Annotated in this window: 38 protein-coding genes (2 of these 38 cut by a window edge); 10 read left to right on the top strand and 28 right to left on the bottom strand. The window is 38.4% G+C overall.

Annotated elements, in window-relative coordinates:
* Together ggt and BMX11_RS04240 are read right to left on the bottom strand one after the other, a co-directional pair.
* Positions 1-820, bottom strand: partial view of a gamma-glutamyltransferase gene (gene ggt, locus BMX11_RS04235; RefSeq protein WP_090881782.1) — the start only. 902 nt of this gene lie to the left of the window's left edge; the window shows 820 of its 1,722 coding nt (coding positions 1-820); the start codon lies at positions 818-820; the stop codon falls past the left edge of the window.
* Positions 792-2,567 carry an AMP-dependent synthetase/ligase gene (locus BMX11_RS04240; protein WP_090881784.1) on the bottom strand — a complete coding sequence of 592 codons (1,776 nt, stop codon included), beginning with the start codon at positions 2,565-2,567 and terminating at the stop codon, positions 792-794. Before BMX11_RS04240 ends, ggt begins: the two co-directional genes overlap by 29 nt.
* Before the next feature lie 267 nt (positions 2,568-2,834).
* Between BMX11_RS04240 and BMX11_RS04245 the strand changes: the two genes are divergently transcribed.
* Entirely contained in the window at positions 2,835-3,299 is a 465-nt protein-coding gene (locus tag BMX11_RS04245; protein ID WP_090881786.1) for a hypothetical protein, read from the top strand.
* Between the two features lie 198 nt (positions 3,300-3,497).
* On the opposite strand, the gene BMX11_RS04250 is transcribed toward BMX11_RS04245, so the two are convergent.
* Positions 3,498-5,327, bottom strand: coding sequence for a M61 family metallopeptidase (locus BMX11_RS04250; protein WP_090881789.1), 1,830 nt, complete (start codon positions 5,325-5,327; stop codon positions 3,498-3,500).
* A gap of 473 nt (positions 5,328-5,800) precedes the next feature.
* Here BMX11_RS04250 and BMX11_RS04255 point away from each other — a divergent pair, with 473 nt between their 5' ends.
* The 6 genes from BMX11_RS04255 to htpG all read left to right on the top strand — a co-directional run bounded on the left by BMX11_RS04255 (position 5,801) and on the right by htpG (position 14,758).
* Positions 5,801-6,892 (top strand): efflux RND transporter periplasmic adaptor subunit, encoded by a 1,092-nt coding sequence (locus tag BMX11_RS04255; RefSeq protein ID WP_090881791.1) that lies wholly within the window; start codon positions 5,801-5,803, stop codon positions 6,890-6,892.
* A gap of 2 nt (positions 6,893-6,894) precedes the next feature.
* Positions 6,895-10,005 carry an efflux RND transporter permease subunit gene (locus BMX11_RS04260; RefSeq protein WP_090881793.1) on the top strand — a complete coding sequence of 1,037 codons (3,111 nt, stop codon included), beginning with the start codon at positions 6,895-6,897 and terminating at the stop codon, positions 10,003-10,005.
* A gap of 2 nt (positions 10,006-10,007) precedes the next feature.
* The gene (locus BMX11_RS04265; protein ID WP_090881795.1) at positions 10,008-11,318 is read left to right on the top strand and encodes a TolC family protein; all 1,311 of its coding nucleotides are present in this window, start codon (positions 10,008-10,010) and stop codon (positions 11,316-11,318) included.
* A 17-nt stretch (positions 11,319-11,335) separates the two neighbouring features.
* A complete protein-coding gene (locus BMX11_RS04270) occupies positions 11,336-12,199 on the top strand; it encodes an N-acetylglucosamine kinase (protein WP_245738575.1) in 864 nt (287 codons plus the stop codon).
* Positions 12,200-12,300: 101 nt separating this feature from the next.
* Positions 12,301-12,693: a response regulator gene (locus BMX11_RS04275; protein WP_090881799.1), complete on the top strand. Its 393-nt coding sequence runs from the start codon at positions 12,301-12,303 to the stop codon at positions 12,691-12,693.
* 178 nt (positions 12,694-12,871) lie between these two features.
* Entirely contained in the window at positions 12,872-14,758 is a 1,887-nt protein-coding gene (gene htpG, locus BMX11_RS04280; protein ID WP_217643803.1) for a molecular chaperone HtpG, read from the top strand.
* Between the two features lie 187 nt (positions 14,759-14,945).
* Here the strand turns inward: htpG and BMX11_RS04285 are convergent, their stop codons facing one another.
* Together BMX11_RS04285 and BMX11_RS04290 are read right to left on the bottom strand one after the other, a co-directional pair.
* Positions 14,946-15,431 (bottom strand): type I restriction enzyme HsdR N-terminal domain-containing protein, encoded by a 486-nt coding sequence (locus BMX11_RS04285; protein WP_090881801.1) that lies wholly within the window; start codon positions 15,429-15,431, stop codon positions 14,946-14,948.
* A 28-nt stretch (positions 15,432-15,459) separates the two neighbouring features.
* On the bottom strand, positions 15,460-15,831 hold the full coding sequence (locus BMX11_RS04290) for a hypothetical protein (RefSeq protein ID WP_090881803.1): 372 nt from the start codon (positions 15,829-15,831) through the stop codon (positions 15,460-15,462).
* A gap of 349 nt (positions 15,832-16,180) precedes the next feature.
* Between BMX11_RS04290 and BMX11_RS04295 the strand changes: the two genes are divergently transcribed.
* Positions 16,181-16,924, top strand: coding sequence for a LytR/AlgR family response regulator transcription factor (locus tag BMX11_RS04295; RefSeq protein ID WP_090881805.1), 744 nt, complete (start codon positions 16,181-16,183; stop codon positions 16,922-16,924).
* Between the two features lies 1 nt (position 16,925).
* Here BMX11_RS04295 and BMX11_RS24220 read toward each other — a convergent pair whose 3' ends face one another.
* Complete coding sequence (locus BMX11_RS24220) at positions 16,926-17,066, bottom strand: hypothetical protein (protein ID WP_175474463.1); 141 nt, start codon at positions 17,064-17,066, stop codon at positions 16,926-16,928.
* 147 nt (positions 17,067-17,213) lie between these two features.
* On the opposite strand from BMX11_RS24220, the gene BMX11_RS04300 reads away from it, so the two are divergent.
* Positions 17,214-18,329 carry a sensor histidine kinase gene (locus BMX11_RS04300; protein WP_175474464.1) on the top strand — a complete coding sequence of 372 codons (1,116 nt, stop codon included), beginning with the start codon at positions 17,214-17,216 and terminating at the stop codon, positions 18,327-18,329.
* Here BMX11_RS04300 and BMX11_RS04305 read toward each other — a convergent pair.
* The 4 genes from BMX11_RS04305 to BMX11_RS04320 form a co-directional block, all read right to left on the bottom strand.
* Entirely contained in the window at positions 18,326-21,124 is a 2,799-nt protein-coding gene (locus BMX11_RS04305; RefSeq protein ID WP_090881809.1) for a lantibiotic dehydratase, read from the bottom strand. The two genes, BMX11_RS04300 and BMX11_RS04305, sit on opposite strands and share 4 nt — an antisense overlap.
* Before the next feature lie 103 nt (positions 21,125-21,227).
* A complete protein-coding gene (locus tag BMX11_RS04310) occupies positions 21,228-23,228 on the bottom strand; it encodes an OmpA family protein (RefSeq protein WP_090881811.1) in 2,001 nt (666 codons plus the stop codon).
* A gap of 12 nt (positions 23,229-23,240) precedes the next feature.
* The gene (locus BMX11_RS04315) at positions 23,241-24,242 is read right to left on the bottom strand and encodes a PorP/SprF family type IX secretion system membrane protein (RefSeq protein WP_245738576.1); all 1,002 of its coding nucleotides are present in this window, start codon (positions 24,240-24,242) and stop codon (positions 23,241-23,243) included.
* Positions 24,243-24,283: 41 nt separating this feature from the next.
* Positions 24,284-35,257, bottom strand: a complete 10,974-nt coding sequence (locus tag BMX11_RS04320) for an Ig-like domain-containing protein (protein ID WP_175474465.1) — start codon at positions 35,255-35,257, stop codon at positions 24,284-24,286.
* A 242-nt stretch (positions 35,258-35,499) separates the two neighbouring features.
* On the opposite strand from BMX11_RS04320, the gene BMX11_RS04325 reads away from it, so the two are divergent.
* On the top strand, positions 35,500-38,082 hold the full coding sequence (locus BMX11_RS04325) for an NACHT domain-containing protein (RefSeq protein WP_090881817.1): 2,583 nt from the start codon (positions 35,500-35,502) through the stop codon (positions 38,080-38,082).
* Between the two features lie 38 nt (positions 38,083-38,120).
* Here the strand turns inward: BMX11_RS04325 and BMX11_RS04330 are convergent, their stop codons facing one another.
* The 18 genes from BMX11_RS04330 to BMX11_RS04415 form a co-directional block, all read right to left on the bottom strand.
* On the bottom strand, positions 38,121-38,960 hold the full coding sequence (locus BMX11_RS04330) for an OmpA family protein (RefSeq protein ID WP_090881819.1): 840 nt from the start codon (positions 38,958-38,960) through the stop codon (positions 38,121-38,123).
* A 48-nt stretch (positions 38,961-39,008) separates the two neighbouring features.
* The gene (locus tag BMX11_RS04335; RefSeq protein ID WP_090881820.1) at positions 39,009-39,671 is read right to left on the bottom strand and encodes a DUF2461 domain-containing protein; all 663 of its coding nucleotides are present in this window, start codon (positions 39,669-39,671) and stop codon (positions 39,009-39,011) included.
* 265 nt (positions 39,672-39,936) lie between these two features.
* A complete protein-coding gene (locus tag BMX11_RS04340; RefSeq protein ID WP_090881822.1) occupies positions 39,937-40,332 on the bottom strand; it encodes a DUF983 domain-containing protein in 396 nt (131 codons plus the stop codon).
* Positions 40,333-40,337: 5 nt separating this feature from the next.
* Positions 40,338-40,610, bottom strand: a complete 273-nt coding sequence (locus tag BMX11_RS04345) for a hypothetical protein (RefSeq protein WP_245738577.1) — start codon at positions 40,608-40,610, stop codon at positions 40,338-40,340.
* A 105-nt stretch (positions 40,611-40,715) separates the two neighbouring features.
* Positions 40,716-42,056 carry a DUF4302 domain-containing protein gene (locus BMX11_RS04350; protein WP_090881824.1) on the bottom strand — a complete coding sequence of 447 codons (1,341 nt, stop codon included), beginning with the start codon at positions 42,054-42,056 and terminating at the stop codon, positions 40,716-40,718.
* Between the two features lie 11 nt (positions 42,057-42,067).
* Complete coding sequence (locus BMX11_RS04355; protein WP_175474466.1) at positions 42,068-43,432, bottom strand: zinc-binding metallopeptidase; 1,365 nt, start codon at positions 43,430-43,432, stop codon at positions 42,068-42,070.
* A gap of 2 nt (positions 43,433-43,434) precedes the next feature.
* The gene (locus BMX11_RS04360; RefSeq protein ID WP_090881829.1) at positions 43,435-44,895 is read right to left on the bottom strand and encodes a RagB/SusD family nutrient uptake outer membrane protein; all 1,461 of its coding nucleotides are present in this window, start codon (positions 44,893-44,895) and stop codon (positions 43,435-43,437) included.
* Between the two features lie 10 nt (positions 44,896-44,905).
* Positions 44,906-48,526, bottom strand: a complete 3,621-nt coding sequence (locus BMX11_RS04365) for a SusC/RagA family TonB-linked outer membrane protein (protein WP_245738578.1) — start codon at positions 48,524-48,526, stop codon at positions 44,906-44,908.
* A 342-nt stretch (positions 48,527-48,868) separates the two neighbouring features.
* Positions 48,869-50,032, bottom strand: coding sequence for a FecR family protein (locus tag BMX11_RS04370; protein ID WP_090881833.1), 1,164 nt, complete (start codon positions 50,030-50,032; stop codon positions 48,869-48,871).
* Positions 50,033-50,092: 60 nt separating this feature from the next.
* Positions 50,093-50,692, bottom strand: a complete 600-nt coding sequence (locus BMX11_RS04375; protein WP_090881835.1) for an RNA polymerase sigma-70 factor — start codon at positions 50,690-50,692, stop codon at positions 50,093-50,095.
* Positions 50,693-50,838: 146 nt separating this feature from the next.
* Positions 50,839-51,384: a DUF420 domain-containing protein gene (locus tag BMX11_RS04380; protein ID WP_217643804.1), complete on the bottom strand. Its 546-nt coding sequence runs from the start codon at positions 51,382-51,384 to the stop codon at positions 50,839-50,841.
* Positions 51,385-51,420: 36 nt separating this feature from the next.
* Positions 51,421-52,116, bottom strand: a complete 696-nt coding sequence (locus BMX11_RS04385) for an SCO family protein (protein WP_090881837.1) — start codon at positions 52,114-52,116, stop codon at positions 51,421-51,423.
* Complete coding sequence (locus tag BMX11_RS04390; RefSeq protein WP_090881839.1) at positions 52,116-52,472, bottom strand: cytochrome C oxidase subunit IV family protein; 357 nt, start codon at positions 52,470-52,472, stop codon at positions 52,116-52,118. The genes BMX11_RS04385 and BMX11_RS04390 overlap by 1 nt, the downstream gene beginning before the upstream one ends.
* A gap of 27 nt (positions 52,473-52,499) precedes the next feature.
* Positions 52,500-53,213 carry a cytochrome c oxidase subunit 3 gene (locus tag BMX11_RS04395; RefSeq protein WP_090881841.1) on the bottom strand — a complete coding sequence of 238 codons (714 nt, stop codon included), beginning with the start codon at positions 53,211-53,213 and terminating at the stop codon, positions 52,500-52,502.
* 31 nt (positions 53,214-53,244) lie between these two features.
* Positions 53,245-53,811 carry a cytochrome c oxidase subunit 3 gene (locus BMX11_RS04400; RefSeq protein ID WP_090882137.1) on the bottom strand — a complete coding sequence of 189 codons (567 nt, stop codon included), beginning with the start codon at positions 53,809-53,811 and terminating at the stop codon, positions 53,245-53,247.
* 15 nt (positions 53,812-53,826) lie between these two features.
* Entirely contained in the window at positions 53,827-54,735 is a 909-nt protein-coding gene (cyoE, locus tag BMX11_RS04405) for a heme o synthase (RefSeq protein ID WP_090881843.1), read from the bottom strand.
* 13 nt (positions 54,736-54,748) lie between these two features.
* The gene (locus tag BMX11_RS04410; RefSeq protein ID WP_090881845.1) at positions 54,749-55,807 is read right to left on the bottom strand and encodes a COX15/CtaA family protein; all 1,059 of its coding nucleotides are present in this window, start codon (positions 55,805-55,807) and stop codon (positions 54,749-54,751) included.
* Between the two features lie 81 nt (positions 55,808-55,888).
* On the bottom strand, positions 55,889-57,671 hold the 3' portion of the coding sequence (locus tag BMX11_RS04415; RefSeq protein ID WP_175474467.1) for a cytochrome c oxidase subunit I. Its footprint extends 98 nt past the window's final position; 1,783 of the gene's 1,881 nt are visible here — the last part of the coding sequence; its start codon lies beyond the right edge, outside the window — the gene reads right to left on this strand; its stop codon occupies positions 55,889-55,891.

Here is a 57,671-nt window from a genome sequence, read left to right on the forward strand (position 1 = left end):
TACCAGTGATGGGTTTTCTCCAGGCGGAATGATATGTCTTAAGGTCTTCTTTGGTAATCAACCCTTTACCCCGCTTCATTTCTGCTATAATAGAATCCGCTACCGCACCTTCATAGAAGCCTGCGCGACCTTTTTCCTGCACCAGCGATAAGGTATTTGCCAGTTCTTTCTGAACAAGCAGATCTCCCTCCTGCCAGGTTTTTTCGAGATTAACAAAGGCGGTTCCATCAGGGTTAAAATCCATAAACTTACGATGTAAGCTATTGAGTTCAGTTGCCTGGCGTTTGGTAATCTTAAACCCATTTTGAGCTAAATCTATTGCCGGTTGCAACACCTTCTCCCAAGTGAGTTTTCCATATTTTTGATGGGCCTCAACCATTCCGTCAACAGATCCCGGAACACCGGCTGCTAAATGTCCGTACAGGCTTTTATCTACGATTGGATTACCCGCACTATCCAAATACATATCGCGACTGGCCGCAGCGGCAGCTTTCTCTCTAAAATCTAAGGTATTAATTTCGCCGGAGGCGCCTCGATAGACCATAAATCCGCCGCCACCGATGTTGCCCGCATTGGGATAAACCACCGCTAAGGCAAACTGTACAGCTACGGCTGCATCTACAGCATTACCACCCTTTTTTAAGATTTCGACACCCACCTGCGAAGCTTCGGGATGTGCAGAAACTACCATTCCGTTTTTATATTCATCACTATTATTTTTACCGAGCTGCCCCGTAACGCAACCTGATAGGCTAATAGCAATCAGCGCATAAGCTATATTTTTCTTCCAATTAATGAGGTGCTTTATAGTCTTCTGCATCCTTATATATTTTTTCAATGGTATCGTTATTTTTTTCGGTAATGATCTTTCTTTTTAAACTCAGCTTCGGCGTTAGCTCACCGCCATCTATACTCCACTCATTAGGTAATAAAGCAAACCTTTTTACTCGTTCCCATTTTCCAAATCCAGTATTTGCCGCCTCAATCACCTCATTATATTTAGCCAAAACCTGTTCATTTTTTATGATTTCTTCATTGCTGGTGAAACTGATTCCTTTACGACTTGCCCAGGTTTTCAATGTTTCGAAGTTAGGTACAATAAGGGCCGAAGGAAATTTCCTGTTTTCACCGAGTACAATAATCTGCTCAATAAAAATCGATTCTTTGTATTTATTCTCCAGCATTTGTGGCGCAACGTACTTACCCCCTGCTGTTTTGAACATTTCTTTTTTGCGGTCGGTTATTCTCAAAAATTTTCCATTCACTAACTCACCAATGTCACCGGTATGAAACCAACCGTCCTGATCAATAGCCTCAGCTGTTAAATCCGGGCGATTGTAATACCCCTTCATCATATGGTGCCCACGGGTTAATACCTCTCCATCTGCCGCGATTTTAACTTCTACACCCTGGATCACCTCTCCAACAGAACCAAATAAGGTGGCTCCAAAGTGGTTTACTGTAATTACAGGCGAAGTTTCTGTTAATCCATAGCCTTCAAAAACAGGCATTCCCGCTGCCCAAAAAATGCGCGCCAAACGTGGGTTTAAAGCCGCTCCTCCAGATACAATCACAACAATCTCCCCTCCCAGTGCCTCCTGCCATTTATTAAACACCAGTTTTCTGGCTATCCCTAACTGAATGTTATACCACCAACCTGCATCGGTTGTATATTTTTCTGCAAGGGCCAAGGACCAAAAGAAAATGCCTTTCTTCACTCCTGTCAGTGCTTTCCCCTTCTCCATGATTTTGTCGTAAACTTTCTCCAGCAATCTAGGAACAGTTGAAAAAGCATTAGGCTTCACATGCTGAATATCGGCTACAATCGTTTCCATGCTTTCGGCATAATAAACAGCAGTATGGTTAAACAGGTAGAGATAGATAATCATCCGCTCAAAAATATGCGAAAGCGGCAGGAAACTTAGTCCCTTGTTTACCCCCTCAGGCATTACAACAGCAGAATTTACAAAGTTAGCTACTAAATTATTATGGGTTAACATTACCCCTTTTGGCGTTCCTGTTGTACCTGAGGTATATATTAAGGTTAGAATATCTTCTGGGGTAATTTGATTGCGATAGGTATCTAGATCAATATCAGTTGCTGCCCTTCCCTCTTCTAATAATGTTTTCCAATGCGGCACATTTGAAATTTCATTGAAGCTATATATCTTAATAGTGGGGTTAACCACTTCAGCGCAGGGTTTTATTTTCTGATATAAAGCTTCATCAGCTACAAACACAATGGCAATATCTGCATCTTTAAGAATAAACTGAATGTCGTGTTCGGCTAATGTGGGATACAAGGGAATCTGATAGGCACCAATCTGATTTGCAGCAAAATCGGCGATGTTCCACTCAGGTCTGTTATGAGACATTACTGCAACTCGCCCACCTTTACTAATTCCTTGTTTAATTAATCCCTTACTTAAATCATCAACGGCTTCACAAAAGGCTTCTGTACTATAATTTATCCATTTACCATTAATTTTTCCATTGATAAATTCTTGCTTCGGATTTTGTAGGCTATGTCTTAAAAGATCAAAAACCCTTGTAATTGCTGCAGCCATATCTTAAATATATTTGGTTAAGTTAAAAAATCAAACATAAAGTGTAAACACTTATATGCTTTATTCTGCTTTATAAATCGATAAATTTTGCCAGATTGATAAATACCAGAATTACTTTTGGTATAAAATACTGGAATAAACTTAACAATAACATTATTACTATGCAAGCATTGTTTTTTTCTATTCAAATTTTTACTTAAAAAATATAAACGGCATTAAAGTTGTTAGGCAGTCTACAATACTTTAAAACATTTATAAAAATCGATTATGAAAAAGTTATTTACAATTTTAGGATGCATTGCCCTTTTTGCTTTAAGCACTACTGCTGTTAAAGCCCAGAATTACAAAACAGGTTTAGGTTTAGGTATTGATTTTGGAGACGGTGCAACATTAGTTGGTCCATCTATCAGACATCATTTCAGCCAAAAAGCGGCCATTCAGGGAGAGGTGTTATTTGGTGCAAACTCTACCTTTATTCAAGGTTTTTTACAGTATAACTCTGCAATCCCAGGCGCAAGAGGTTTAGATTGGTATTTAGGTGGTGGTCCGTCTATTCAACTTTATGATGGTGGCTCTAGCTTCTATTTAGTACCGATGGTAGGTTTAGATTATAAATTTAGCGGCGCTCCTTTAGCGGTAGCTTTAGATTGGAGACCTAGAATTTATCTTGGCGACAATGACAGCGATTTTAACGCCGGTAGATTTGGTATAGGATTCAGATATACATTTTAATTCTTAGTACTAAGTATTGAGTATCGAGTAGCAAGTATCTAGTATCAAGTATTGAGTATTGAGTACCGAGTATTAAGTACTTAGCCTAGTGTGTTGCTCAGGCGGCGCTCCATACCAATAAAAAATCCCGTAAGTTGTTTACGGGATTTTTTATATCCAAAATTTTGGTCTATTGAGTTCAAACTATCTATTTCAACCTTATTTCCCTGTCCATTTACTAAACACGGCTTTCTGTGCTGGAGTTGCTTTTTCGTTAAGCGTAGCTTTCAATCTCACACTTGGATTTTCTTTTAAGGTTAGCGAAAACTCTCTTTCAATACCATCTCTCCTTACCTTGATCTTCAACACATCGCCAATATTCTTTTTGGCTACGAGAGGCAGAATATCTAAAGAGAATGAAGGACTTTTCAGTCTGATTGTAGCAAAAGCTTCATCAAGACCTGCTCCATCTAAAGAAATAATTTCATCATTTACATTTAAACCATCTACCCAGGCGGCAGAGTTTCTGGCGATGGAACTTACGGTTAAACCAGCTGCTGAGAGCTGAACCGATGCTCCGGTAACAGGTTTTCCAGGTGTTGCATTTTCTGTTGTTACATTTACACCTGCATATGCGAAATATTTTGCATACTCTACCTCATCCACTCCGTTCACGTATTTATCCCAGAAGTTAGTGAAACTCATGCCCGAGATTTTCTCTACCATTGCTTTAAACTCTGCATCGGTATAACCTCGTTTTAAAGTTTTGCATTGTAAGTACATGGCCTTCATCACATCATCCAGGCTCTTCGCCCCTTTTGTAGCATTAATGATTTCCAGATCCATTAATATACCAATTACTTCTCCTTTGTTATAATAAGAAATGGCATTGTTTTTAGAGTTTTCATTAGGGCGATAGCCGATAATCCAGGCATCATAGCTTGAAGAAGCTGCCGATTGATATTTTGATCCAGGGGTATTCAATACTGTTCCTACGCCAGCAGCCAAATCGGTTAAAAACTCATTGGCATCCGTGAACCCTGCCCTGTGCAGGTATTTATTTTCGTAGTACGAAGTAAAACCTTCAGCAACCCAAAGGTTAGTGGTGTAGTTTTCATTGTCATAATCAAACGGACCTAATGCAATAGGGCGTAAACGTTTCACATTCCATAAGTGGTGATATTCATGTGCAACCAAGCCTAGAAAACCTTTATACCCCTCTGTGGTATTATAAGCATTTCTGGTTGCGCCTAATGTTGTGGAGTTTAAGTGCTCTAAACCACCGCCTCCTTTGGTAAAGTTATGTACAATAAATACATAGTGCTTATTAGGGTTTTCTCCATAAACAGCAGTTTCAGCCTCTACAATTTTGGCCATATCTACTTTAAGTTTCTCCTTATCGTAGTTGCCTCCACCATACATAGCCACTTCATGACGAACACCTGCGGCATTAAATTCGAAAACATCCTGGTTGCCTACTTCTATAGGACTATCATATAAGATATCAAAATCAGCAGCCTTGTAAGTAAAGGATTGGCCTGCTACTGGCTCTAAACCGGTAGATACTTTAGTCCAGGTTTTGTAAGGGATGATCTTTACGGTACTTGGAGAACTAATCATGCCATCAGGATGCATAAAGATCCCTGTTGGAGATAAGAATGCGTGAGAATCGTCGATAAATGCTGTCCGCACCGAAACTTCAAAGGCATAAACACGGTAATTGATTTTGATATCGCCTGCTTTATTAGAAAAGATACGCCAGGCGTTCTTTCTCACTTTTTCGACCTTTAACTTCTTTCCTCCGGCACTTGCCTGAAACTCTTCCACACTTTTCTCAAATTCGCGTATCAAATAAGAACCTGGTGTCCAAACAGGCATTTTAACGTCTACATAATCTTTAGTCAATCCCGAGATGTTCATTTGAACTTCTGCGTAATGTGCTTGTGGCTCTTTAAAAGAAACCTCGAAACCTATTTTTACCTGCGCCATCGCTGTCATAATACACGTTAGTAATAAAACTAAACTTAAAACTGATTTTTTATTAAACATATAGAGGGTATTTTACCACAAAATTAATTTTATTGGCGGGGTTTTAGAATTTATTAGCCAAATGTGTGTAAAATTTATATATCAGGGGGGGGGAATGAGTGAATTTTGAAGGAGTGAATGAGGGAATAACCCAACGAACCAATCATTCAGTCATTCTCTCATTCTATCATTCAATCATTCCCTCATCCAATCAATCCTTCCCTCTCTCTCGAAAATTTTACCAATCCGGCTACACAAATGATGCTTACACCTGATAATCAAACACCTAACAAAAGAATCACACGTTATTATACTCATTACTGATCACTACCTCCACCTATTGTAGCTTAAAACCACATCATATTAACCTAAACAGGCTGTAACATCCTTAATACAACAATTTTAGGACGTAAGAATTGAATATTTTTACAATCTGTTTTTCTTCCTGCTGCCTCTCAAGTAGCATTGAAAAACACATTATCTAACACTCACAAATGAAAAAAAGATATATCTTTTATGTAGTTATAGCTTTAGGCTTGGCTTATCTGGTTTATTATCGCATTAACGCTAACAAAAAACTTGAAGGGAAGGGTGCGTCAGGCGCTCCATCCGGTAAAGGGGGGAAAGATGGAAAAGGTGCCCCGCCACTCGTTGTGGATGGCATGGTGGTGAAACCTGTTTCTTTTGATAACGACCTCGAAATTACCGGAGCCATTGAGGCCAATGAATCGGTAGTATTGAAAAGTGAAGTGGCCGGATTGGTTACGGGTATCTATTTCAAAGAAGGCACTTCCGTGAGCAAGGGAAGCGTATTGGTAAAAGTAAATGACCGCGATATACAGGCGCAACTTCAGGAAGCCCTGACCAAGCAAAAACTTTCTGCCACTAATGAAAATAGGGCGAAACAACTTTTAGCTAAAGGAGCTATTAGCCAGGAAGAATATGATACTGCCCTTGCCGATTTAAAATCTTTACAGGCTCAGGCACAATTAATCAGAGCCCAATTGGCTAAAACCACCATAAGAGCACCATTTTCGGGCCGTGTGGGCTTGCGTGGCATTTCGGAAGGAACATACCTTACCCCTTCTACTGTAATTGCCAATTTAGTGAGCACAAATCCGGTAAAAATTTCCTTCTCGGTTCCGGAGAAATATGCCAGTCAAATTAAGCAAGGTGCCAATATCATCTTTACTACCGATGGATCTGCTAAAGAGAACCAAGGCAAAATATATGCTATTGAACCAGGCATTGATGCGGCGACACGAACTTTACAAATCAGAGCCCTGGCACCAAACGCAGATAACGCACTATTGCCGGGATCATTTGCCAAAATAAAACTGGCTTTAAACACACTTTCTGATGCCATCCTCATTCCTAACGAAGCCGTTATTCCTGTATTAAAGGGAAAAATTGTGTACATTCAGAAAGATGGAAAAGCACAGGAGGTTAAGGTGGAAGCCGGGACCAGAACAGATGAAAATATTGTGATTACTTCTGGGTTAAAAGCAGGTGATACTGTGCTAACTACAGGTTCAATGGCATTGAAACAAGGTGCTCCGGTTAAAGTTCATTTGGTTAAAGAATAATTATGAGTATCTCCACAACCAGTATAAAAAGGCCTGTTCTGGCCGTAGTAATGAACTTGCTGATTGTCCTATTTGGATTAATCGGTTATAATTTCCTTGGCGTTCGCGAATATCCTTCTATTGATCCAACAGTAGTTTCGGTAAGGACTTCTTATCCTGGAGCAAATTCTGATATTATTGAATCGCAGATTACAGAGCCTTTAGAGAAATCGATCAACTCTATTGATGGAATTAGAAATATTTCCTCTTCCAGTAATCAGGGTTCAAGCAATATCACCATTGAGTTTAACCTCGATAAAAACATTGAAGAGGCGGCTAATGATGTTCGCGATAAAGTTTCGCAAGCAGCAAGAAATCTCCCTAAAGATATTGATGGTTTACCCATTGTAAGCAAGGCTGATGCGAATTCTGACGCGATTCTTTCGATGACTATACAGAGTGATAAGAGAAATACGCTGGAGTTAAGTGATTTTGCCGAAAATGTAATTGCAGATCGTATCCAAACGATTCCAGGAGTAAGTAGTGTTCAAATTCAGGGTCAACGGAAATATGCCATGCGCATTTGGATGGACCCCATTAAACTGAGCGCTTATGGCTTAACCTCACAAGATATTGTAACCGCACTGGATAATGAAAACGTTGAGCTTCCTTCGGGAAAAATTACCGGCGCTACAACCGAATTAACCGTTAAAACATTAGGTAAACTCACCAATGAAAGCCAGTTTAACAATTTAATCCTGAAAGCCGACAGCAATCAGGTTGTTAAGTTAAAAGATGTTGGTTATGCTGTATTGGGGCCTGAGAATGAAGAAACCATTTTAAGGGAATCTGGTCGCCCGATGGTTGCCGTGGCCATCATTCCACAACCGGGAGCAAATTACCTGGAAATTAGCAAGGCATTTTATGAGCGTTTTGATAAACTGAAAGCAGATATGCCAAAAGATATCAAACTTAAAGTAGCCCTTGATACCACTCTATTTATCAAGCGATCAGTTACCGAGGTTGCCGAAACCATTGGACTATCGCTGGTACTGGTAATTTTAATTATTTATTTGTTTTTTAGAGATTGGGCTATCGCCTTCCGTCCGCTTATTGATATTCCGGTATCCTTAATCTTTACCTTTTTTATCATGTATGCCTTTGGCTTCTCCATTAACGTGCTCAGTTTACTAGCCATCGTTTTGGCTACGGGTTTGGTTGTGGATGATGGTATTGTTGTAACGGAGAATATTTTTAAAAAGGTAGAGGAGGGTATGTCGCCTTTTGAGGCTGCAATTAAAGGATCGAATGAGATTTTCTTTGCGGTAATTTCCATTTCCGTTACACTGGCAGCGGTATTCTTGCCCGTAATTTTCTTGCAGGGTTTTGTTGGCCGATTATTCAGGGAATTTGGGGTTGTAATTGGTGCAGCGGTGTTAATTTCAGCATTTGTATCGTTAACCTTAACTCCGATGTTGAATGCTTATTTGATGAAAAAAGGTGGACATAAGCCCTCCAGGTTTTACAATTGGACAGAGCCTTATTTTGTTAAACTCAATGATGGATATGCATCAAACCTGAATAAATTCTTAGATCGGCGCTGGTTATCCATTCCTATTATTTTAGTGTGTATGGGCCTGATTTTCCTTTTCTGGAAACTACTACCCAAAGAAACTGCCCCATATGATGATAGAAGTGCCATCAACATTAATGTAACTACACCGGAAGGAGCTTCTTTTGATTATACCGATAAGTTTATCATGAAGCTAAATCAGTTGGTATTGGATTCTGTTCCTGAAAAAAATGTAAATATTACCATCACTTCCCCTAGTTTTGGTGGCTCGGGAGCGGTAAACTCTGGTTTTGTTCGTATGGGCTTAACGGATCCGGAAGAACGCGAGCGCAGCCAGAAGGAAATTGCAGATATGCTTACCAAGGTAACCAAAAAGTACACCGAAGGTAAGGTTATCGTGAACCAGCAACCTACCATATCTGTAGGCCGAAGGGGCGGATTACCAATCAGCTATATTATTCAGGCTCAAAATTTTGAAAAACTGAGAGAGAAAGTTCCATTATTTATGGATGCCGTAGCTAAAGACCCTACTTTCACTGTTTCGGACATTAACCTAAAGTTCAACAAGCCTGAAATTAACTTAACTATCGACAGAGATAAGGCCAAAAACTTAGGCGTTTCCATTTCTGCCATTGCGCAAACCTTAAATTTAGGGCTTAGCGGACAACGTTTTTCTTATTTCTTTATGAATGGAAAGCAATATCAGGTAATTGGGCAATTTGATAAAGGCGACAGGAAAGATCCGTTGGATTTAAGTTCGGTTTACGTTAGAAACGATAAAGGAGAATTAATCCAGCTGGATAATGTGGTTACGGCCAAAGAAGAAAGTAGTCCGCCACAGCTTTACAGGAACAATCGTTTTATTTCAGCAACCGTATCGGCCGGACTAGCGCCAGGAAAGAGTATTGGTGAAGGCATTGATGCGATGGATGCCATTGCCAAAAAGGTACTTGACGAAACCTTTTCGACTGACCTGAGTGGTGAATCTCGTGATTTTAAAGAAAGTTCATCAAATACTTTTTTTGCATTTGGATTAGCCTTGCTTTTGGTTTATCTGATCCTTTCGGCGCAATTCGAAAGCTTTAAAGATCCAATTATAATTATCTTAACAGTACCAATGGCCGTTGCAGGGGCATTTTTATCCCTTTGGTTGTGTGGACAAAGCTGGAATATCTTTAGCCAGATTGGAACCATTATGTTAATTGGGTTAGTAACCAAGAATGGAATTTTAATTGTTGAGTTCGCCAATCAGCTAAAAGAAAAGGGCATTCCGATTCCGGAAGCCATTAGAGAAGCGGCAGTTTCTCGTTTAAGGCCAATTTTAATGACCAGTTTAGCGATAGCTATTGGAGCGTTACCTATTGCCATGGCCCTGGGTGCCGCAGCAAAGAGCCGTATGAGTATGGGAACGGTAATTGTTGGGGGGACACTCTTTTCATTAGTCCTAACCTTATTTGTAATCCCCGCCATTTACTCCTATTGGGCAAAACCTTACAAACCAAATGAGCAATTGAAGGATGCAGCTCGTTTTGAACATGAAGCCATGGAAAAATCAGAATAAAGATGGGCAGGAAAATAAAAATATTTGCGCTATTGTGTTTATCGTCTATTTCGGCTTTGGCACAGCAACAACTCAGTTTGCAGGAAGCGATAAGCATTGCCCTGCAAAACAATTACGATATTAAGATCAGTAAAAATGTGGTCAGTATTGCCAAGAACAATGCTAATATTGGCAATGCTGGTATGTTACCTAACTTAAGCGGAAACTATACTAACGGAGGAAGTATTCAAAACACCCGGCAAACCCCTGCTACCGGACCTGATCGGGTAATAACTGGCGCAAAGAGCACTAACCAAAGTTATGGAGCAGATTTAAACTGGACCATTTTTGACGGTTTTACGATGTTTGCCAATTACGACAGGCTAAAGGAACTTCAAAAACAAGGAGAAGTAAACGCTCGCCTATCCATCCTAACCACTGTTGCCGACGTAATTACTGCCTATTATGATATTGTGAGACAACAGCAACTGGTGGTTGCCGCAGATAGCGCTATGGATGTTTCAGTGCTCAGAACGAACATTGCCAAAACCAAACTGCAATTGGGCCGGGGCTCCAAACTAGACGTTTTAACTGCCCAGGTTGATTACAATACCGATACTTCCAGTTACCTGCAAACTAAAAATGCTTTACAGGTAGCGAAAGTTCGTTTAAATCAGCTATTGGTAAGGGATATCAGCACTAATTTTAGCGTAGAAAATAGCATTCAGCTGGAAACAGGTCTTTTGTACAGCCAGCTGGCTGAGGTAGCAGATAAGCAAAATCCGAATGTTCAAAATGCATTTATCAATCAAAGGATAGCAGCCTTGAACTTAAAAGCAATTAGAGGTGCCAGGTATCCTGTAATTAGCCTGAATTCGGGCTATAGCCGTGCAAATAGTACCAGTCCTACCGGATTTAACCAAAAATTTGCCGCAAATGGTTTTACCTATGGGGTTACGGCAAGTATTAACCTTTTTAATGGTTTCCTGCAAAGACAACAGGAAAGAAATGCCAAAATAGAAATAGACAATTCGGCCCTGAGTTTAGAAAAAGCGAAGTTGGACATTAATGCTCAGCTCTTATCAGCCTATCAGAATTATGTTACTTACCTGGATTTGGTGAAGCTCGAACAACGTAACGTAGATATTGCAAAAGAAAATCTAGATATCACTTTAGCAAAATACAGACTGGGAAGTATTGCCCCTCTGGAATTAAGGGAGGCTCAGCGCAATGCTATAGACGTACAAAATCGATTTATTGAGATGCAATATCAAGCTAAGCTTGCAGAAACTACCTTAAAAGAAATAAGCGGGAGCATCAACTTATCTAATTAATTTTTATATTTAAGCCCATGATACTTGTTGCAGATAGTGGCTCATCAAAAACTGATTGGATGGGTTATCATAATGGGGAGACCATTAAATTCAATACACCGGGAATAAACCCCTATTTCTTAAGTGAGCAAGACATTTCTAAGCTCATTTCTAAAAATGAAACTGTAGTAAAATATGCTAAAGAAGTTAAAGAAATTTATTTCTTTGGTGCTGGCTGCTCCTCTCCAGATAAGCATGAGGTAGTTTCCAATGGCCTATCGGCAGTATTCAGTAATGCATTTATTTCGGTAGATCATGATCTTTTAGGATCTGTATATGCTACTTGCGGTGATGCAGAAGGTTTAAACTGCATTTTAGGTACAGGATCAAACATCTGTTATTTTGACGGAAAGAAGATCCATGACGGTTATCATGGACTTGGTTATGTTTTAGGAGACGAGGGTTCGGGTACCTTTTTTGGTAAAAAAGTACTTCTTAGTTATTTATATAAAAAAATGCCAGCCGACTTAGCTGCTGAATTTAAGAAAAATTTCCCTGCGGAAAAGGAAACTATTATTACCAATGTTTACCAAAAACCCTTTCCCAATATATATTTAGCGGGATTTAGCCGTTTCATGGCCAGCCACAGCGAACATCCATTTATTCAGGATATGCTGAAAAACGGCTTTCAGGAATTTGTAGATACTAACGTTAAAGACTATCCAAAACATAAAAACATACCTTGCCACTTTGTAGGTTCAATAGCTTATTACTATCAGGATGCACTAAAAGAAATTTTAGAGAAGAATGGTATAACCGCAGGAAAAATATTACAAAAGCCCATCGAAGATCTTTTCAATTACATTTTACAAAAAGAAGGCGTTCGGCAGGCGGCAGTATAATAATATCATTTTACCGCTCTGTTAAAAAATTTTTAAGATTTTAAACATAACAGTGTTTTATATTGTTATAATTACATCAGCAAAAAATTGCTCCTAAACATATGAAGAGAATACTGGTAGTTGACGATGATATTGAGGTTTTAGAAACCATTCAATTGATACTCGAAATCGGAGGGTTTAAGGTGTCTGCCCTGAATGATGGAGAAGAGGTTTTTAATAGGATCGAAAGTTTTAAGCCAGATTTAATTTTACTCGATATTTCTTTGGGCCATATAGATGGCCGAGTATTGTGTGAGCAGCTAAAAGCCATTGAAAGTACCCGTAAAATACCTATTTTACTTATTTCAGGACTTTATGACCAGAAAGATTTTACTACTCTCAACTATGGCCAGGATGATTTTTTATCAAAGCCTTTCCAAATGGATGTTTTGCTGAAGAAAATCACTAAAATACTTTCTCTGGAAGAAGATAAACCAAGTTTCTTGGTTAATTGATAAAAAAAACCGAAAGATTAAATCTTTCGGTTTTTTTGTTTCAGGTCCTGTGTGTTAGGAGTTGCAGGCCAATCCATCTCAGCTCTCACATCCCCACCTCACCCTGTCATTTTGGCAATTATATCCATTTGGAACAGCACTTGTTATGCAAGAGTTAGATTAAACAATTAATTTAAATATGAGCATACAAGAAAAAGGAAATATTTCGATTCACACTGAGAATATCTTCCCAATAATTAAGAAATTTTTATACTCTGATAATGAGATTTTTCTTCGCGAGTTAGTTTCAAATGCAGTTGATGCCGTTCAAAAAATTAAAAGACTTGGTTCGCTGGGTCAGTTTAATGGCGAAGTTGGCGCTCCATTGGTACAGGTTGCGGTAGATAAAGACAAGAAAACCATCACCATTAGCGATAATGGATTGGGAATGACTGCGGAAGAGATCAAGAAATATATTAATCAGGTAGCTTTCTCTGGTGCAAGCGAGTTTGTAGAGAAGTTTAAAGATGCAAAAGATGCCAATGAAATTATCGGTAAATTTGGATTAGGCTTCTACTCGGCTTTTATGGTTGCTGATTTAGTTGAGATTGAAACTTTATCTTTCCAGGAAGGTGCTGAGCCTGCGCGTTGGGTATGTGATGGAAGTACTGAATTTGAAATTACAGAAGGGCACAGAACTACACGTGGTACCGATATCATCCTTCATGTGAACAAAGATTCTGAAGAATTCTTAGAAAACCATAAGTTACAGGAGATTTTAGATAAATACGCTAAATTTTTACCTGTTCCAATTAAATTTGGAACTAAAACAGAATCTGAGGAGGACGGAGAAGATGCAGAAGGTAAAAAGCAATATAAAGATGTTGAAGTAGACAACATTATCAATACCACAAATCCAATCTGGACTAAAGCACCTGCAGATTTGTCAGATGAAGATTATTTAAATTTCTATCGCGAATTATATCCTTTTAGCGAGGAGCCATTATTCTGGATTCATCTTAATGTAGATTATCCTTTCAATTTAACAGGGGTTTTATATTTCCCTAAATTGAAAAATGATTTTGAGATGCAACGTAATAAGATTAAGCTTTTCTCTCGTCAAGTGTTTATTACCGATGAGGTGAAAGACATTGTTCCTGAGTTCTTAATGTTACTTCACGGTGTTATTGATTCTCCTGACATTCCATTAAACGTTTCGCGTAGCTTCTTACAAGCCGACAGTAACGTTAAAAAGATCAATAACTACATCACTAAGAAGGTTGCTGATAAGTTAGCTGAATTATTTGCGAAAGACCGTAAGGCATACGAGGACAAATGGAAAGACATTGGTTTGTTTGTTAAGTACGGAATGATTAGTGAAGAAAAATTCTATGACAAGGCCAAGGATTTTGCTTTGGTAGGAAATACCAAGAATGAATTATTCACGCTTCCTGAATATAAAGAAAAGGTTTCAGCGCTTCAAACAGATAAAAACGGAACGGTTGTTTATTTATACACCAATGACGCAGCTAAACAAGATGCCTTTATTCAATCGGCAAATAAGAAGGATTACGACGTATTGGTTCTTGATTCTCCAATTGATAATCACTTCATCAATCAGTTAGAACAAAAATTAGAAAAAACTTCCATTAAGCGGGTAGATTCTAGTGTTGCCGATAAATTGATAGAAAAAGATGAGCAATTAGAACATGTTTTAACTGAGGATCAGGTTAAAGAAGTAACAGAGATTTTCCAAAAAGCAATTACCAAACCTGGAATGCAGGTAGAAATTGTTGCGTTACATCCGGAGGAGCTTCCAGTTACCATAACCATGGACGAGTTTATGCGTAGGATGAAGGATATGGCTGCCATGGGTGGTGGCATGGGCTTTTACGGTCAGATGCCCGACAGTTATAAAGTAGCCATAAACGGTAACCACAAGTTGATTGGTAAAATATTAAAAACTGAAGGTGAAGAGCAAAGCAATCTAGCAAAACAGGCTATTGATTTGGCTTTACTTGCTCAGGGCATGCTTACCGGATCGGAATTAACTGCTTTTGTGAGCAGAAGTGTTGAACTGATCTAGAAGACCAGAATATTGAATCTTAAAGCCTTGTGTTACAAAAAACACGGGGCTTTTTGTTGAAAAGGAGTGGATTATTCAATGCGTGAATCAGGGAAAGGGTAGACACCAAAAAATAAAAGTCCCGATTAAAAATCGAGACTTAATACTGTAGAATTATACGGGAACTTTATAGATTAACTACTATCTTTTAGCCTACTGCTTTTTGATCAACATTAAAGAAATCTTTGTGTTCTTCGATCATTTTAGCAATAGTTGCTGCTTTTGTATCTGTTAAGGTAAATTCAAATGCTGGTTCTTGTTTCTTTTTAGATCTAACCATTTTATCGGTATAGAAACGATAAACCAATCCATTGGTTAATAAACCATATTTTGCTTTAGTTTTGCGGAAATACTTTGCCAATCTAGAATCATCCAGATCAAGATTTTCCTCGTGGTGCTTGCATTCCACTAAAATAGTTGGTTCGCCATCTTTCATGATGGTATAATCAACTTTCTTGCTTTTTTTAACGCCAAAATCCAATACCGCTTCTGATTGAACTTCAGAAGGATCAAAACCTAAAATTTGTATAAAAGGCATAACTAATGCGTTTCTGGTTAGATCTTCCGATTGTACCTGAGGAAGCATTTTTTTGATTCTTGTGGCAAATTGCCCGATTTCGTCTTTAAGCTCCATATTTTTTGTGTCTTTTATAGTAGGGGAATTAGTTCTTCAATTGGTACTGGCTAAAAACCTTGTTTGCTTTTTCAATAATCTGATCTAAGCTTTGTTTGTCAAAAAAATTACGATTTAGTAGCTCTATCATTTGAGATAAAGTTTTAACATCTTTGCTTTCCATTACGAATTGAAAACTTTTCAACCCGTCTTTAATAGCTTGCTGTACATAATTTCTAACGACAACAAAGGATGTTCTAAATTCGAAATCGCTTTCCATTCGCTCACCTAAACCATACAAGGACAATTTGTTATGTTCTTGTTGCATTTTCAAATACATATCTGCATTTATTCCCTGTTTCTGAAGTAGTTCTACATAGTAAACAGTATTTAACAAATACTCGTATGCCGTTGCTTTCATTTAGATGGATGTATCCTTTTCTTGTTTTGCTTCTTTTCTAAACCCAGTATTGTATGGCCTGTTTAATTTAATATCCACAGGCTACACAAGATTGGGCAGGCAGATGTTCTTAATTGACCGAAACATGCTCGCTCAATTAAATTGTAATTGTTTTTGGCAAACATTATAAAGTTTATAAAAAGAAATCAGAAGGATAATTTTTTTACATGAACTCCGGTAAATATTACACGAAACCCTGAGTTTTTTTAGACAAAATGGTTTAGAATATTTTTTCTTCGCAAGAAAATTACATTGTTTTTTTATTTAACTTGCAGTGTAAACATTCCCCAAACATCATATTTAAAAAAACATGAATCTAAAATGCGTTGTTATTGACGATGAACAACATGCGATTGAGGTACTAACAGATCATATTGCAGAAATGCCAGGTTTAACAGTTTTTAAAACTTTCACCAGTCCGGTGCAAGCATTAACTGAGATTAGTATAGAGGATGATATCGATATTCTTTTTATGGATATTGATATGCCTGGTATTAATGGACTGGAATTAGCTAAGAATATTCGCGAAAAAGCTAAATATCTTGTTTTTACCACTGCTCATCCAGATTATGCTTTGCAAGCATTTGATGTCCAATCTGACCAGTATTTACTTAAGCCAATCTCTTTTGCAAAATTTGCTTTAGGTGTTGACCGGATTTTGAAAAAGGAAGCTAACAGTACTAAAGCGGCTTCAAAGGAAGCGGAACAAACTGCAGCTCTTTATATCAAAGGCGACCATAAGTATGCTTTTTCCAATATTGCCATTGATGAAATACTTTACATCAAAGCGTTACAGAACTACATTCAGATCATTACCAAATCGGAGTCTCATACAACTTACCTTACCTTGAAGGAAATTGAGAAAGCTTTGGAAAGCCACCCGTTTATTAGAGTTAACAAATCTAATATTGTGGCTAAATCGGCGATCAAAAAAGTAGATGGAAATATTATCCGTTTAGTAAACAATGAAATGATTCAGATTGGTGAAGGCTACAAAGAAGCTTTCTTCACCTATGTACAAAGCAGCTTACTAAAGTCGAATAGGAATCAGTAAATTAAAGGATTCCAATAGTTGCGTTTGAAATGATGGTGTGACCCATGTCGCCAGTATTGGTAGAAAAGTTATTTTGATTTTTAACATTTTTATAAACGAAAACTGTTTTCTTTGCAAGTTTGATAGTGTTTTGTGCTTTCATGATATTATAAATTTAATTATTGTTGTTATTAATTTCTGTAAAGGTGCAGCACAAAATTCATTGCCACTATTTTTTTACACAAACCCCTAATTTTAGCGGGTAAAAACCCATTTTAAATAGATTAACAGCTAAAAAATGAACAGTTTAATGATCAAAACGTTTTACAAAAAATATAAATTTCATCTCGTTGTTTGGGGTATTTACATCCTTTATGAAGTATTTCTGCTTGGTCTTTTCACCAATTCATTTAAACAACCTGGAACCTATTTCATTATTTATTTAACTAATATTATTACATTCTATACGCACGCATTTTTCCTGAATAAGGTGTTAAGCAATAGTAACAGCACTTTCAAAATAATTAAGATCGCTGCACTTATTGTACTCGGGAGTTTAACTTACATTGCTTTGAGCTATGTCTTAGCTACCTCCTTTGCTAAAGTTGGAATCATTAAAGTTGAGGTACCAACTGAATTAAACAAAGCATTTATTCTGGCTTGTATTTACCGATCGTTATACTTCATTGGTTTCTCTACCGGTTATGTTTACATCATTCAATCGTTAAAAGAGAGAAGGAAAGTAGCTGTTTTGGAAAAACAGAATTTAGTTACGCAAATAGAAAAGCAGACCTTAGAAAATGATTTGGTTCAATCTCAAAATAACTATCTACGTAGTCAGATCAATCCTCATTTTCTGTTCAACACGCTTAATTTCATCTATAATGATGCCCGTAAAAAAGCACCAATGGCAGCGGATGCCATTATGAATCTGGCTGAAATGATGCGCTATGCACTCAAAAGACCAGAAGCATCTGAAATGGTTCCGCTTAGTGAGGAAATTGAGCAGATTGAACACCTTATCAACTTACATAAACTGCGTACGGCAGACAATATCAACCTCGACCTTCAGGTTACTGGTGATTTATTTGGCCTGCGTTTTCCGCCCCTTATCCTCTTAACATTGGTAGAAAACATTTTTAAGCATGGAAATGTTTCACATTCAACACAGCCAGTTCAAATAAAAATTATTTACGAGAAGAATAACCTGAATATCACGACTATAAACATGGTTAATGATGTTGCTAAAAAGCAAGTAGAAAGTCACCATGTGGGAATTGAAAACATCGATAAACGATTAAATAATTTTTATGGTGAAGAATATGTTTTTAGGTATTACAAAGATCCTCTTAACAGGTTTATTACTGAAATAGATGTAGCTGTTGTTAACCCTATGGCTAAGTTAAACAGACAGATGTTACCTTAGCCTATTGACATTTTTCTTTGCAAGCTTTTGAGCAAGAAATAATAGATAATCATTTCATGGCTACGTTGATTTTTGTTAAAAAGTCTGTTAACATGCATGTGTATTAAGTCACTAAACATTTTAGTTTTTCGGACTTCATCACATTTTCCTAACAAATTAATGAACGATTCTGTAAAGTCATTGTACTCCTCTGTTTGTAATAAAGCAGCAACATTACTATCAGTTTTGAAAAATAGCTGATATTCTGCATTCAACTTTTTAAAATCACTTGCAGAGAGCTCATGTTCCTGATTAAAGGAATCCGAGATCATCCTAACGACCTTAATAAACTCATAATTATCCAAAACTCCTGATTGATTGATTCTCATTGCCAGATCTATACAGATCTTATATTTGGAAAAATTATCTAGTTGATTTGCGATTACGGCTAACGTCCACTTACTATCTACAGTAAAATGGGATTCAGCGTCTTCAATTAAATTTGCACTATAACGTTCGAGTTCACGTGTGTAGGTTTTCACTTGAATATCTGAAACCAGGCCAGAATGGAGATAGCTCTCTAGCAGTTCTGTCAAATTAGAAATGAGCGTTTGTCCTTCTTGTATATCGTTTAATAAAACCCTTAACCTTAAATGATTTCCATTTTCATCATATCGAATAAAAAACCACTTATTAATATATTTCTCATTACTTACTAAGAAAGGCTCAATACATGCTATCAGTAATTGATCAGTACGTTGCTGATGACAAAATATTTCGAAATAAAGCCATTCACTTCCCGGAGGAAAAACACGTTTTACCTCAGGCTCAGCCTGCTTAACAAGCGAAGGCCGGTAAATATTCTGGTTATTATAAATACTTAAAATATACTGTGCCAAATAGGGCTTCAATTCTTCATCTTTTACTACAGCGTATTGTGGCAGGTTAACTTCATCAACATAAACACTATCCTGTTTCTGCATGTACTGAATAAGGGCTACAATATCAGATACTTCATTCAATGAAAAGCAGAGCGTTTGATCTGCAAGCCCTGTTTTAAAATGGGTAGAAATGCCTTTTTCAACTAACGCATTTCTACAATCATCGATAGGAATTGGTTTCTTATTAATCGGATCAAGAAAATCTTCTTTCTTTATTTTCCACTTTTTAGGGCTTATAACAATGTTTTGATATTGCAACCGGGGATAATAGTCTAAACCTGGGAATAAGCCATCCAGCGTGAGGGAAAGGTTATGATGTAGGCCATGATATTGAAGATCGCAAAGTAAGCGAAAAACAGAAAGATCGGAACGGGAATAGTTGTAAGCCGAAGCCATTCGTGGGATTAATCTTTTGTTTAATTTTTTAGACCTTAAAAATATTTCTGACCCAACAACAGAGATTTGTATATCATTTAAAGCTAAGGGGTTAGCTGAGGTATCGTAATTTAATATGGCGAGTTGGGCATCGTAAATCAGTTTACGTCTATTCACATTATCAACTCCAGTTTCAACCATATAGGCCACATCAAAAAACAAAACATCTGGATTTGCCGAATTTTCCATTTTAGCTATCTCGCTGGCATACCTTTCCACTTCATGATCTGCCATGCTAAATCTGCCTGTTAAAGCGTTTGCTGTTATGCCGCCGATTTGACCCGCATAAATCAAATCGTCTATAACCGACATGACTAAACTGGTAGAATTAGGGAGTGCTAAAGGATTGGGGTTGACTGGCAAATCCAATTTGTTTAGAAAAATGACCTCCTGACCGAAAAAATTATTAGCATTTATATTTTTTTTAAATGCGTCTTTTAAGCGATCCAATTCATTCTGTTTGTTTTGATCCCTATTATGAAGCTGTACAATAAAGTCATCGTTACCTTCTGCCTGCTCCAATTCATCATAACCTACCCCAACTTCAGGATCAAGTGCTGTTAACAAGGATATTTCTCGTTGCTCAAACTTCTTTCTAAATCGGGTTATAAATTTTTTTAAGGCATCGCGGTCATTATTGGGCAATGTGCCTTGCAATAATTTCAGCAAACCAGGTATTGCATTAAACAATTTTCCATCAAGATTACCCTGCTTAACATTTCTTTGGGCAATGATATATTTCGGAAGGTTTTCCGCATCAATTTTTAACCGCTCAAAATAATCTTCTCCAATAATATTTGGATCATAGTTGCTAAAGAGCAGTTGTAAATCATGCATATCTTGCAACAGATCAAAGAAGCCTTTTTGATCTTCATTAGCAATTCCCAGTTGATTAATTAATTCATTTATCCGGACAGGCTTAAGGCAGGCATCGAGAATACTTCTTACAAAGGCATCATCGTCCAACTCTGAAAGTTCAAAAGTTCCTTCATTACAAGTAATGTATCGGATGCTATCACTTACGAGGTAATAACTGCTATTGCTAAACAGAAAACAGTTTTTTTGGATAAGATCGCTAAACTGAAGATGAATATTGTTTTTAAATGGCCAATCAACGAGGCTGCGAATTTCTTCTTTTTTATTCAGGGTTATCGAATGGCTTCCAGGCCTTCCTTCGTTATTGAAAATACTAAAACTGGCAAAGGTGCCATAAGGTGTTGAGCGATATTTGGCCCTATTGAAATATTTCCAAATGGTAAAGGAAACCTTTGGTGGAAGTGAGTGCAATTGATCGGCAGTTACATCTTTAATAACTTGGTAGAAAGCATCTGAAGAAATGGCAATAGCTTCCTTTAGTTCATCCCAACAATCTTCCAAATTAGCCTGATAGGGAAATTTGGGGGTCCTTAAAATTACTGTTGGGTGTATGTTCAGTTTCATATTCGCATAAAGATGGAGCTACAAATATAATTTTAAAAGCTTCATAACAAAAAAGCCATCTCCTGTTTAGAAGATGGCTTATCGGGACGTTAGATTATTGAAATTATTTTTTGGTTACTTTAAATTCTGTCCTTCTGTTTTTGGCTCTGCCTTCGGGGTTATCTTTTTGTTTTTTACCCTTACCAATGGTATTAGGTGCAACAGGCATAGATTCACCATAGCCTTTAGAGGTTAAGCGGGTAATTGAAATCCCTTTACTTACTAAATAATCTACACAAGATTGAGCCCTTCTGTTAGATAAATCTAAGTTATACTCATCTGTTCCGATGTTATCGGTATGTGCACCAAGTTCTATTTCCATTTCTGGATTATCTTCCATAATTGGAATCAATGCATCTAAAACTTTCTTGGAAGGCTCAGTTAAATCAGCTTTATTAAATTCGTAATAAACATTATCCAACACAATTGGAATACCTAATTTAAACGGACTGATACAATAGTCTCTGTAAATTAAAGTATCAGCTTTAGCTAACTCTTCGTAAGCATAGTTTTTCGTGATTGAAAAGTAATTATCCTTTGCGAAAAGCAATTTAATTGGTCTTTTAGAGTCTACTTTGAAAGTATATTTACCATCAGTACCTGTTGTAATTTTTTGTTCTCCTTCTACATTTGAAAGGGTTACTTTAGCTCCTGGTAAAGGCAGTTTAGTTTTGCAATCGGTTAGAATACCTGCTATAGAAAGGAATTCTTTCTTTACTTCAAATACTTCTAAACAGCAAGATGACTCGCGGTCGCTGCTAATATATCCCTTAATTCCTTTATCGTCTACTGCTGTAAAGTAAACATCGTCTTTGGAAGAGTTAAAAGGATAACCTAAGTTTTTTGGTGTACTCCAATCTACCAAATCACCTTCCGCTTCGAAAAAGTCTAATCCACCTAAACCGATTCTGCCATCGGTACTGAATAAGAGTTTTTTGGTAGATACATTATAATAAGGCGCTCTTTCATCATCCTCGGTATTGATGGTTGGTCCGAAATTTACGGCCTGACCTAAAGAACCATCTTCTCTAATTGCACAGTACCATAAATCGTATTTACCATAACCACCAGTTCTATCCGAAGAGAAAAGTAGAAATTTTCCATCAGCGGTTACAAAAGGTTGTGAAGAATTAAAATCCTTGCTATTTACCTGCAAACCTGCTTCTACGGGCTGGCTCCATTTATCGCCGGTTTTTTTGGCGGTGTAAATCGCATAGTTTTCTTTTTCTCTCCAAGCCGTAAAGTAGATTGTATTTCCGTTAGGGCTGAAGGTACTTGCAGCCACCTCGATACCTTTTGGCAAGTTGATATCCAACGCTTTTACCGAAACTTCGGTAGCTGAAAGATCTCCTTTTGAGGTATAAATATTATTTAAGAACGGATTTGACTTAGTAGCCACTTGTACCTCTCCGGCATCAGTTTTAACTACATCACGTTTGCCTGCTATTGCAATTGGCCTGGAGGAAGTAAAATAGAAATCGTTGCCATATTTTACGGGAGCATAATTAGAACCCAATCCATTTACCTGAGCCGGTAATCTTTTGACTTGCACCATTCTTGGAAAACGCATTTCCTCAAGTGCAAATTTACATGAGGCGATTTCCTTCTTAGCATCCTTAACCAAAACATCATTCCCATTTTTCTTGATATATTGTTCGAAAGCATCAATGGCCTGGTTGAATTTTTTATTTGCCCTTAAACTTTCGGCATAATAAAACAGCGCTTTTCTGTACTTGGTATTGGTGAAAGTGGTGGCCACGGCATAATATTTCTCGGCTTCAGTAAACTCTCTGTACATCCTGCTTGATTCTGCCAGATTATACACCGCACCTTCATAATCCTCCATTATTTTTTCTTCACTGGCCGTTTTACGCTCCTTACCATATGGCAGTATCGCCTGGGTACTGTCGCCAGTAATTTTTAGCGCCTTTTTATAAAAAGTAGAAGCAGCATAATAATCCTTATTTTCGAAATAAGTATCGGCAACTTTCTTATAATTTACCACATATTGCGCCTGCGAAACACCCGCATAAGTCACCAACAAAAACAGTAATATTTTTTTCATATGAAGTATTGATTATAAACGTGGACAAAAGAAGTTAGGGCCGATTATACCGTTGCGTCCGATTAGAGAGATGGATAATTCTAAACCACCGTTACTATTAGACGCTCTGTTAAATGTGGAGGTATTGACATCATAACTTAACCCAAACACCATGTTTTTAAGCTGTAAGCCCACAAAAGCAATTGCAGCATCTTTTACACGATAGTTACCACCAAAAAGAATATTTGATGATGGGTTAACATTAAGTTGCGCATATGCACCCAGAGAAACCTCATTGGTATTTCCCTGATACATAACCAAAGCATTTGGAACGATATCCAACAGTTCGGAAGCCCTTACACGCGCACCACCATGGGCAGTGATACGTACCGGGATGCGGCTGTTACTTCCTGTAAAACGATCTACAGGGCGGGTTAAATGCGCTGCACTAGCTCCAACAAATATGTTAACGTTCTGATTCGGGTTACCATCAAAATACATTACTCCGGCATTCACGTCTGGTACGAGTGTTGATTGTGAAGAAAGTGTTTCACCACTCATCATCCCGCCGTCGTACCCGCCAATTGGATTAAACTGATTACCAAAACGGGCTTGAGAGAAATCGAAACTGCGATTAATGATACCAGCCTGTAAGCCAAAGTTAATCATTTGCAATCCTTCGAAACCAAACCTTAAACGATATGATCCGGAAACCAATGCAGTGAGGTAATTGAAGCCTAAATCACCTGCTCTTTGGTTCATCACTGTTGCCCCGAATGCAAAGTTCTTTTTAGGTGCCATATCAAATGAAGCGCCTCCCGTTAGGAAGGAATTATTTACTGCGCTCCATTGTTGTTTAAAGTTTACAGAACCGCGGTAATCACCGTCGATCACTCCGGTTAGCGCTGGGTTAAGCCACAGCGGATAAGCGTAGTATTGTGAAAAGTGCGGATCAGTTTGTGCAAATGATTTTGCTGTACAAAGCACCAAACCCAGTACTGTCACATATATTTTTAAAGCCGATAATATTTTCATGGTATCTAATTTTATCTGTTTTTTATTGAACCTCGTCTTCATTATCTAATTAAGGTTATCGTGCCTTTTTTCATTGTACTTGTTCCATCGTTAAATTGAACCTCAACCATGTAAACATATACACCTATTGGCTGATTTACACCTTTAAAGGTTCCATCCCATCCGTTAGCTACATTATCTGATTGGAAAATTAACTGACCCCATTGCGTGTAGATAAACATTCTGGCACTAGTGATGGTATTTCCGTAAATCAGGAACACATCATTTTTACCGTCGTTGTTAGGTGTAAATGCATTTGGAACAAATACCTCATTGCCTAGTGGGTTGCTTGATTTACCTGTAACCGGAGTAGAATTTGCACTGGTTTGGCAATCTAGCTGTCCTTTAGCCCTTACAATGATTGTTACACTCTGATCAGGTTTTAAACCGGTAACAAAATAAGTTGTTCCTGTGGCTCCATTTGTTGGCAATATCCAGGTTAGACCATTATCAGTAGATACCTCATATCCCGAAGCACCTGCAACAGCCGGCCATCCGAAGGTTACGCTGTTTGGTGTGGTTGCCGTTACAGATAATACCGGTCTATCTAATACTGGTAATACCGTTACGGTTACTGGTGTTCTGGTTGGGCTGGCACAGCCACCTACTGCAATACTTTCTACATAGTAAGTTGTGGTAGTATTTAAACCTGGTGTTGTAAATGAAACACCTTCTGCTAATACAGCGCCACTAGAGCTTGCTGCGTACCATCTGTAAATTAAGCCTGCAACCGGATTGTTTACCGTGATGGTAGTAGAACTTCCTGCACACAATATTCCATTTGCTGGAGTGGCACTTGCAGGTGCTACCGGCACTGGTAATGGAATTACATTTACAGGGGTTCTAGCGGTTGAAGTACAAGATCCAGAAGTAGCCTCTACATAATAAGTTGCATTTGCATTAACTGCCGGGGTAAGGAAAGTTGAACCTGTTCCAGCAATTGTTCCACCTACTGAAGAGGTATACCAGTTATAGGTAATTCCTGTTTGAGGATTAGAAACTGATAAGCTTGCGGCACTACCTGTACAAACACTAACAGATGCTGAAGTAACTGTTGGAACTGTTGGTTTAGGATTTACCGTTACGGTAACCTTAACTCTTCCTCCATTGTTATTACATCCAGCTGCTCCTATAGCAACCACATAATAATCTGTTGAAGCATTTAACACTGCCGTGGTATAGCTAGTTCCAGTGTATAACAGGTTACCCCCTACCGCTGCACTGTACCACTCATAGGTTACACCCGTTTGTGGATTGGTTAAGTTTAATACTGTTGCCTCTCCTGAGCAGATGTTTGTACCCGCAGTTGCAACAACCGGATTAAGCGGAAGATCGTTAACTACAATTGTTACTGATTTTGCGGTTGCGGCGGTATTCTCACACTTGTTGCTACCTTTTACGGTTACATAATATGTTCTTGTTCCAGTGAAACCAGGTGCTGTGAATACTGCTCCAGTGAAAACGACATTGGTTAATGCAGCGTCACTGTACCAGGTAAACACCGGACTGGTAACTGTGGTTGTTGATGCGGTTAATACGGCTTGTGTACCTGCGCATATAGAAGTTGAACCCGTTACAGTAACATCGTTTGCTATTGCTACCGGATTAACGGTGATGGTTATTGCTTTGGCATTTGCAGCCGAGCTCTCACATTTATCGCTTCCCTTCACGGTTACATAATACGTAGTAGTAGTGCTTAAGTTAGGGGTTGTAAATGCTGCGCCCACATAAGCTACTGTAGTTAATGAGGCGTCGCTGTACCAGGTAAATACCGGGTTGGTTACGGTTGTTGAGCTGGCATTAATCACTACTGTACCCGAACCACAAACTATTGATGGAGTAGATAAGGTAATATCTGCTGCTGTAGCGCCCTGATTTACAGTTACCGTAACTACCTTAGCAGTAGTACCTGTATTTTCACATCTGTTATCTCCTTTAACGGTTACATAATATTTAGTAGTAGCAGTTAAATTCGGCGTGGTAAACGATGCACCAACGTATGCTACAGTAGTTAAGGCTGCGTCAGTATACCAGGTGAATGTTGGGTTGGTAACTGTTGTGGTAGTAGCTGCTATTACTGTTGTTGATCCTGAGCAGATTGTTACATCATCAGCGTTAATATCAGAAGCAGTAGCTATTGGTTTAACCGTGATGGTTACCGCTTTAGCAGAAGCTGCTGTACTTTCACATCTGTTGCTACCTTTAACTGTTACATAATAAGTTGCATTTGCTGTTAAGTTTGGCGTGGTAAATACTGCACCTGTGAATACAACATTTGTTAATGCAGCATCACTATACCAGGTAAATACCGGGCTGGTTACTGTTGTTGTACTTGCAGTTAACACCGCTGCCGAACCTTCACAAGTTGAAGTAGACCCCGTTACCGAAACATCACTTGCAATAGCAATTGGATTTACTGTAATGGTTACAGCCTTAGCATTTAAAGCAGAATTTTCACATTTATTGCTGCCCTTAACGGTTACATAATATGTTGTAGTAGTTGTTAAGTTAGGCGTTGTAAATGATGGCCCTGTGTAAGCTACAGTTGTTAATGAAGCATCGCTGTACCAGGTAAATACCGGACTGGTTACTGTTGTTGAACTGGCGTTGATTACTACTGTACCCGAACCACAAACTATTGATGGTGTAGATAACGTAATATCCGCTGCTGTTGCAGCTTCATTTACCGTTACCGTTACCACTTTAGCGGTAATACCAGAGTTTTCACATTTATTATCGCCCTTAACTGTTACGTAATATTTAGTAGTAGCCGTTAAGCCTGGCGTTGTAAATGTAGCACCTACATAAGCAACAGTGGTTAATGCTGCATCAGTGTACCAGGTAAATGTTGGATTGGTTACTGTTGTTGTAGTTGCTGTTATTGATGCTGTAGAACCAGAGCAAATAGTGGCATCGTTAGCGGCAATATCAGAAGCTGTAGCTACTGGCTTAACAGTGATGGCTATCACTTTAGCTGTACCAGCAGCATTCTCACATTTGTTATCTCCTTTAACCGTAACATAATAAGTTGTGCTGGTGGTTAAAGCAGGTGTAGCGAAGGTAGCACCGATATGGCTAACATTGGTCAATGCCGCATCGCTGTACCAGGTAAATATTGGATTGTTTACTGAAGGAGATGTTGCACTCAACACTACTGCCGAACCAGCACATGCAGTGTTATCTCCTGTTACAATAATATCAGTTGTTGTAGCTAATGGATTAACGGTTACTGTTACTGCTTTCGCATCAGCAGCCGCATTCTCACATTTGTTTGCTCCTTTTACTGTTACATAATAAGTAGTTGTAGCTGTTAAACCTGTTACGGTGAACGTTGGTCCTACGAAAGCTACGCTGGTTAACGAAGCATCACTGTACCAGGTAAATACTGGCTGAGTTACCGTTAAGCTTGAGGCCATTAATACGGCTGCATTTCCTGCACAGATCTGAGCATTGCTTACGGTTACATCTGCAGCAGTAGCATAGTCATTAACCGTTACAGTGATTACCTTAGCCGCAGTAGCTAAGTTTTCACACTTGTTATCACCTCTTACCGATACATAATAAGTAGTTGTTGCCGCAAGTGTTGGAATGTTAAATGTTGGTCCAACATGAACAACCGTTGCGAAGTTAGCATCACTATACCAGGTAAATACCGGGTTTGTTACTGTGGCTGAAGTAACCGACAATACAGTTCCAGAATTTTTACAGATCGTGGTTAATCCGCTGGCAGCGATATCTGCATCTGTTGCAAAAGGATTAACTGTAATGGTGATAGATTTTGCTGTTGAAGCAGTGTTCTCACATTTGTTATCTCCTCTTACGGTTACATAATAAGTAGTATTAGCGCTAAGTGCCGGAGTGGTAAACTCTGGTCCGGTGAAAACCGGAGTAGTTAATGCAGCATCACTGTACCAAGTGAATACCGGATTAGTTACTGTAGTGGTTGTAGCTGTTAATTTCACAGTAGAACCATTACAAATGGTACTCGTACCCGCCAAATTAATGTCGGCAGCCACGGCAATCGGATTCAGAATAATGGTTACTTCTGCAGCTGCACCAACCGGATTAGCACATTTGTTTGTTCCGCTAACGGTAACATAATATTTAGTAGTGGCAGTTATTGCCGGGGTATTAAATGTTGCACCAGTATTAACCAGGTTGGTTAAAGCGGCATCACTGAACCAGTTAAATACAGGACTGCTTACAGTAGTACTGGTAGCGGTTAATGTAGTTGTACCCGATGCGCAAATTGAAGTGTTACCTGTAATGGTAACATCGGCAGCGGTTGATGATGGATTTACAGTGATAGAAATTTTTGTACGTGTTGCGTTTGAACAGCTATTTCCATTAACTGCTTCTACATAGAAATCGTAAGTTCCAGGTGCCAATGAAGCAGATGTAGTATAGCTGCTGTTGTTGCTCACTAACATATTTCCATTAGTAGCAGCATCGTACCAGTTAAATGTTACTCCGGCAACAGCCTGAACGCTTAAAGTTGCAGGCGTATTGATACAGGTAGTAGCAGGATTTCCTGCTGCTGCAACTGGTGCTGAAGGTGGAGGTAAAATGGTTACCGTTACTTTAGCTGGTTTAGTTTCACAACCATTTGCTGTTGCAGTAACCGAGAATTCATAAGTACCCGCAGCTAAAGTAGCATCTGTAGTATAAGTTGGCCCGTCTGTAGCAGCTCCCAGGTAAGTTCCGGCTAAGTACCATTTATAAACTACTCCTGGAGCTGGATTTTGAACACTTAATGTTGCTGTTGAACCTTGACAAGCACTTGCAGTAGCTGATGCCAGCGTTGGAACCGGGATAGTACGTTGTGCATAATCCAGGTTAACTGAAGTTAATGCACCGAGTAATCCTGAGTTTAGTCTTAACTCAACACCATCAAATTTACTTGTTGGTACAAAAGTTAAGATTGCCGATGCATCACCACTTAATAAAGTAAGTGTGATAAGCGGATTAGAAATTGAAGTAAGGTCATTATTAGGCGCTGTTCCCTGATATGTTCTTACCGTTAAGTTTTGTAAAAGTGCTAATGATAGTAGTTTACCCGGAGTGGTAATTTTAACCCTTAAGGTATCTCCTACATTTGATAAACCTGTAAAACCAACATGGTGATACACAGATGCGCCCAATAATCCAACCGGAATGACCAAACTAGATCCAGTGTTCACATCGTTATCTACCGCTAAAGTAGGATTAAATACACCACCCAATAACACAACGCCATCTACACCGCTTGCTACTGTTGTTGTTGCAGCACCGCAAGGTGTAGCTACTGGCGTTCCGTTAGGAATTACGGTTACTACTACTGATGCTTTTGCAGTTGCAGGACATCCACCAGGAACAGTTGCTTCTACATAATAAGTAGTAGTTGCGCTTAACTGTGGTGTTGTAAAAGTTGTACCAGTAAAAATTGGTAGGGTTGCTGTTTCTGAAGTGTACCAGTTAATAGTTGCGCCAGCTGTACTCGAAGTGGCTGTTAATACAGCTACCGATCCTTCGGTAATGGTAACTGCCGGAGGAGTTACCACTGGAATATCGATCGAACCAATATTGATTTGACCTTCGGTTCTGGTAGAAGAACTACCGCAGCTATTTACTGCCTCTACAAAATAACTGGTGTTTGCAGTAACCGTTGGCGTATTGAAAGTGGCTCCGGTGAACAATATTGTTGTAGAATTTGCTGTAGCATACCAATTATAGTCTGTACCTGCAATAGGATCTTTAACCTGGAAGGTAACCGATGTATTGGCACAAGTATTTACACTTGGAGCAAGTAACACCGGTGTAACAGGAGCTGGATTAGTTGTTACATTTACTACTGTTTTATAGCTTACGCATCCTGAAGGAGAAACCGCAGCTACATAGAATTTAGTATTAGCAGTTAAAGTAGGTGTAATGAAAGTTACGCCATCCTTTCCTGTGATATAAGTTCCTGTTGCATCGTACCATCTATAGGTATAGCCAGCTACAGGACTACTCACCTCTAATTGAGCAGTTTGTCCGGCACAACCCGTAACATTAGCTGCAACCACCGTTGGAGCTACTAATATACGTTGTGCGGCATTGAAGTTTATTGAGGTTAAAGCACCTAATAAACCTGCATTTAATTTCAATTCTACGGCATCAAATGTTGCTGTTGGAACAAAAGTGATTAAAGCTTGCGTATCGCCGCTTAATAATTGAAGATTTAATAAAGTTGTATTGTTTAATGGTCTTGCGTCATTATTGCTTGTTCCTCCATTAAAAGTGGTCAATTCTACATTACCTAACAGGCTTAATGAAAGCAATTTACCTGGAGATGAAACCAATACCTTAACCGTATCGCCCAGTTGTGATGAAGAACCAAAATTTGCTCTCTGGTAAACAGATGCGCCTAATGCACCTACCGGCATAACCAACGATGAAGCCGTTTGCGTATCGTTATCAACTGCTAAAGCGGAGTTAAATACTCCAGATAATAAGGCTACGCCGTTAACTCCATTGGTTTCTGTTAATGCCGATTCGCAAGGAACTGGATTCGGTGATCCATTTCCATCTACGTTTATCGTTACCTGAACCCGGGTAGCAGAAGTACATCCATTAGCATTAACCGCTTCTACGTAATAAGTTGTAGTAGCCAGTAATGGTGGAGTTACGTATGTTGCCCCAGTGTAAACAGGACTTGTGGCGGTATTAGAAGTATACCAGTTAAAAGTAATATTAGATTCTGTTGAGGTTGCTGTTAAAATAGCAGTTTGACCAACATTTACCGTAGTAGCACTTGCGGTTACCACTGGTAATACCGGACGAGGATTAACGGTAACCGCTGCAGCTGCGCGAGTTGCACTGGTACAATTTCCTTGTGAAGCCTCTACATAGAATGTGGTATTGGCATTCAATACCGGAGTTACAAATGTTGTTCCTGTAAACAACAGGTTACCTGCAGTTGCTGCATCATACCATTTATAGGTTACACCTGCATCCGGATTAGAAACCGATAACGTTGAGGTAGATCCCGCACAGCTTGCTGTAATAGTTGCCAATACTGGTGTAGGCAATACCGGAGTAACGGTTACAGTTACCGGAACCCTTGTGGTATTCGCACATGTGCCTTTGCTAACTTCTATATAATAGGTAGTAGTAGCGTTTAATGCTGGCGTTGTATAAGTTGCGCCTGTGGTTAAAGCTGTTCCACCTACTGCTGCACTATACCAGGTTAAAGTGGTACCGCCATTAGCTGTTGCAGTTAATGTTGCTGTACTTCCCGAACAAATGGTTTGGTTACCCGCAGTTAAAGTTGGGTTTGGATAAATGACATTTGCGCCATAAATATCTAAACTGGTAATGGCAGATACTAAGGCTCCGAAACGAATCTCTACCCTGTCATATGCACCACCAGCAAGAACTGTAGCCGCAAAACGGTTTCCAGTTAATAATTGAAGATTTAATAATGATGAATTCAACTGAACTGTTCTAACAACAGTGCTTCCATTCATTACATTAATAGTATAATTACTTAAAGCTGTTAAATCAAGCAATCCAGTTGGTAAAGCTAAATCTAAACGGATACTATCTGTTGCAGCTCCTACTGAAGGGAAAATCAATTGCTGATATCCTGTTGCACCAACTCCAACACCCAATGTAATTCTGGTGAAGTTGGTTACATCAGCATCGGTTGAATTACCTGCACCATTAATGCTACATAATACACAGATACCAGTGATGGCTGTGTTCTGTGCGTTTGCCGCATTACAAGCTGTACCACCACCAGAAGTAATCACTGTAACGGTAACCGGAACGCGACTTGCGCTTACGCAACCGTTACTATTAGTTGTTTGAACATAATAAGTAGTAGTAGCATTTAAGATAGGCGTAGTGAAAGAACTTCCAGTACCTACTTGCGTTCCGTTAGTTGCAGCATCAAACCAGGCAATCGTATTCCCTGCATCAGCAGTAGCGATAAGTGTAGTTGTTTGACCAGCGTTAATAACCTGGTTATTAGTTGTTACTGTAGCTAAAGTTGCAGGAGGATTTACAGAAACAGTTACAGCAGTACGGCTGCTAACAGCAGTACCCGAAACCGCTTCAACATAGAATACTGTTTGAGTAGTTACTGCCGGAGTAACAAAGACCCCTGTATTGTTAGTTACTAAAGGGGTACTTCCTGTAGAAGCATACCAGTTATAAGTTACACCTGCTTGCAAATTGCTAACGCTAAGTGTTGCCGGGCTTCCTGCACAAACCGTAGCTGCTGCTACAGTTGGAGGATTTACCGTTACAGTAATGGTATAATCTGTATTTACTTTATTGCCATTGGCATCGGTTGCAGTTAATGAAACCGTATAAGTACCACCCAAGGTTGGCGTACCTGTAATTTCTCTTGTTGAGGTATTGAAGTTTAACCCTGGAGGCAATCCTGTTGCCAAATAAGTATATGGAGCAGTTCCACCAGTAACAGCAGGCAATGTTTGAGTTGGATATGTAGTACCAACAACCCCATTAGCCAATGTAGCAGATGGTAAAGATAATTCACCAATAACTTTGATTGGATAGTTGTTAGTGGCAGTTTTACCTTGTCCGTCATTAACATTCACCGTTACTACATAATTTCCGGCCTGAGTTGGTGTACCCTTAATTTCTCGTGTTGCAGGATCAAAAGTTAATCCCGGAGGCAAGTTACTTGCAGTATAAGTATATGTTCCAGATCCACCTACAGCAGCAGGAATGGTTTGAGTTGGATACAACACCCCTTCTGTTCCATCAGCTAAAGTTGCAGCTGGTAAAACCAGAGGATCTACTACAGTAATAGAATAATTGGTCGTAACCGTTTTGCCATCACCATCTGTAATGGTAACCGGAACCGTAAAAGTTCCAGCCTGAGTAGGTGTACCTGTAATTTCTCTTGTTGCAGGATCGAAAGTTAAACCCGGAGGCAAACCTGTAGCCGAATAAGTGTAAGGTGTAGAACCTCCTGTGGCCAAAGGAATAATTTGCGTTGGATATACTGTACCCGTTGTTCCGTTAGCCAGCGTTGCCGTTGGAAGAACCAATGGATCTGTTATCTTAACAGTAAAGTTTGAAGTAACGGTATTTCCATTTGCATCTGTTACAGTAACCGGAATGGTATAAGTTCCAGCCTGTGTAGGTGTACCCGAAATTTCTTTGGTACCTGGTGTAAAAGTTAATCCCGGAGGCAGGTTTGTTGCCGTATAAGTGTAAGGGCCAGTACCGCCTGTTGCATCAGGGATAACCTGTGTTGGGTAAAGGGTATTGGTTACACCATTAGGTAAAGTAGCCGGTGTTAATGCCAATGCATTGGTAACGGTTAAATTGAAGGTTGCTGTTGCCGTACAGTTTTTAGCATCTGTGGCAATAACAGAAAAAGTATAGCTATTCGGAACAGTTGGCGTTCCGGTAATTAAACCAGTTGAAGAGATCGCTAAGCCTGTTGGCAAAGTACTTCCTGACGCTAAAGCATAAGTATATGTTGGTGTACCACCTGTAGCAACATTAATTTGCTTGGTGTAAACGGAACCCGCTGTTGCGTTGGTTAATGAACCACCGGCAAAAAGAATTTCCGGGTTAACCACAACACTCACCGGAACCCTTACAGACTCTGAAGTACAGCCTGCTTTTCTTGAAGCTACATAATAAGTTTTATTAGCCAATAACGCAGGAGTAGTAAAGGTTGCGTTGTATGCTACGGCTTGCAAGGCTGTTCCACCATCTGCCACATCGTACCAAAACAGTTCGTTGGCAGCAGCTGTGGTAGCAGTTAAATTAGCGGCTGTATTGTAACAAACATTTACAATGTTACTCGTTGGGGGTACGAATGTAGGAAAGGCCGGGCTTCTGGTTATACCATAAACTTCCACATATTGAGTAACGTTGGCACTAACTAAATTACTTAAGGTTATGGTTACCCGATCAAATGCAACTCCTGGAGCAAATGGCAAAGTCACTATTTGGCCATTGTTCAGTAGTCCCAATAAATCTGCCCCCAATAAACTCGAAACAGAGGTATTATACACAGGTGTTGTACCGTTGTAAGCGGTTACTGATAAATTATTCAGCAAACCTAAATTTAATAAAGCTGCAGAAGTTCTAAAACGGAGATTAATATTATCAGTAGTATTAGATAAATTAGGGAAATAAACGTTCAAACTCTTAGAAGCCGCAACGCCTAAAATACCTGTACTTAAATTGTAGAAATTATTTTTATCAGCGTCGATAATCTTTTCAAAATCAAAGTTCTCTCCACCCGATAGATTTAAGGCATCTAACGATATACCTTGTTCGTCGAAATTCGCATATACATTATTATCACAAGCATCAGTACCATCAAGATGATAAGCATAATAAACCTTAGTTTGGTTAATGGTTGATAATAATAATGATGTGGTTTTGTCGGTAATATAAATCCTATCGTAAGCCTGAGTTGGGGTAATGGCAACTAACGTGAATCCATTTTTGTCTTTTACCAATCTTATATTGGAGGCATTATCAAAGCCTGCAATACTGTTCCCTTTAAGAACAGAAGTACCTGATGAATTTCTTGCATCTATCTCGAACTGGTGATTTCCAATAACCAGCGAGCCTACAACTGTTGAAAGGGTTCCTCCAAGAGTACCCCCTAATAATCCATTCAGTGCAGCGGGATCAAAATCTATCCTTACATAAGTCGTTTTGTTCGCCGGAATATTCGAAGGGAACTTTAAAATGATTCCTCCGGAATACGCACCTAAGCCAAGTGCTGCCCCCCCATATGATTTTAGGGTGGCGAAAGTGGCATCATTTGTGGTTATCGCATTTCCAATGTTTTCTACGTGAGATCCGATTCCTGTAGAATTCTCAACAACATCATTTGCAAAAACTTTAGTTTGTGCATACGATTCGGTTTGAAAGAGCGTTAATAGAATGATGATTGCAATAGATGTATTGCGAAAAATCCCTTGTAAGGAACGAAAGGTAAAATGTTTCATCATATTAGGCGTTAAATAGGGTGTGACTACCATCGTTGTGCAGTGTAGTTTGTTTATTTTTAGATTAGACACTAAACAACAGGAACAAATCTACACCTACACTACTGTTCTACCCTATCCATTGCTATTCATTGTTTGCCCGCTACTTTTCATTCATTTTATTCATACCGTTTATTCTTAACGAATTCATTTCAAACATTGTGAAATTTTGATGACATTAGCAGAGTCATCCATCTATATGTTTAATGAACGCTAATGAACTCCTTATCGAACTCAGGAAGTTCGTACTTATAAAGTCCGGCTTAAGAAATATAGATCCAGGTCATTGTAAGATCATTTCTGAGTATGTATTCCAAGAAACCAAGAACTACGTTAGTGAAACTACCGTAAAACGCTTTTTTGGCTTTGCCAATACATTGCATAAATTTTCATTATTTACACTTAATAGTCTCTCTCAATATATAGGATACACTGATTGGGACTCTTTTTGTAAAGACAGAGAAAATCATACTTCATCTGCCCAAAGTATCTGGCAGGATTTAAGGATGAAAACCCATGCTATAACTGAAGTTTCCTTAATTGCCAAAAAGAATAACTCGGGAATCCCATTCAATTCTACAGCAAACAGAAATTTCTTTTATCCTGATTTTGACTATTTTTTAAAAAACAACTATCAGTTTACTACAATAAGTGCTCAGCCTGGTCATGGTAAATCTATTTTACTGGCCCATATGGTCGAATACTTTTTTTATTCGGAATATGCACCTTATAAAAATGATATTGTATTGCTCATCAATTCTACCAGCATCAATACCATCATCCAAAATGGATTAACCCTGAAGGATTGGTTTGCCAAAGAGTTTAAGTTTGGTAGCCTGAGCGAAATGATCAGCTATTTTAAGAAGCAGCCAGATAAACGTGAAGGAAGATTTATCATTATTGTGGATGGCATAGATGAATATTTAAGTAAACCCAACTACTTCAAAACATTTACCGACCTATTATATAGCGTAGAAGAAAACAATTTCGTTAAAATCGTTTTAGGTTTAAGAACCAATAGCTGGACAAACCTACAGCCGGTTATTTCCAATTCAGCTTTTTTAACCAAGGCCTGGTATACCAGTGTTTTTTACGATTCTGACCTGCTTAGTAATGTTCCGTTGTTAAATAATGAAGAAGTTCTTTCTACACTCAGTTTAATTGAGGGAAAAACGATAGAACAATCGGATATTAACCCCGACCTTTTAAATCAGTTTAAAACTCCTTTTTGGCTACAGGTATATTATAAGCTGAAATATGAGAACAATTTTCTGGAGTTGATTAATCCCCTGCTCCGGTATGAATTGATTAATTACTTTTTAGAGAAACGGGTTTTTCTGGCTAAGAAAAGTACCGAAAAGATATTCCTGCTTAAAAAGATTAGTGAAAGTATTTCAGAAGGGGCCAAAAGCTTAAGGGTAGCTAAGGAAAAAATCCTGAGCTATATTAACTGTTATCCAGATGCTTACGAAGAGCTCATTCACAGTGGAATTCTGATTGAGGAGAAGAGGCTCACCACTTCAATCCCAACAGAGGTTGTTCGTTTTCTGAATAACGACATCTATACGTACTTTATATTTATACAAATTACCGAGAAATTTGATTATAAGCCATCAAGAGAGTTTTTTGCACATATATTATCAAATTTCCCCCAGGAAAAAGTAAATTTCAGAGAACACATTCTCAATTGGGCCATTAGGTTTTGTATCAACAGAAATGAAATTGCCGAACTAAAGAACATTTTTAAGCTCCCATTCACTAACCTGGAAAAAAATAACTCTTTCGATTTTATCTGCTACGTTTCACGCTACGAATTGAGTAAGCCAAATGCCAACTTTAACAAGCAAAACATTGGGAAGGATTTTATAGATATCATGGCCATGGGTAGAACCATGAGCAAGCTCTATAAAGAAACCATCAAGCATATTTCAGATAATGTACTCAATGAGGATATACAGGCTATGCTACATGTAATTGAATGCAACATTGCACTTATTGATGTAGATAAAGTTGGATTAACGAGTACCATGCATCTGCTGAAAAGGAATTACAAGCGCCTAAACGAACTCTTCCCTATTAATCCTTACGATCTACTCCTTTACTTCTATAACAACCTGATTAACAAACCAAATGAAGGAAGATCTTTAGAGGAAAAAATAGTGAAACTTTGCCACCAGATTGACCGGAGTCCTTCCCTTAAAAATGAGGAATTAACTACAGAAGAGATGTTGTGTTACCGAATGGCACTTATTACCCTTTTTGCACAGCGCAACTATGCAGAGTGCCATCGTTTTATCATGGCTATACTGAATAAGTTCCCGAATATCTTTTTTATCCGCTACTCCGTATTCTCTCCATTTTTACTTATTCATTTAGGTCAAACCTACTTAAAGCTCAATTACTTTAAAAAAGCGCAGCGAATAATGCAGTTTTTAGAAAAGATTATCGATAGAGAATACATTTACTACACCAATTTTATTCTGGCCAGCTTTATCGTATTTAAGGCTAATTTCCATAACGCCACGCATCATTATGAACAAGCCATTGTGAATGCCGATCAGGGATTAGAAATTACCGGAAAGCATGATTTCAAAATGTTCGAAATCGCCTTGATGTTAATCAGGATAGATTCTTTAAAACATACCGATTCTTCTGAGCAGGTATCTTCCGTGATCAAAGACCTTTTAAATTTCCTGAATATTCATAAAATCTCTATGCCAGAATATTCCAACTTAAATGGCGGGGAATTTGAAAATACCTTTAAGATATTAAAGTCCTTTAAACGATAAAACTCCTGCCGAAAGGATCAGCAGGAGTTCATATTTTTTTACTTAATCAGATTGTAAAGTTCATCCAGTTTGGGCGAAAGTACAATTTCAATTCTCCTGTTCTTACTTCTTCCATCGGCGTTGGCGTTTGATCCAAGTGGCTGAAACTCCCCCTTCCCTGTTGCGGTCATTCTAACACTTTCAACCTTTTCATTTTCGGTTAAATAACGAACAACTGAAGTGGCCCTTAAAACACTCAAATCCCAGTTATCTTTAATTTGGCCAAGGTTGTTAATCTTCTGATTATCGGTGTGACCTTCTACGGCAATGTTAATTTCTGGCTGTTGCTTCAATACATTAGCCAATTGGGTTAAGGCCTGCTTTCCTTTCTCATCAATGATGATACTTCCGGAAGGGAATAGGAGTTTATCGGTTAGCGACACATACACCTTACCATTTTTAATCTCTACGGTTAAACCGCTTTTAGTGAAGCCCAGCAATGCCTGTTGTAATTTTTCCTTTAAAGAATTAGTGGCTTCATCGCGTTTACGCAAAACTTCTTCCACCTCTTTTAACCGCTTTTCGCGGGAAGCTAAGTCGCCAGAAAGTTTAGTAATTTCAGAGCTGCTGTTGCTTTTTAGTTTTTTGTAACTGGCATCTACCTCATTGTAATCTTTTTGCAGATTGCGAAGTTCCTCAGCCATTAAAGTGGTATCTTTTTTGAGTTTGGCTATTTCTTTTTCTAAGTTTTCTATTTTAACCAATCCTTCATTGAAAGCTGTGTAAAGTGAATCTTTGCTTCCCAAAAGGGCTTTATATTTTTTAGGAGATAGAACCACACAAGAGGTAAAGGCAGTAACGAATAAAAAGAGCGCAAAAGCAAGAAAGGTTTTTTTCATGTTTAATTTTAGGTTTATCAATTTAAAATATGCAGCAATGTGGTATTGCTAAACGTCTATCGCATTCCGTAAAAATGCAACTAATGGCTGTATCGTTTGGAAAGAACTTATCAACTTATTAACGATTGCAGGTTTATAAAATTCAGCATCATCTAATTTCATTGTAGCCTCAAAGCTCTTCAGTTTTAAATATTCAATATTCGGATCGTTGGGATCATATCCCTTGGGGGCATTTTTTAAAGCATTGGTAGTTCCGAGGGTAAAAAGGCCTGTAAAAGCCTTATCTTGCACTATGGCCTTAAAATCATCAATATTATAATCAATTTCCTGGCGGATAAGTTTTACGTGCGGAGCCTCGGGCATCCAGTAGCCACCTGCTAAAAAGCTATTACCAGGTTGGATATGAAGATAATAACCGGGTTCATTCCCGCCCTTACTTTTAGCGGAAAACCAAATACCGAAGTTCGTTTTATAAGGATCTTTATTTTTACTGAAGCGCACATCTCTGTAAATTCTCATCAGGCTCTTTTTAGGATCCAGGTCCGAAGGTATTAATGGATCCACCTTGGCCAGTTCCGGAATCAGCGCGGTAACAAGCTCCAAAACATTCGCCTTTGCCTCCTCATACCTATGCTTATTTAAGGCAAACCACTCACGGTTATTGTTTTCAGCTACTTCTTTTATAAAATGGAGGGTTTCTTTTTTTAACATAATCTTTTACTATAGTTTCAATGGTTCATTAGATCAATGGTTCATCAGTTCATTAGTTCATCAGTTCATTAGTTCATCAAGTAACCACCTCACCGATTACACAACTCACCAGTTCATCATTCATCAGTTAAACATTCATCAGTTAAACAGTTCAACAATTAAACAGTTAACCAACTCACCACCTCACCGATTAAACAACTCACCAGTTCATCATTCACCAGTTCATCAGTTCAACAATTAAACAGTTCATCAACTAACCACCAACCTACCGATCATAATACGGCTTATACTTAATATTAGGCGATAAAACATGAAGCAAAATGATTCTTGAATATCGATAATTGAAGGGATACAAGGCAAAACATCCTGTAAAAATTACGATAAGGTAATTCCAGAAAGTTTCATCAGTTAAGGGGCCACAAATAAGATAAGTGATGTAGCTTACAATGAGCATTTCGATAACGTTCATGGCATAGCTCACATACATAGCGGCATAAAAGTAACCGGGTTCTATTTCGATTCTTTGTCCACAATGTGCACAAACCTCTTTGGTATGTTGAATATTGAACCCATACATACTTCCCGTAAAGATATCGCCTCTGCGGCAGTGCGGGCATTTAGCATGTACAATGGCATAGAGTTTTGAGGTCTTCCCTTCCATACCTGCTAATTGAGGTTAATAGGCTCTCTTTTAATATTGATGGCAATATTTTTTTTGCGGTACTTCTTATACCAAATAATACCCACTACCGTAGCCAGTAGGTAAGGAATGGCTAATAAATATAAAACACCTGTATTTAAGCCCGCAGTGGTGGTATTTCCATTTTTAACACCCTGTTCGGCATTAATGGTACACATAGAACACTGCGCCGAAACCTGAGGAACTACAGCGAAGGTAAATATCGCCATAAACAAGATCAAAACTGCTTTCTTCATCATCGTTACAAATATACTGAATAAACGATTGGGAGGGTTTAAAAATTATGTCATAAAAAAACCCCACTTTTTAGGGTGGGGTTTACGGAGAGACGATTTAGGGTAATGTTATTGTAAAGCTCCGGTGAAAGTAAAATCCGCATGTTCTATACTTTTAAATTGTCCAAGCAAAGCACCTGTTGTTGGATGAATAAAATAATCTAGTGTAAAAGTATCGACGTTTATTCTTTCCTGTAAGATAGGATCTAAAGGTTTAGATGCCTGCGAGTAAAAGAATGCCGAGTTTCCATCAAAGCCCGATCCTATGGTAAACTTAAATACACCATTTGTGGTTTTGGTATAGGTATATGGATAAGTTAAATTAAGAGAATTTGCGCCATAAGGTGTATTCCAAACCAAAACCATGGTTTTAGAAACAGAATTAAAGGTAAATCTCATAGAACCCAGTGAAACAGGAGTTGTACCTACCACAATATTCGCCAGCGATCTTTGGTTTGCCAATGCCCTTCTCGCCACAAAGTCGCTTCCCCATCCCGGATAGGTTGTTGCATTTGGAGCAGTGATACGGGAGTAGTTAATCCCCATCAACAGATGTAAAGGCAGAATAGGGTTAGTTGACGTTTGCACTTCAACCCTTGTACCATCCACAGTTGTGAAAAATAAATTCTTAACCGGATCCCAGGTTAGTTCAGTGATTTTCTTACCATTATAAAAAAGCGGTTCTTTTAGTACTATACCAGTTAATGTGAAAGCAAATCCGGTAGACGTAGTATTTATTGATCCTGCTTCTTCCCAGGTAAGGCTGAAAACCTTATTGTTAATATCAATCGTGGTTTGAACCTTATTCGTGTTTCCTAATAACAGGTATAAATTGCTATTTGCACCTATATAATTTACAGAGGTATTAATAGAGTTTAATAAACCTTTTTCATTATAAGATTTTTGTTCAGCCTGTGTAGCCTTAACCAATACCATCTTACTGCCCAGTAACTTTCCGGTAAGTTTAACTGAATCGCCAACTACCTTGTCTAAGGTGAACTCAAAATCAGAATAAACGCCCCAACCAGCCACACCACCAAAGGTAGCAGGATCTGGATCTGCTAAAATATGCATGTAATTATAGGTATCAAAAGCAAGCGTTGGATTTTGAAAGGCCTTGATTCTGTAGGTACTCTCGGCACTTGCTGCTGCAGTAACAGGATCCAAATCCGCATACATGGTTACTTTATTTTCTTTGCTAAAGTTGAGGTAAAATGAATACCCACCTCCGCCATCAGGGTATAAGTAGGCTTTCCAGCCGTGCGTACTTCCCGTAAGAACATCGGTATATCTGGTAACTGCTTCAGTTACTCTTTCTTCCGGCCGTTGTCCGTCAACCAGTATTTCGTCTTTTTTACAAGCTGTTAAAAGCCCAATAGACAGGAATATATATAAGAATATCTTTTTCATTATTTGTTGTTTTAATTGCCCATTACTCCATAGATGTAAGAATTAGCATTTGTACTCTTGTAAAATGCGCCCAAAGAACCTATAAACCCTATTTGACCAGGTATTATCTGATTGATCCAGTTAATTCTGAATGTTCCCGAGGTTAAATAGGTATTGATTGCCGCCACTCCAGGTCTCAAGGTATTCATATTACCATAAGTTGTGGTGGTGGGCTGGGTAGCATTGAGGGTAATTGTGGCAACACCAGTTGTAGCATTAACAGCCATAGTATAGTCAGCATCTGCTTGCAGCGCGGCACCTGCAGCATTAGTATAATTGTACCTTACCGTAAGTAAATTATTGGCACCGAAGATAAATTGCATGTTAACCAGTTGACGGCCAGCACCACCAATTGCTGCAACAGCTGCTTTCGCCGTATTCCAGGTAGTTAAAAATTCAGCAGATTGATTTGGTTCTACTGAAGGATTGGTGGTTAATGTGGTATAACCCACTCCAGGACCAATCATTCGGTGTAAAACCGGAGCTGAAATGTTAAACAATGCCTTTTGAACTTCCGACTGAAGCTGATAAAAATCGATATTGAAGGCTGTTTTGAAATATTCAACTACATAATTTTCTTTCTTTTTCAGTTTTGCCTGTGCATCAGCAGGTAAAGTTGCTACAATACTGTTGTATTTCACACGTCCCATCATTAACATGTTGGAAGACTGCTCAGCAAAATCCTCAAGTGGTGAAACCCTGGCATATTGCGTGATAAAGCCTAATGAATAAGCCTCAGTTAAAGGTCTTTGTGTCCAATTGGCTTCATAACCACCACGAGATACCGTTTGGTATTCTGGCGTAATATCTACTGTCTGATTCAAAATATGGGTATACTCATGTTGAATTACCTGAATCATCCTGGTTACAGAAGGTAAACTGGTTTTATCAAAATCATTTAACACATATAAAACGATCTTACGCCCTCCTTCAGCGGTACCTAAGGTAATGGTTCCGTTGCTATTGTATTCAGCACTTCCTGCAAGTACAAATTGTTTTGGAGATATTCTCTTGATAAAATCTGCTCCACCAGCCGTTTCGAAAGGCTTAATCCATACATCACGAACAGTCTCCATAGCTGGTATTACCTGCTCTATTAATGGCGGCGTAATATTTTTACTAAGCGCCATTTCAAACCTGTCATACCGGTATTTGGTTTCGATATTATAGGGATTTAAAAAATTCTGATCCAGCCATATGTCAGTAGAATTTTTATTTTTAATAATATTCTGATCTATGATATCCAGGTTAGCGTTGAGCGACCCTTCTTTTTTGCATGATGCCAGGAAAGTTAACACCGCTAGTGCAACTATTCCTTTTTTAAATATTTTATTCATAATCATCTTGGATTTTGTTGAACACCAGATAATGTAACCTGATTGGGTAATTGAAATAGTCTTCTTGGATCGTCTGCAGAAAGCTCAATAGTTTCAAAAGAGCCATTAACAGCGAATACTCTATGCTTTACCGGAAGTTTATACCTTAAAATATCGAACCAACGCAGTCCTTCCTGGGTAAATTCCTTTTTCTTAAAATCTAAAATCGTGGCTATCAATCCAGCCTTTGGATCGGTTGTTCCATAATAACTTGCAATTTTTGCCAGCGTTACTGCGTGGGTAGTTGCATTATAGTTTAATATTCTTACACTGCAATAAGTATTCAGGTCTTGAAGTGCCAGTGCATTTTGCCCGGTTGATACATAGGCTTCGGCTCTGTTTAATAAAGCTTCATCGGCTGTTAGCACCGGAACAATTGTATAAGGGAAACCAATTGTTGCATTAGGATTGGTTTTAACAAAATACTCATTCCATTTCAACATGGTGTAATGCGGAACCCCGTAATAAGCTGATTTATAAGCCCAACGCGCACCTGTTACGTTATTCGTAAACATCTCGTTGTTTTGGATTTGACCAAAGCCATAACGTGGGGTTACTGTTCTTGCCCATGATGAAGCCGTTTCTATCAAAAGTAAAGTAGAAGGCTCGGTGGCTTGAGTAAAATAAACCTCCATTTCATCTAAGGTATAGGTATTGTACCTCGTATTCCATGGCCTTAAGATCGTGGCGAAAGCATTACCCGGAGAAACTGCACTTGCATATTGGATCACCTTCTCGTATTCTTTTTTGAATAAGAAAAATCTGGCTGCGAATGCATTTCCGGCAGCAACATTAAAATGATATTTAGGTACTTTATAAGAGGTATTTTTTAGTAATGGCAAGCCCTCCAGCAAATCCTTCTCAATGTTAGCATAAACTGATGCAACTGTACCTCTCGAGTACTGCCCGGTTACCACCTTTTCTGGTTCTGTTACATAAGGAATGCCCGGAGAATCATTGCTCGTTGCAGGATCGTATGTTTTAGCATATAAACTTACCAGCATAAAATGTGCATACGCCCGTGCTAGCAGGGCCTCACCTTTATAAGGTAGCGCTTCAGCACCAAAATTATTGTTCTTAATGGCTTCCAAAGCTGCATTAGCTGCGGCAATGGCCTCATAGCATGAATTCCAATAGTAAATTGGTGTATCCTGGGCATCATCATCGTTATCTAACCAGTAAAAGGGTTGTGTGATTGTTCTTCCCTCAGTACCAATGCCTGGTCCTTTATCTTCTGCATTATCCGAAGCTGTTTCTGTAAAAGGAATGTAGTTTGCCTCCGGATAGGCGCTGGTAAGCAATTCAGCAACTTTTTCTACTGTATTTATTTGAGTTCTTTGATCTGGTGCTTGTTCCAAAAATTTCTTACAACCAGATGTGAGTATAATGGTGGAAGCTAAAAGCGATATATATAATCTTTTCATGATAGTTTATTTAGAATCCTACTTTTAATGATAAGGTAAACTGACGTGGAATTGGCAATGCGACACCACCTGATCCAAAAAATTCGGGATCCTGGCCGTTTAACTTTTTATCTGAGTAAATCAAAAATAAGTTGTTACCTACTGCACTTACTGAAGCATTGGCTAATCCTAATTTCTTAGAGAATGTAGTTGGGATATTATAGCTTAAAACAATTTGCTTCATTCTCACAAAACCGCCATCTGCAACTCTTTCTGTCGAATAATTGTAATTGTTATAAGCATAGTTGCTTCCGAAAGCTGTTGCTTCCTGTGCATCCAGAATGGAAGGAACATTGGTTTTCAACTCATCGCCCTGCATTTCCCAACGACTTAAAAATGCTTTAGGCATAGCATCTAAATCCGTATAGCTGGTTTTAAATGATGGGCTTAAACGCACCTTATTTCCGGCAGCAAATGTGATCAAGGTTGATAAAGTGAAGTTTTTATATTTAAAGTTATTCGAGAAACCACCTGTATACGTTGGATCAATAGCACCCTCATATTTCAGGTAAGCAATTTTATCACTTTGCAGATAAACATCTCCATCTACTTTACCTTCTTCATTAATAAACTTTGGAGATCCGTTTAATGGATCAAGCCCCTGGAAATCCAATGAGAATAATCCCCTTTGTGCATATCCTTCAAGCGGCCCACCATCCGGGCCAATCAAACCAAAAATGGTAGGCTGATTTTTAAGGTTGGTAATCTTGTTTTTGTTGTAAGAAAAGATGAGCTGTGTAGACCAGCTGAAATCAGCTATTTTTAATACTTTGGCTCCTAAGGTTGCCTCAATACCTCTTGAGGTCATATCTGCATAGTTAGCCTGTTTTACCGCCTCTCCTCCAATACCTGAAGTTCTGAAAGCACCAATTAAATCAAAACTGTTTCTTTTGTAGGCATCCACTGTAAGGGTCATTCTTTCCCCAAAAAATCCTAAATCAAGCCCTACGTTTAGCTCGTTTAATTTTTCGAAGGTTAATTCAGAGTTTTCCAATCCGGAAATATAAAGCTTGGTTTCTTTTTCACCCAAATAAGGCCTGCGTGTACCCATACTTTGAACCACTAAGCTTGAATTGGTTGCCGATCCCATACTTGCAACAAGGCCATACGTAGCGCGTAAAGTAGCTCTGTTAACGACCTTTTTAATCGATTCTGATTGCATAAAATTTTCAGTATCGATATTCCAGGCTCCAGACACATTCCAGGTTGGTAACCATCTTGCTGTTCGGGATTCGCCTAATAAGTTTGAACCATCATAACGACCCGTTGCATTGATGCTATATTTTCCTTTATAAGAATAAGCTGCCCTTAACGAGTAGTTTAGATACCTTTCATAGCGGTAGCCCATACTATAGTAATTGAAGCCTCCTTCAACATTGGATTTAACAATGTTTGGATCTATAAACGGTACCCCACCTTTGTCATATTGATAACCGTAACCATCAAAAATTTTGTTCTGACGGTTGATATACCTCATTTCCTGTGTTGCAAAAAAGTTTACCAAATGATCTTCATTAAATGTTTTATCATATTCTAAACTGTTACGCACGTAATAGTTAACGATGTTATCATCATTTGTTTTGTAAAAACCACCATAAGGAAGTACAGAAACAGGTAATGCATTTGGGTCATCCGGGTTTTTATAAAGGAATTTGTTATTTGCCCTGATGGTTGCATCCGGAGGGCTTATACCAGCACGATAAGCTTCGGCCATGTTAGAGCGCTCCGTAATTTTATGCTCCTGACTAGTTTTCGCATAGCGATAAGCACCATCAAATGAATACTTTAGATCTTTGGTAATCTTATATTTTAAACCACCCTGAACCTTAAAATCAATTAGATTCAATTCTAACGTATTGTTTTCTAACTCATTTAAAATATTAAATGGAGCATAATTCTGAGTAAAAAATTCTCGGTTACCATTGGCATCGTAAGGCGTTAGCGTACGGCTGGTATTTAATGCATAACTGAATGGGTTAATGTCGAAATCACGATCGTATGTTCCATATACCGGATTACCATTTCTTCCCAAGGTACCCGGAGCACGCTGATCGCGGATAGAGCCCTGAGTAATTAACTCCAGACTCAATTTATCACTAATTTCAAAGTTTCCACGAACATTACCTGTAAAACGCTTTACATTATCGCCTACAGTCCATCCATTATCCTGAAGGAAACTGGTAGAAGCATAAAACTTTGATTTTTGCGTTCCACTGGATACACTTACTGAATGTTCTTGCATAAACGATTGCTTAAACAAAACATCGAACCAATCCGTATTGGCATCCGCATAGCGTTGCAAAAATTGCTTTTGACTTTGGGCATCATTCCTCAAACCATAGGTACCGGTAGCGGGATCATATACATACATCTGATTGTACATCTTGGTAAAAACTCCACCATTTGCACTTCTGGATGAGCTTGAATGATTTAACCAGCCCTTATTCTGCATCTCCAGATAAACATTCATTTGGTCAGCAGAGTTAAGTATATCAAAATTACTATAGGAAGGCTTCATATAGCTTGAGAAATTTCCGGTGTAAGAAATCACTGGTTTCCCATCGGTATTTCTTCCTTTTTTAGTGGTGATAATTACCACACCATTCATGGCACGGGCACCATATTGTGCAGTAGCAGCCGCATCCTTTAAAATGTTAAAGCTTTCTATATCATCTGGGTTCAAACCCGCAACAGATGATCCTACCAATGTAGAGGGATCACCAGTAGACAATTGCTCATTGGAAATATTCACCACATCTTCCAGAATGATACCATCTACTACCCATAGTGGCTTATTATCTCCAGAAATGGAAGTTGCGCCCCTTACACGGATTTTAGGTGCAGCACCAAAAGTACCCGATACATTTTGCACCGAAACCCCTGCAACACGTCCTTCCAACATCCGGCTCACATCATTTATACCATCACGCTTAACATCCGAAGCTTTTAATGCGGTAGCAGAACCGGTAAATAATTTCTTATTCAGATCTTGGTAACCTGTAGAAACCACATTCACCTCTTTCAGTTGAGCAGCATCTTCTTCAAGTGTTACGTTAACAACCGTTTTGCCTCCCAAATCTACTTCGGCCGTTTTATAACCGATGTAGCTGAAGGTCAATGTTGCCCCCTCCTTTACCGTAATCGTATAATCTCCGTTTGATCCGGTAGATACTGCATTAGCAGCACCTTTCTCCCGAACACTTACACCAGGTAAAGGACTGCCATTTTTGTCGCGCACTTTACCCGTAACCTTTACTGCAGCAAAGTAATCAACCACCTTATCAAAAATTGATTTTTCTTTAGGTTTAATCAGGATGGTTTTATCCTCAATGGTATATGTTAAGTCCTTACCAGAAATGATCTTCGTCATCACTTCTTCTATGGTAGCGTTGTTAAAATTAGCGTTAATAGAAGTGGATGTTTTTATTTTATTTGTAGATAGTAATACATCATAACCAGATTGTCTTCTAATCTCTTTAATGATTTTCTCCAGGGTTACATTTTTCTCTTTCAATGTAACAAGCTGGCCAAATGATGCAGCGCTAACTTGCATTAGCGAAGTAATTAAAATGAGCGTAATTAACTTCATCATCAATAACAATTTAGGTATGTAGCCGGGACGCGTACATAAAATTCTGATATAAATTTTGTACATTTAATGGTCTGTTTTTTGTGAGCACGCAGATAAGTTTAAGCGCTAAAATGCGTTCGCTGGTTAATCCAAGAAAATAATAATGACTCTATCCGTGGTAACGGATGAGCTTTACAGATGAACAGAAAAGGGGGTGTTGGTAGCACTCCTTTTTCTATTTTGCATGATGCTACAGGCTAAATTTGGAGTTGAGGTTTTTTCATAGTTTCGTAAGGTTAGTAGTTGATTAATTTAAGGTTCTTTATCCAGCAGAGTTTAGTTACGTCTCTGCTTTCTTTTAGGTTATTCTTTATATACTATAATTTTATGGGCTTTAATATCAAAGCGGACTTCTCCTGTCTGCTCAAATTTTCTTAAAACCTTTGATACTTTTTCAAAGCGGCTTACTGTACCGTAGTACATGACATTTTTGGCAGCTTCATCGGCATATTCTACCTCTATGTTATACCAGCGGGAAAGCTTACGCATAATGCTCTCCTGACGCTCATTGTTAAACATGAAATAGCCCTTTGTCCAGGCAATGAATTCGTCGGTATCCACCTCATTTACACTAATACCTGAAGATGACACAATAGATTGCTCACCCGGTTTTAGGATTTCTGCTTCTTGCGTATCATTATGAGACACCCGGATACTACCTTCCAATAACGTTGTTTTGGTTACCTTTTCATCGGGATAACTATTGATATTGAAATGCGTTCCTAAAACTTCCACCGTTTGTTTATCAGTAGAAACTACAAACGGATGGGCCTTATCTTTTGCTACCTCGAAATAAGCCTCTCCCTGCAATGTAACCAGTCGCTGTTTAGCCGAAGTCAGATTTAAATTATAGGTGAGTGATGAGGCGGCATTTAACCAAACCATTGACCCATCTGGCAATTTGATTTGCCATTCGCCACCATTAGGGGTCGAAATGGTATTCATGCGGTCTTCATCTACACGATCTGTTTGAGCAACCGTGTAAACAATTTGTCCATCCGCTGTTTTAGAAATAGAAATGCCCGATTGTTCTGCAATATCGCCGGTAATTGCATCAGATAGCGATATTTTTTTACCATCTGCAAGCGTTAATATGGCTTTATTGTTACCGGGAAGTACATCTGAAGTATAAACGTGCTCTTTTTTCCTGTTGAGGTAGAAAAACATACTGAAAGAAGCTGCGATAACAATTACAGCTGCCGAAAGCCACTTCATAACCCGAATTAAACTGAGTTTTTTAGGAGCCTGGCCTTTATCTACTGCAAAAATCTTTTGGAGAACAACCGGCCAATCCGATGAAGCTGTAAGCTTGGATGGATTTTGATCCTCCTTATCAATCAGCTCTACAATTTCGGCTTTAAGCAGATCAGGGTTAGCCTCAGCCAGAACCAAAAGTTCCTGACGCTCATCCTGGCTTAATAATCCAGATTGAAATTGTTGCAATAAGTAGTTTATCCGATTTTCCATAAAGATTCTGATACTATGAAGCAGTACAGGAAAATTAGGACTATCGGAAAATGATTTTTTTTAATTTATTTTTAAAAAGTAGCCTGCAATCGGTAAAATGAATACAATACCGTGCTGATCGAGGTGGGTTCTGATTGTCTTTAGCGCAATAACCAGCGCATTTTTCACCGTATTAGGAGAAACATCCAATAATTCGGCAATTTCAGGGATCGTTTTCCCTTCCTGTCTGCTCAATTGATAGATTTTTTTTCTTTGGGAAGGTAATTGTTCAACAGCTTTATTTACAATTCGGGTAATTTCATTTAAATGAATAGATTCTGAAGTAACATCACTGCTATTAGGCTGCTTTTCTCTAAACTTATCAATAACCCGATCTTCCTTTAGTTTCTTTCGCAGATAAGTTAAACATTCGTTAGAAACATACTTATATAAATAAGCCTTAACATTATCTACTTCCCCTAGTTTATCTCGATTGAGCCAGATCCTTAAAAAAGCTTCTTGTATGATCTCTTCTGCAGCCTCATCTGATTTAGAGAACTTTAGGGCAAAAGATTGCAGGTTAGGCAAATAGTTGAAGAATAAAACAGAAAATGCATGCTCGTCCCCTATCACAATCTTTTCTATCAACTGACGCTCTTGTTCGTTTCCGTTTATAGCCATAAACTACCCCATTTTTTTACACATAGGTTAAAGTACACAATAATGAATTGAGATACCTAAAAGTGCAAAAAAAAATAGGATTTAACTAAAGAAGATTAAAATACCTTTCAATTGATGAATACAATAAGACAAAGAATCTTGAAGTACTAGTATTGATAATACGGCGAAATCATTAAATAAACCACTACACCTGTAATGGCAACATAAAGCCATAAAGGAAAGGTAATTTTCGCAATTTTACGGTGTTTATCAAATTTCTGAGCCAAGGCACGCACGTAAGTGATTAATACCAGAGGGATAATGGCGATGGAGAGTAAAATATGAGTAATTAAAATAAAGAAATAAATGTATTTGATAGCACCTTCTCCTCCGAATTTAGTTGAATCTGAGGTCATGTGGTAGGCAACATACATGGCTAAGAAAGCTACCGATAATCCAATGGCAAACTTCATCAGGTTCTCATGTAGTTTCTGCTTACCATTTTTAATGGCCCAAACGGCAACGATTAAAACAAGGGCAGTTAAACCATTAATGGTAGCATAGATTGGAGGAAGGAAAGATAAGGGTTTAACATCATAGCCTAATTTTCTTAAATTAACGCCAAATAAGATCGCTACAACCACCGGAATGGCTATAGACAATACTACAATCCACTTATTATATTTCTTTTCTACAGAACTATTTTCCATCATATTTAATTTTAATAAGAATGTCAGTTAAGATGGCTTTTATCGCCCATCCTTAACATTTCTAAGATACTCTGCTATAAGTACCTTAATCTCGTCTTCCAACCGGGCCGTAGCTTCAGGGTTATCCGCTTCATAGATGCCTCGAATGCGATGTAAATTATCTACCAGCACAATTTTATTGCTAAAAATAAAATTAGCCTTGTCATTGCGCTCATCGGCTATAACATCTAATAATAAGCCATCCCTGATTAATGGATATACCACTGATGTATCTCCTGCCAGAATATCCCACTTGCCCTGCCTGGCTTTTAAATTGGCTGCAAAGCCTTCCACCTTATTTTGATCTCCCGGATCAACAGATAGGCTTAAAAACTTAACCAGAGGCTTTTGTTCGTAACCATCGGAAAGCTGTTTAATGTATTGGCTGGTTTGCTGATTGTTTGCACCGGTGTAGAACAGGTTAATCACAACTAATTTGTCTTTCAATACATCCCAACTTACCGTATCGTGATGCTGATTAACCAACTTAAAGTCTGGAACCTGATGGTAAATGGTGTCAGGAATTTTCTTTCCTTTTACCGTATGAAAGGTAGTCGCTACAATCTTCTCTCCGAAGATGGGAAGGCTTTTATATCTGTTCTTCGCGAACTGAGGCAATAAGTAAAAAAATAAAAATCCCGGTATAGCTAATATGCTTACCAGGATTAATACCTTTTTAATAGGGTTACGTTTCATTAAGAATTATGAAGCATATGAATGTTTAAGAAACTTCCTTCAATTAACATTAACACAATAAAGTAGATAATGAAAATAAATGAAACTGTAAGGCATAACTGCAATCCAAGTTTCTCAAATTTCAAGTGCATAAAATAAGCAACGATATAAAACGCCTTTAATAAAGTTAATGCGATGTAGATATAGTTACCCACTTTTTGAGTCATCATTCCATGAGGAATAACATATAGGGCAATAATAAATTCAATAACGGTAATAAGCAATAAGATACCGAATACCTGCCAGATTTTACCTTTGGTTAAACCTGCATGGTCTCCGTGCTCGTGGCCTTCTGCTGCTGAATGATGTTCTGACATAATAATATTTTTATAAATGATAATAAGTTAAACCAAATAGAAGAATGTAAATACAAACACCCATACTAAATCTACGAAGTGCCAGTATAAACCAACTTTTTCAACCATTAAATAATGGCCTCTTTTCTCGAATGTTCCATTAATCGTCATCACCAAAATGATAATGTTAATAATAACCCCACTAAATACGTGGAAACCGTGGAAACCAGTAATGGTAAAGAATAAGTTAGCAAACTGTTGTGCAGCTACTAGTGAAACATCTTCTGGCTTCAGGAAGAAGTGTTTTAACTCTTCAGCAGAAGGGATATGTCCCCACCAGAAACCATCGTGGTGTAAGTGAGTCCACTCAATTGCCTGACAGCCCAGGAACATAAATCCACCAATGATTGTTGCAATCATCCAACCGATTACTTCTTTTTTAGAACGTCTGTGACCAGCCTCTACAGCCAATACCATCGTTACAGAGCTCATAATCAAAATAAAAGTCATGATACCAACAAACACCAAAGGCGCACCATGTTCGGCAATACCTGGAATTGATTGGAAAACTTTATCTGGAGCTGGCCATGTTAATTTAGAAAAACGCTGAGCGCCGTAGTAGATCAATAGAGATGAAAAGGTAAAAGCATCTGATAAAAGGAAAAACCACATCATTATTTTACCATATTCTACCGACCACGGTGAACGACCACCATTCCATGGTCCGGTTTTAACTTGATCTAATTGTGATACTGCATTCATTTGGAAATAGTATAATAGTTTGTTAACAAATTTAACGGTTCAAAAGTAAAAAAACATAAAGATATATCCATAATATATCTATAAAATGCCAAAAAATAGAGGCAATCTCCATTCGATATTGATTTTTGGCTGCTGGTATATTTTTATAGCTACCAGCTAAAGCATTGATAATAAAGCCTACACCTCCTATAATGTGTAACAAGTGTACCCATGTCACTACATAAATAAATGAGATCGCAGCATTATTTCCTACTAAAGTAGCACCTGTTCCAACCATACTTGTCCAGGCATTAAACTGTAAAATACCAAAAGCTACAGCCAAAATCATGGTAACCCAAAGCATATTGCGTTGCAAACCAAAGTTTAGCTTTCTCAATGCCTTAGCAGCTAAGATCAAGGTAAAGCTGCTAATTAAAATAATGATGCTACTGTAAATAAAAGCGTCTGGCAGCACTAAACCATGACCTTTTCCTTTTGAGGCTGCGAAAACCAGGTAATAACTGGTAAAGCCTCCAAACATGATTGTAGAGGTTACTACAAACAACCAAACAATAAATTTTTTGGGTTTTGGATCAAATGTATCTTGTATATTTCCCATTGCTAACTCCATAAATTATTTTGCTATAAAATCAAATAATAAAACCAACTGCACTGCAGGTATATAAAAAAAAGAACAGAACATTACCTTCTTGGCATCAACAAGCTCTCTGTTGATTAACAACTTCAAAGCCAGCCAGGAGAATATTAATCCGGCTATCAGAGATAATCCCGCTACAAAATAACCTCCAAAACCATATATTGTTGGCAACAGACTTACAGGAATTAAAATCAGGGTACTTACGAAAGTGAATACCGCAGATATTTTATCCCGTTTCTTAGACGGAAGTAATCTAAATCCTGCTTTCTTGTAATCGTCATCTAAAACCCAGGCAATAGCCCAGAAATGAGGAAACTGCCAAACAAACTGGATTAAAAACAAGATACCAGCAATGTAGTAATCAATCTCGTGAAAATATTCTGCCTGCAAATCTCCAAAAGCGGCTAAATATCCAATAAGTGGTGGCAAAGCACCAGGTATTGCACCAACAAATACCGCAATGGGCGATTTACGTTTTAATGGGGTATAGGCAAATGCATATAAAAGAATAGAAAAAACTGATAATAAGCCCGTTTCTAAGTTCAGCTTACCTAAAAGCCAGGTACCTAAAAAGCTCATAAACACACCTAAAATAAGACCTTGTCCGGTAGTCATTCTTCCAGCAGGCATAGGTCTATCCTTGGTTCGGGACATCAATTTATCTAAATCCTTTTCTATAATTTCATTGAAGCAATTAGCTGCCGCAGTAACTAAGAAGCCACCTAAGATCAGAATCACCCAGTTCCCCCACTCAATGCTAGGAATATGTCCTCTTCCTACTTGTATTTTCTGACCTATCAAAAATGAGATCGACGCAGAAAATACAACCGTAAAGGTCAATCTGAATTTGATAAGCTTAGAAAAATCTGAAAAAACCTGTTTCAATTCTCTTATATATTTATTGTTTATAGGTACTTGTTCGGTAAACCAACAGGTACAAATAAAATTGTAAACTAAACAATAGCGTCGAAAACAGAATATGTACTGCCTGCGCTACCGGAGGAAAAGCAATGTAAGCCAAAGCAAATCCACTTATTAATTGAATGAGAAGCGTTCCTAATATGAACCTTACAGTTAGTAATGGAGCTGCCTTTCCGCTAAACCTGTCAATTACCATTTTATAAACAATTGCATTCGCTATAACAACGATAATGGCAATGTCTCTATGGTAAGAAAAAATTGATCCCAGTTGTGAAATCCAGGTAGACTTAGCGCCATAGCCCAATGATTTGGCTACTACATCTACCCCTTCCCTAACTTCAGTTCCTATTACAATCTGTACCAGACTCAGCAATAATGTACCAAATAAAAACCCTTTCAACCACAATATGCGATACATAATCACAGAAGGTGTTTTATGTAATTGCTTAGCATAGTTATAAGTATAAATGGATATGGCCAAAATAACTAAGGCTAGCAACATGTGCACCGTAACTACCCATTGTGCTAAATTGGTAGATACCACAATAGAACCTAACCAGGCCTGGTATCCAACCACAAAAATATTTAAAATACTGAGCACAATAATACGCTTTGCCGTTTTCTTGTAGGCAAAAGAATAGATGGCTGTTAGCACTAAAAATAGCCCTGCTAATACACCAGCTAAGCGATTGAGGTATTCAGTCCAGGTTTTGGCAGGATTAAACTCCTCAGGTACTGTAATACTCTTATCATGCCTGATACTATCTGCTAAGGCTACTTTGCCCATGCTCTCCAGATACTTGGCAAACTTCTCGTTCTTTTTTAATCTGCCAGCTACATACTTCTCTTTATAGTTAGCTGGTAACTGTGATACATCGGTTGGCGGAATGTAACGATCGAAGCACTTAGGCCAATCAGGACAACCCATGCCCGAGCCTGTACTTCTTACAATGCCACCGGCCAGTATAACCAACAATGTAACAATGATGGTTATAAAATTAATCTTGATGAAACGTGTTTCTGATCTGCTGACCATATATCTTTTAAGAAGAAAAGGGTATCGGATAAGCAGAAACTTAATCAGATACCCCTTTGCAATTATTTTAAAGCTTTATAACTAGCCTTTGTTTTCTTGTACTGGATTGGCTAATTCCCACTCTTGCTGTATCTTTTCAGCTTCAGCATTTCCTTCAAAATCATGAGGTAAATTAGAACTCATTGTTTGTGAGAAAGGAACTGTTTGCGGAATAAAATCAACATCATGACCAGGTTTACTGTAATCATAAGGCCATCTGTGAACTGTAGGGATTTCTCCTGGCCAGTTACCGTGGATATGCTCAACTGGTGCAGTCCATTCTAAAGTATTTGACTCCCAAGGATTTTGAGGTGCTTTTTTACCTTTATAAATCGAATAGAAGAAGTTGAATAAGAAAGCTACTTGAGCCAATGCAGCCATAATAGCAGCCCAGGTAACGAAAACGTTCACTGTTAACCATTTTTTCATGAATTCGAATTCAGTGAAAGCATAGTAACGACGAGGTACGCCATCTAAACCTAAGAAGTGTAATGGGAAGAATACTAAGTAAGCTGCGATGAAAGTTAACCAGAAGTGAAGGTAACCTAATTTCGCATTCATCATTCTTCCGAACATTTTTGGATACCAGTGATAAACACCTGCAAGCATACCAAAGATCGCTGCTGATCCCATTACCAGGTGGAAGTGGGCAACAACAAAGTAAGTATCGTGCAAGTTAATATCTAAAGATGCATTTCCTAAGAAGATACCAGTTAAACCACCAGAGATAAAGAAAGATACTAAACCAATAGCGAATAACATTGCAGGTGTAAAACGGATGTTACCTCTCCAAAGCGTAGCCAGGTAATTAAACGTTTTTACCGCCGAAGGAACCGCAATAATCAAAGTAGTGATCATAAATACACCACCTAATAATGGGTTCATACCCGTTACAAACATGTGGTGACCCCATACGATGAATGAAAGAACGGTGATACCGATTAAAGAGTAAACCATCGCATGGTAACCAAAGATTGGTTTACGGGAGTTTACAGAGATTACTTCTGATGAAATACCCAAAGCAGGCATAATTACGATATATACCTCAGGGTGACCCAAGAACCAGAATAAGTGTTGCCATAAAATTGGAGAACCACCCTCGTTAGGTAAGATGTTACCACCTAAAACGATATCTGATAAATAGAAACTTGTTCCCACACTACGGTCGAAGATTAATAAAACCACACCTGCAACTAAAACAGGGAATGATAAGATACCTAAGATCGCAGTTAAGAAGAATGCCCAGATAGTTAATGGCATTTTCCATAAGTCCATTCCTTTAGTACGCATGTTTAAAATTGTACTTACATAGTTGATACCACCCATTAAAGATGATGCTACGAAAAGTACCATACTTACTAACCACAATGTCATACCTAATCCAGAACCTGGCATTGCTTTAGGCAAGGCAGATAAAGGAGGATATACGGTCCATCCACCAGATGCAGGACCTGTTTGGATAAAGAATGAAGACATCATTACCACGCAAGCCAGGAAGAAGAACCAGTAAGATAACATGTTCAAAAATGGCGAGGCCATATCTCTTGCTCCAATTTGCAATGGAATTAATAAGTTACTGAATGTACCACTTAAACCAGCGGTTAACACAAAGAATACCATGATGGTACCGTGAATGGTAACTAATGCTAAATAAAAATCTGGCTTGATACGACCACCTTCAGCCCATTTACCTAAGAATGTTTCCAAGAATGGAAAATCTTTGTCTGGCCATGCTAACTGGATACGGAATAAGATTGATAAGATCATTGCTATAACCGCCATAATAATACCGGTTACCAAAAATTGCTTAGCAATCATTTTATGA

It is taken from the genome of Pedobacter rhizosphaerae (assembly GCF_900111155.1).
GTDB classification, from domain to species: Bacteria; Bacteroidota; Bacteroidia; order Sphingobacteriales; family Sphingobacteriaceae; genus Pedobacter; species Pedobacter rhizosphaerae.

Bases quoted from the DNA above. Each gene is read 5' to 3' on its own strand.
- BMX11_RS04240 (WP_090881784.1), bottom strand. From the start codon at position 2,567: ATGGCTGCAGCAATTACAAGGGTTTTTGATCTTTTAAGACATAGCCTA.
- BMX11_RS04245 (WP_090881786.1), top strand. From the start codon at position 2,835: ATGAAAAAGTTATTTACAATTTTAGGATGCATTGCCCTTTTTGCTTTA.
- BMX11_RS04250 (WP_090881789.1), bottom strand. From the start codon at position 5,327: ATGTTTAATAAAAAATCAGTTTTAAGTTTAGTTTTATTACTAACGTGT.
- BMX11_RS04255 (WP_090881791.1), top strand. From the start codon at position 5,801: ATGAAAAAAAGATATATCTTTTATGTAGTTATAGCTTTAGGCTTGGCT.
- BMX11_RS04260 (WP_090881793.1), top strand. From the start codon at position 6,895: ATGAGTATCTCCACAACCAGTATAAAAAGGCCTGTTCTGGCCGTAGTA.
- BMX11_RS04265 (WP_090881795.1), top strand. From the start codon at position 10,008: ATGGGCAGGAAAATAAAAATATTTGCGCTATTGTGTTTATCGTCTATT.
- BMX11_RS04270 (WP_245738575.1), top strand. From the start codon at position 11,336: ATGATACTTGTTGCAGATAGTGGCTCATCAAAAACTGATTGGATGGGT.
- BMX11_RS04275 (WP_090881799.1), top strand. From the start codon at position 12,301: ATGAAGAGAATACTGGTAGTTGACGATGATATTGAGGTTTTAGAAACC.
- htpG (WP_217643803.1), top strand. From the start codon at position 12,872: ATGAGCATACAAGAAAAAGGAAATATTTCGATTCACACTGAGAATATC.
- BMX11_RS04285 (WP_090881801.1), bottom strand. From the start codon at position 15,431: ATGGAGCTTAAAGACGAAATCGGGCAATTTGCCACAAGAATCAAAAAA.
- BMX11_RS04290 (WP_090881803.1), bottom strand. From the start codon at position 15,831: ATGAAAGCAACGGCATACGAGTATTTGTTAAATACTGTTTACTATGTA.
- BMX11_RS04295 (WP_090881805.1), top strand. From the start codon at position 16,181: ATGAATCTAAAATGCGTTGTTATTGACGATGAACAACATGCGATTGAG.
- BMX11_RS24220 (WP_175474463.1), bottom strand. From the start codon at position 17,066: ATGAAAGCACAAAACACTATCAAACTTGCAAAGAAAACAGTTTTCGTT.
- BMX11_RS04300 (WP_175474464.1), top strand. From the start codon at position 17,214: ATGATCAAAACGTTTTACAAAAAATATAAATTTCATCTCGTTGTTTGG.
- BMX11_RS04305 (WP_090881809.1), bottom strand. From the start codon at position 21,124: ATGAAACTGAACATACACCCAACAGTAATTTTAAGGACCCCCAAATTT.
- BMX11_RS04310 (WP_090881811.1), bottom strand. From the start codon at position 23,228: ATGAAAAAAATATTACTGTTTTTGTTGGTGACTTATGCGGGTGTTTCG.
- BMX11_RS04315 (WP_245738576.1), bottom strand. From the start codon at position 24,242: ATGAAAATATTATCGGCTTTAAAAATATATGTGACAGTACTGGGTTTG.
- BMX11_RS04320 (WP_175474465.1), bottom strand. From the start codon at position 35,257: ATGATGAAACATTTTACCTTTCGTTCCTTACAAGGGATTTTTCGCAAT.
- BMX11_RS04325 (WP_090881817.1), top strand. From the start codon at position 35,500: ATGAACGCTAATGAACTCCTTATCGAACTCAGGAAGTTCGTACTTATA.
- BMX11_RS04330 (WP_090881819.1), bottom strand. From the start codon at position 38,960: ATGAAAAAAACCTTTCTTGCTTTTGCGCTCTTTTTATTCGTTACTGCC.
- BMX11_RS04335 (WP_090881820.1), bottom strand. From the start codon at position 39,671: ATGTTAAAAAAAGAAACCCTCCATTTTATAAAAGAAGTAGCTGAAAAC.
- BMX11_RS04340 (WP_090881822.1), bottom strand. From the start codon at position 40,332: ATGGAAGGGAAGACCTCAAAACTCTATGCCATTGTACATGCTAAATGC.
- BMX11_RS04345 (WP_245738577.1), bottom strand. From the start codon at position 40,610: ATGATGAAGAAAGCAGTTTTGATCTTGTTTATGGCGATATTTACCTTC.
- BMX11_RS04350 (WP_090881824.1), bottom strand. From the start codon at position 42,056: ATGAAAAAGATATTCTTATATATATTCCTGTCTATTGGGCTTTTAACA.
- BMX11_RS04355 (WP_175474466.1), bottom strand. From the start codon at position 43,432: ATGAATAAAATATTTAAAAAAGGAATAGTTGCACTAGCGGTGTTAACT.
- BMX11_RS04360 (WP_090881829.1), bottom strand. From the start codon at position 44,895: ATGAAAAGATTATATATATCGCTTTTAGCTTCCACCATTATACTCACA.
- BMX11_RS04365 (WP_245738578.1), bottom strand. From the start codon at position 48,526: ATGATGAAGTTAATTACGCTCATTTTAATTACTTCGCTAATGCAAGTT.
- BMX11_RS04370 (WP_090881833.1), bottom strand. From the start codon at position 50,032: ATGGAAAATCGGATAAACTACTTATTGCAACAATTTCAATCTGGATTA.
- BMX11_RS04375 (WP_090881835.1), bottom strand. From the start codon at position 50,692: ATGGCTATAAACGGAAACGAACAAGAGCGTCAGTTGATAGAAAAGATT.
- BMX11_RS04380 (WP_217643804.1), bottom strand. From the start codon at position 51,384: ATGATGGAAAATAGTTCTGTAGAAAAGAAATATAATAAGTGGATTGTA.
- BMX11_RS04385 (WP_090881837.1), bottom strand. From the start codon at position 52,116: ATGAAACGTAACCCTATTAAAAAGGTATTAATCCTGGTAAGCATATTA.
- BMX11_RS04390 (WP_090881839.1), bottom strand. From the start codon at position 52,472: ATGTCAGAACATCATTCAGCAGCAGAAGGCCACGAGCACGGAGACCAT.
- BMX11_RS04395 (WP_090881841.1), bottom strand. From the start codon at position 53,213: ATGAATGCAGTATCACAATTAGATCAAGTTAAAACCGGACCATGGAAT.
- BMX11_RS04400 (WP_090882137.1), bottom strand. From the start codon at position 53,811: ATGGGAAATATACAAGATACATTTGATCCAAAACCCAAAAAATTTATT.
- BMX11_RS04410 (WP_090881845.1), bottom strand. From the start codon at position 55,807: ATGGTCAGCAGATCAGAAACACGTTTCATCAAGATTAATTTTATAACC.